The organism is Dactylosporangium sp. NPDC000521, assembly GCF_042898305.1.
In the GTDB taxonomy this organism is placed as follows: Bacteria; Actinomycetota; Actinomycetes; order Mycobacteriales; family Micromonosporaceae; genus Dactylosporangium.
Window position 1 is genome coordinate 198,699 of record NZ_JBIAYW010000005.1, and the last position, 54,811, is coordinate 253,509.

At 72.1% G+C, this 54,811-nt stretch carries 57 protein-coding genes and 1 pseudogene (1 of these 58 running past the window's edge); 30 read left to right on the plus strand and 28 right to left on the minus strand.

What is annotated here, in order from left to right; translation table 11 throughout:
* The first annotated feature begins 103 nt into the window (after nt 1-103).
* Nucleotides 104-568 carry a hypothetical protein gene (locus ACFY3L_RS18895; RefSeq protein WP_389325085.1) on the plus strand — a complete coding sequence of 155 codons (465 nt, stop codon included), beginning with the start codon at nt 104-106 and terminating at the stop codon, nt 566-568.
* Nucleotides 565-2,025 carry a hypothetical protein gene (locus tag ACFY3L_RS18900; RefSeq protein ID WP_389325088.1) on the plus strand — a complete coding sequence of 487 codons (1,461 nt, stop codon included), beginning with the start codon at nt 565-567 and terminating at the stop codon, nt 2,023-2,025. The genes ACFY3L_RS18895 and ACFY3L_RS18900 overlap by 4 nt, the downstream gene beginning before the upstream one ends.
* Here the strand turns inward: ACFY3L_RS18900 and ACFY3L_RS18905 are convergent.
* Nucleotides 1,988-2,350: a YybH family protein gene (locus ACFY3L_RS18905; RefSeq protein ID WP_389325091.1), complete on the minus strand. Its 363-nt coding sequence runs from the start codon at nt 2,348-2,350 to the stop codon at nt 1,988-1,990. The genes ACFY3L_RS18900 and ACFY3L_RS18905 overlap by 38 nt on opposite strands.
* 1,276 nt (nt 2,351-3,626) lie before the next feature.
* Here ACFY3L_RS18905 and ACFY3L_RS18910 point away from each other — a divergent pair.
* From ACFY3L_RS18910 to ACFY3L_RS18920, 3 genes are all read left to right on the plus strand, one after another.
* Nucleotides 3,627-4,244 carry an L-threonylcarbamoyladenylate synthase gene (locus ACFY3L_RS18910; protein WP_344498200.1) on the plus strand — a complete coding sequence of 206 codons (618 nt, stop codon included), beginning with the start codon at nt 3,627-3,629 and terminating at the stop codon, nt 4,242-4,244.
* Between the two features lie 174 nt (nt 4,245-4,418).
* Nucleotides 4,419-4,577: a hypothetical protein gene (locus tag ACFY3L_RS18915; RefSeq protein ID WP_389325094.1), complete on the plus strand. Its 159-nt coding sequence runs from the start codon at nt 4,419-4,421 to the stop codon at nt 4,575-4,577.
* Nucleotides 4,578-4,608: 31 nt separating this feature from the next.
* A complete protein-coding gene (locus ACFY3L_RS18920; protein ID WP_389325097.1) occupies nt 4,609-5,304 on the plus strand; it encodes a DNA polymerase beta superfamily protein in 696 nt (231 codons plus the stop codon).
* On the opposite strand, the gene ACFY3L_RS18925 is transcribed toward ACFY3L_RS18920, so the two are convergent.
* The 4 genes from ACFY3L_RS18925 to ACFY3L_RS18940 all read right to left on the minus strand — a co-directional run bounded on the left by ACFY3L_RS18925 (nt 5,292) and on the right by ACFY3L_RS18940 (nt 8,869).
* A complete protein-coding gene (locus ACFY3L_RS18925; protein ID WP_389325100.1) occupies nt 5,292-5,423 on the minus strand; it encodes a hypothetical protein in 132 nt (43 codons plus the stop codon). The genes ACFY3L_RS18920 and ACFY3L_RS18925 overlap by 13 nt on opposite strands.
* 434 nt (nt 5,424-5,857) lie before the next feature.
* Nucleotides 5,858-6,613, minus strand: a complete 756-nt coding sequence (locus ACFY3L_RS18930; RefSeq protein WP_389325103.1) for a class I SAM-dependent methyltransferase — start codon at nt 6,611-6,613, stop codon at nt 5,858-5,860.
* A gap of 39 nt (nt 6,614-6,652) precedes the next feature.
* Nucleotides 6,653-7,906, minus strand: a complete 1,254-nt coding sequence (locus ACFY3L_RS18935; RefSeq protein ID WP_389325106.1) for an MFS transporter — start codon at nt 7,904-7,906, stop codon at nt 6,653-6,655.
* A gap of 27 nt (nt 7,907-7,933) precedes the next feature.
* Nucleotides 7,934-8,869: a GlxA family transcriptional regulator gene (locus ACFY3L_RS18940; protein ID WP_389325109.1), complete on the minus strand. Its 936-nt coding sequence runs from the start codon at nt 8,867-8,869 to the stop codon at nt 7,934-7,936.
* A gap of 86 nt (nt 8,870-8,955) precedes the next feature.
* Here ACFY3L_RS18940 and ACFY3L_RS18945 point away from each other — a divergent pair, with 86 nt between their 5' ends.
* Nucleotides 8,956-10,173 (plus strand): MFS transporter, encoded by a 1,218-nt coding sequence (locus ACFY3L_RS18945; protein WP_389325112.1) that lies wholly within the window; start codon nt 8,956-8,958, stop codon nt 10,171-10,173.
* Nucleotides 10,174-10,507: 334 nt separating this feature from the next.
* Here the strand turns inward: ACFY3L_RS18945 and ACFY3L_RS18950 are convergent, their stop codons facing one another.
* On the minus strand, nt 10,508-11,278 hold the full coding sequence (locus ACFY3L_RS18950) for an ATP-grasp domain-containing protein (RefSeq protein ID WP_389325115.1): 771 nt from the start codon (nt 11,276-11,278) through the stop codon (nt 10,508-10,510).
* 217 nt (nt 11,279-11,495) lie between these two features.
* Here ACFY3L_RS18950 and ACFY3L_RS18955 point away from each other — a divergent pair, with 217 nt between their 5' ends.
* Nucleotides 11,496-13,256, plus strand: coding sequence for a VanW family protein (locus ACFY3L_RS18955; RefSeq protein ID WP_389325118.1), 1,761 nt, complete (start codon nt 11,496-11,498; stop codon nt 13,254-13,256).
* Between the two features lie 158 nt (nt 13,257-13,414).
* Here the strand turns inward: ACFY3L_RS18955 and ACFY3L_RS18960 are convergent, their stop codons facing one another.
* Complete coding sequence (locus tag ACFY3L_RS18960) at nt 13,415-14,263, minus strand: patatin-like phospholipase family protein (protein WP_389325121.1); 849 nt, start codon at nt 14,261-14,263, stop codon at nt 13,415-13,417.
* A gap of 23 nt (nt 14,264-14,286) precedes the next feature.
* On the opposite strand from ACFY3L_RS18960, the gene ACFY3L_RS18965 reads away from it, so the two are divergent.
* Nucleotides 14,287-15,198, plus strand: a complete 912-nt coding sequence (locus ACFY3L_RS18965) for a ribonuclease Z (RefSeq protein ID WP_389325124.1) — start codon at nt 14,287-14,289, stop codon at nt 15,196-15,198.
* Nucleotides 15,199-15,219: 21 nt separating this feature from the next.
* On the opposite strand, the gene ACFY3L_RS18970 is transcribed toward ACFY3L_RS18965, so the two are convergent.
* A complete protein-coding gene (locus ACFY3L_RS18970; protein WP_327011695.1) occupies nt 15,220-15,513 on the minus strand; it encodes a DUF4193 domain-containing protein in 294 nt (97 codons plus the stop codon).
* A gap of 147 nt (nt 15,514-15,660) precedes the next feature.
* Nucleotides 15,661-16,581, minus strand: coding sequence for an NAD(P)/FAD-dependent oxidoreductase (locus tag ACFY3L_RS18975; RefSeq protein ID WP_389325127.1), 921 nt, complete (start codon nt 16,579-16,581; stop codon nt 15,661-15,663).
* Nucleotides 16,582-16,598: 17 nt separating this feature from the next.
* Between ACFY3L_RS18975 and ACFY3L_RS18980 the strand changes: the two genes are divergently transcribed.
* The 9 genes from ACFY3L_RS18980 to ACFY3L_RS19020 all read left to right on the plus strand — a co-directional run bounded on the left by ACFY3L_RS18980 (nt 16,599) and on the right by ACFY3L_RS19020 (nt 27,440).
* On the plus strand, nt 16,599-19,010 hold the full coding sequence (locus ACFY3L_RS18980; protein WP_389325130.1) for an FAD-dependent oxidoreductase: 2,412 nt from the start codon (nt 16,599-16,601) through the stop codon (nt 19,008-19,010).
* 104 nt (nt 19,011-19,114) lie between these two features.
* On the plus strand, nt 19,115-19,576 hold the full coding sequence (locus ACFY3L_RS18985) for a MarR family winged helix-turn-helix transcriptional regulator (RefSeq protein ID WP_389325133.1): 462 nt from the start codon (nt 19,115-19,117) through the stop codon (nt 19,574-19,576).
* Nucleotides 19,573-20,388, plus strand: coding sequence for an NAD-dependent epimerase/dehydratase family protein (locus ACFY3L_RS18990; RefSeq protein ID WP_389325136.1), 816 nt, complete (start codon nt 19,573-19,575; stop codon nt 20,386-20,388). Before ACFY3L_RS18985 ends, ACFY3L_RS18990 begins: the two co-directional genes overlap by 4 nt.
* A 475-nt stretch (nt 20,389-20,863) precedes the next feature.
* A complete protein-coding gene (locus ACFY3L_RS18995; protein WP_389325139.1) occupies nt 20,864-21,394 on the plus strand; it encodes a snapalysin family zinc-dependent metalloprotease in 531 nt (176 codons plus the stop codon).
* Between the two features lie 62 nt (nt 21,395-21,456).
* Nucleotides 21,457-22,119, plus strand: a complete 663-nt coding sequence (locus tag ACFY3L_RS19000) for a GNAT family N-acetyltransferase (protein ID WP_389325142.1) — start codon at nt 21,457-21,459, stop codon at nt 22,117-22,119.
* An 82-nt stretch (nt 22,120-22,201) separates the two neighbouring features.
* Nucleotides 22,202-23,410 (plus strand): EAL and HDOD domain-containing protein, encoded by a 1,209-nt coding sequence (locus ACFY3L_RS19005; RefSeq protein WP_389325145.1) that lies wholly within the window; start codon nt 22,202-22,204, stop codon nt 23,408-23,410.
* A gap of 38 nt (nt 23,411-23,448) precedes the next feature.
* Nucleotides 23,449-24,669 (plus strand): EAL and HDOD domain-containing protein, encoded by a 1,221-nt coding sequence (locus ACFY3L_RS19010; protein WP_389325148.1) that lies wholly within the window; start codon nt 23,449-23,451, stop codon nt 24,667-24,669.
* Between the two features lie 43 nt (nt 24,670-24,712).
* A complete protein-coding gene (locus ACFY3L_RS19015) occupies nt 24,713-25,876 on the plus strand; it encodes an SLC13 family permease (protein WP_389325151.1) in 1,164 nt (387 codons plus the stop codon).
* Nucleotides 25,877-25,898: 22 nt separating this feature from the next.
* On the plus strand, nt 25,899-27,440 hold the full coding sequence (locus ACFY3L_RS19020) for a diguanylate cyclase (RefSeq protein ID WP_389325154.1): 1,542 nt from the start codon (nt 25,899-25,901) through the stop codon (nt 27,438-27,440).
* Here ACFY3L_RS19020 and ACFY3L_RS19025 read toward each other — a convergent pair.
* Nucleotides 27,404-27,628, minus strand: a complete 225-nt coding sequence (locus tag ACFY3L_RS19025; protein WP_389325157.1) for a hypothetical protein — start codon at nt 27,626-27,628, stop codon at nt 27,404-27,406. The two genes, ACFY3L_RS19020 and ACFY3L_RS19025, sit on opposite strands and share 37 nt — an antisense overlap.
* Before the next feature lie 101 nt (nt 27,629-27,729).
* On the opposite strand from ACFY3L_RS19025, the pseudogene ACFY3L_RS19030 reads away from it, so the two are divergent.
* From ACFY3L_RS19030 to ACFY3L_RS19040, 3 genes and pseudogenes are all read left to right on the plus strand, one after another.
* A pseudogene (locus tag ACFY3L_RS19030) lies at nt 27,730-28,608 on the plus strand (phosphatase PAP2 family protein); the annotation flags it as partial.
* A 159-nt stretch (nt 28,609-28,767) separates the two neighbouring features.
* On the plus strand, nt 28,768-29,148 hold the full coding sequence (locus tag ACFY3L_RS19035; RefSeq protein ID WP_389326079.1) for an SMI1/KNR4 family protein: 381 nt from the start codon (nt 28,768-28,770) through the stop codon (nt 29,146-29,148).
* Nucleotides 29,149-29,194: 46 nt separating this feature from the next.
* The gene (locus ACFY3L_RS19040; RefSeq protein ID WP_389325160.1) at nt 29,195-29,443 is read left to right on the plus strand and encodes a hypothetical protein; all 249 of its coding nucleotides are present in this window, start codon (nt 29,195-29,197) and stop codon (nt 29,441-29,443) included.
* Between the two features lie 30 nt (nt 29,444-29,473).
* Here ACFY3L_RS19040 and ACFY3L_RS19045 read toward each other — a convergent pair whose 3' ends face one another.
* Entirely contained in the window at nt 29,474-30,070 is a 597-nt protein-coding gene (locus ACFY3L_RS19045; protein ID WP_389326082.1) for a hypothetical protein, read from the minus strand.
* Between the two features lie 56 nt (nt 30,071-30,126).
* On the opposite strand from ACFY3L_RS19045, the gene ACFY3L_RS19050 reads away from it, so the two are divergent.
* Nucleotides 30,127-30,318: a hypothetical protein gene (locus ACFY3L_RS19050; protein ID WP_389325163.1), complete on the plus strand. Its 192-nt coding sequence runs from the start codon at nt 30,127-30,129 to the stop codon at nt 30,316-30,318.
* Nucleotides 30,319-30,347: 29 nt separating this feature from the next.
* On the plus strand, nt 30,348-31,568 hold the full coding sequence (gene serA / locus ACFY3L_RS19055) for a phosphoglycerate dehydrogenase (protein ID WP_389325166.1): 1,221 nt from the start codon (nt 30,348-30,350) through the stop codon (nt 31,566-31,568).
* Between the two features lie 66 nt (nt 31,569-31,634).
* Here the strand turns inward: serA and ACFY3L_RS19060 are convergent, their stop codons facing one another.
* Complete coding sequence (locus ACFY3L_RS19060; RefSeq protein WP_389325169.1) at nt 31,635-32,483, minus strand: virginiamycin B lyase; 849 nt, start codon at nt 32,481-32,483, stop codon at nt 31,635-31,637.
* A 253-nt stretch (nt 32,484-32,736) separates the two neighbouring features.
* Between ACFY3L_RS19060 and ACFY3L_RS19065 the strand changes: the two genes are divergently transcribed.
* From ACFY3L_RS19065 to ACFY3L_RS19075, 3 genes are read left to right on the plus strand one after another with little or no spacing between them, the layout of a single operon-like run.
* Complete coding sequence (locus ACFY3L_RS19065) at nt 32,737-33,369, plus strand: GPP34 family phosphoprotein (protein WP_389325172.1); 633 nt, start codon at nt 32,737-32,739, stop codon at nt 33,367-33,369.
* Between the two features lie 32 nt (nt 33,370-33,401).
* A complete protein-coding gene (locus ACFY3L_RS19070; RefSeq protein WP_389325175.1) occupies nt 33,402-34,943 on the plus strand; it encodes an APC family permease in 1,542 nt (513 codons plus the stop codon).
* On the plus strand, nt 34,940-35,581 hold the full coding sequence (locus ACFY3L_RS19075; RefSeq protein WP_389325178.1) for a GNAT family N-acetyltransferase: 642 nt from the start codon (nt 34,940-34,942) through the stop codon (nt 35,579-35,581). Before ACFY3L_RS19070 ends, ACFY3L_RS19075 begins: the two co-directional genes overlap by 4 nt.
* On the opposite strand, the gene ACFY3L_RS19080 is transcribed toward ACFY3L_RS19075, so the two are convergent.
* The 4 genes from ACFY3L_RS19080 to ACFY3L_RS19095 all read right to left on the minus strand — a co-directional run bounded on the left by ACFY3L_RS19080 (nt 35,542) and on the right by ACFY3L_RS19095 (nt 38,535).
* Nucleotides 35,542-37,272, minus strand: coding sequence for an ABC transporter substrate-binding protein (locus ACFY3L_RS19080; protein WP_389325180.1), 1,731 nt, complete (start codon nt 37,270-37,272; stop codon nt 35,542-35,544). The genes ACFY3L_RS19075 and ACFY3L_RS19080 overlap by 40 nt on opposite strands.
* A 152-nt stretch (nt 37,273-37,424) precedes the next feature.
* Complete coding sequence (locus ACFY3L_RS19085; RefSeq protein WP_389325183.1) at nt 37,425-37,673, minus strand: hypothetical protein; 249 nt, start codon at nt 37,671-37,673, stop codon at nt 37,425-37,427.
* 123 nt (nt 37,674-37,796) lie between these two features.
* Nucleotides 37,797-38,159, minus strand: coding sequence for a DUF1304 domain-containing protein (locus ACFY3L_RS19090; RefSeq protein ID WP_389325186.1), 363 nt, complete (start codon nt 38,157-38,159; stop codon nt 37,797-37,799).
* Nucleotides 38,160-38,211: 52 nt separating this feature from the next.
* Nucleotides 38,212-38,535, minus strand: a complete 324-nt coding sequence (locus tag ACFY3L_RS19095) for a hypothetical protein (protein WP_389325189.1) — start codon at nt 38,533-38,535, stop codon at nt 38,212-38,214.
* Between the two features lie 140 nt (nt 38,536-38,675).
* On the opposite strand from ACFY3L_RS19095, the gene ACFY3L_RS19100 reads away from it, so the two are divergent.
* Nucleotides 38,676-39,299: a maleylpyruvate isomerase family mycothiol-dependent enzyme gene (locus ACFY3L_RS19100; RefSeq protein WP_389325192.1), complete on the plus strand. Its 624-nt coding sequence runs from the start codon at nt 38,676-38,678 to the stop codon at nt 39,297-39,299.
* 204 nt (nt 39,300-39,503) lie between these two features.
* On the opposite strand, the gene ACFY3L_RS19105 is transcribed toward ACFY3L_RS19100, so the two are convergent.
* The 4 genes from ACFY3L_RS19105 to ACFY3L_RS19120 all read right to left on the minus strand — a co-directional run bounded on the left by ACFY3L_RS19105 (nt 39,504) and on the right by ACFY3L_RS19120 (nt 42,852).
* Nucleotides 39,504-40,169: a DUF2306 domain-containing protein gene (locus ACFY3L_RS19105; protein ID WP_389325195.1), complete on the minus strand. Its 666-nt coding sequence runs from the start codon at nt 40,167-40,169 to the stop codon at nt 39,504-39,506.
* A gap of 47 nt (nt 40,170-40,216) precedes the next feature.
* Nucleotides 40,217-40,888: a response regulator gene (locus ACFY3L_RS19110; RefSeq protein ID WP_389325198.1), complete on the minus strand. Its 672-nt coding sequence runs from the start codon at nt 40,886-40,888 to the stop codon at nt 40,217-40,219.
* Entirely contained in the window at nt 40,885-42,219 is a 1,335-nt protein-coding gene (locus ACFY3L_RS19115; protein ID WP_389325201.1) for a sensor histidine kinase, read from the minus strand. Before ACFY3L_RS19115 ends, ACFY3L_RS19110 begins: the two co-directional genes overlap by 4 nt.
* Nucleotides 42,220-42,387: 168 nt before the next feature.
* The gene (locus tag ACFY3L_RS19120) at nt 42,388-42,852 is read right to left on the minus strand and encodes a GNAT family N-acetyltransferase (RefSeq protein ID WP_389325204.1); all 465 of its coding nucleotides are present in this window, start codon (nt 42,850-42,852) and stop codon (nt 42,388-42,390) included.
* A 59-nt stretch (nt 42,853-42,911) separates the two neighbouring features.
* On the opposite strand from ACFY3L_RS19120, the gene ACFY3L_RS19125 reads away from it, so the two are divergent.
* Complete coding sequence (locus ACFY3L_RS19125) at nt 42,912-43,100, plus strand: hypothetical protein (RefSeq protein ID WP_389325207.1); 189 nt, start codon at nt 42,912-42,914, stop codon at nt 43,098-43,100.
* Here ACFY3L_RS19125 and ACFY3L_RS19130 read toward each other — a convergent pair.
* Complete coding sequence (locus tag ACFY3L_RS19130; protein ID WP_389325210.1) at nt 43,097-43,618, minus strand: helix-turn-helix domain-containing protein; 522 nt, start codon at nt 43,616-43,618, stop codon at nt 43,097-43,099. The two genes, ACFY3L_RS19125 and ACFY3L_RS19130, sit on opposite strands and share 4 nt — an antisense overlap.
* Nucleotides 43,619-43,680: 62 nt before the next feature.
* On the opposite strand from ACFY3L_RS19130, the gene ACFY3L_RS19135 reads away from it, so the two are divergent.
* Nucleotides 43,681-44,988 carry a benzoate/H(+) symporter BenE family transporter gene (locus tag ACFY3L_RS19135; protein ID WP_389325213.1) on the plus strand — a complete coding sequence of 436 codons (1,308 nt, stop codon included), beginning with the start codon at nt 43,681-43,683 and terminating at the stop codon, nt 44,986-44,988.
* 248 nt (nt 44,989-45,236) lie between these two features.
* Here ACFY3L_RS19135 and ACFY3L_RS19140 read toward each other — a convergent pair whose 3' ends face one another.
* The 5 genes from ACFY3L_RS19140 to ACFY3L_RS19160 all read right to left on the minus strand — a co-directional run bounded on the left by ACFY3L_RS19140 (nt 45,237) and on the right by ACFY3L_RS19160 (nt 50,773).
* On the minus strand, nt 45,237-45,761 hold the full coding sequence (locus ACFY3L_RS19140) for a class I SAM-dependent methyltransferase (protein ID WP_389325216.1): 525 nt from the start codon (nt 45,759-45,761) through the stop codon (nt 45,237-45,239).
* A gap of 8 nt (nt 45,762-45,769) precedes the next feature.
* Nucleotides 45,770-48,658 carry a helix-turn-helix domain-containing protein gene (locus ACFY3L_RS19145; RefSeq protein WP_389325219.1) on the minus strand — a complete coding sequence of 963 codons (2,889 nt, stop codon included), beginning with the start codon at nt 48,656-48,658 and terminating at the stop codon, nt 45,770-45,772.
* Nucleotides 48,659-48,685: 27 nt separating this feature from the next.
* A complete protein-coding gene (locus tag ACFY3L_RS19150) occupies nt 48,686-48,928 on the minus strand; it encodes a hypothetical protein (RefSeq protein WP_389325222.1) in 243 nt (80 codons plus the stop codon).
* 748 nt (nt 48,929-49,676) lie between these two features.
* Nucleotides 49,677-50,474: a hypothetical protein gene (locus ACFY3L_RS19155; RefSeq protein ID WP_389325225.1), complete on the minus strand. Its 798-nt coding sequence runs from the start codon at nt 50,472-50,474 to the stop codon at nt 49,677-49,679.
* Nucleotides 50,468-50,773, minus strand: coding sequence for a PadR family transcriptional regulator (locus tag ACFY3L_RS19160; protein WP_389325228.1), 306 nt, complete (start codon nt 50,771-50,773; stop codon nt 50,468-50,470). The genes ACFY3L_RS19155 and ACFY3L_RS19160 overlap by 7 nt, the downstream gene beginning before the upstream one ends.
* Before the next feature lie 74 nt (nt 50,774-50,847).
* Here ACFY3L_RS19160 and ACFY3L_RS19165 point away from each other — a divergent pair, with 74 nt between their 5' ends.
* On the plus strand, nt 50,848-51,678 hold the full coding sequence (locus tag ACFY3L_RS19165) for an alpha/beta fold hydrolase (RefSeq protein ID WP_389325231.1): 831 nt from the start codon (nt 50,848-50,850) through the stop codon (nt 51,676-51,678).
* Nucleotides 51,679-51,721: 43 nt separating this feature from the next.
* Here ACFY3L_RS19165 and ACFY3L_RS19170 read toward each other — a convergent pair whose 3' ends face one another.
* Together ACFY3L_RS19170 and ACFY3L_RS19175 are read right to left on the minus strand one after the other, a co-directional pair.
* Nucleotides 51,722-53,284: a DHA2 family efflux MFS transporter permease subunit gene (locus tag ACFY3L_RS19170; RefSeq protein WP_389325234.1), complete on the minus strand. Its 1,563-nt coding sequence runs from the start codon at nt 53,282-53,284 to the stop codon at nt 51,722-51,724.
* Between the two features lie 112 nt (nt 53,285-53,396).
* Complete coding sequence (locus tag ACFY3L_RS19175; RefSeq protein WP_389325237.1) at nt 53,397-54,467, minus strand: hypothetical protein; 1,071 nt, start codon at nt 54,465-54,467, stop codon at nt 53,397-53,399.
* Nucleotides 54,468-54,621: 154 nt separating this feature from the next.
* On the opposite strand from ACFY3L_RS19175, the gene ACFY3L_RS19180 reads away from it, so the two are divergent.
* Nucleotides 54,622-54,811, plus strand: the beginning of a protein-coding gene (locus ACFY3L_RS19180) for a cellulose binding domain-containing protein (RefSeq protein ID WP_389325240.1). The gene runs 2,561 nt beyond the window's last position; 190 of the gene's 2,751 nt are visible here — the first part of the coding sequence; the start codon lies at nt 54,622-54,624; the stop codon falls past the right edge of the window.

A 54,811-nucleotide genomic window follows, 5' to 3' on the forward strand; every position in this document is an offset into this window, starting at 1 on the left:
TGGCATTCGGCCTCCGGCTGGCGGTGCTCCGCTGTGGCTTTCGGCTGGCGGGGCCTCGTCGGGGGCGTCTGCTGGTGGCTGGTCGCTCCGGTCGCTCTGGTCGGTGGCCACCGGTGCGTTCGTCGCGGCCGGTCTCGCGCACGCCGCCCTGCAGGCCTTCTCCATCTGGGCCCTCCGGCGCGCGGAGACGGCGCTCGACAGACCGGCCACCACCCTGCCCGGCCTCGAAGACGCTTTGAGGACCGCCGCCGACGCGGTATCGCTCGCGCGGACCGGCCTGTGGGCGTACCTGGCCTGCTTCCTGCTCTGGCTCCTCCTTACCGGCGCCACCGCCACCCGTCTTGGCCTGGACCGGCGCGCCGCCCTCCGCCACTGGACGATCCTCGTGTGGCGTGTCGCCCTCGTGCCGACGCTCGCGCTCGCGATCCTGTCCGGCCACCCCTCACGGCATACCTGGCAGGCCGCCCACGCGGCCCTCGCCTTCGCCGTCTTCCACCTCCTGACGACGGCCCTCCTGCTGACCTACACCGTCATCGTCCGCCGCCGCCTCCTTCCGGGCCTGTCATGACTTCCGTCGCTCGCTGGCTGCTGTACGTCGTCGCCGCCTACCTGGGGTTGCTCGGGCTCACCTACGGCATGGCCGTCGTCTCCACCTGGCGCACGCCGCCCGCGCTGACCCTGGACGGGTTCCCCGACCTGGTCGACGCGCCGTGGCCGTGGACACCGACGCTCGACTCGGCGCCGGTCACCGCGGTGCCGGTCGCGATCGGCGGCAGCACGCCCGGCCTGCACAACGTCCTGACCGACACCGAGGGCAGCGTGTCGTTCGTCGACGCCCGCGGCGGCCAGCACATCCTCGACGTGGCCGCCGAAGGCACCGCGACCCCCGGCGAGTCACTGCTGCTGTCACCCGACGGCACCATGGTCGCGTACCCGCAGGACTCCCTGGGCTCCACGATCGTGGTGCGAACCCTCGGCGACGGCCGCATCCGCCGGCTGCCCGTCCTCGCGCTGACCGGCGGCCACGTCACGCCGCTGGCCTGGTCGCGGCACCAGGACCGGCTCGCCGTGTACGTCGAAGGTTCCTCAATCGGCATCCTCATGCTCGACACCGGCACGTACCTCACAGTCCTCCCCTTCCCCGCCGGCCTCGTCGTCACGCCACGGACGCCGATCGCCGCCGCCTTCGCCTCCGACGGCGACCTCGCCGTCCAACTCGACACCACGGTGTGCGTCAGGCCGGGCTGCTTCACGCTCCCCGCCGGCCAGCGCCTCGCCGGCAAGGGCGCCTACACGCCTGACAACAAGTCCCTCGCCGTCGTCACCGACGCGGGCCGCGACTCCACCATCACCTTCATCTCCGAGAGCGACGCATCCCCCGTGCCAGGCACCATCCACCTGTACGGCGTGACCACCCTCCGCCTCATCGGCTGGTGGGCCGACCGCGCAGTGGTCGTCGCCTTCCGCCCCGAGCCCGTCACCGACCTCGGCCCGCTCGAGGACGAACGCAACTATTCCCCGACGGCCTACGCCCTGGTGCAACGCCTGTCGATCCTCGCCATCACCCCTTCCATGACCGCCCCGCCGCCGTCCTCGTCGCAATCTCAGCCGTCGCCGCAGCCCTCTTCACCCGCCCAGGTCACGTCCCCGCCGCGGCCCCTGGCCCAACCGTCGGCATCGGCCGCACCCCAGGCACAGGTCTCAGCGCCGACCGCGTCGCACCTTCCGGCCCAGGAGCAGGCCCAGGTCTCGGCTTCGGCGTCGCCGCACGTCTCAGCCCGGACCGCCGTCCCATCGCAGGCTCAAGAGCTGATGGTCCTGCCCGATCAGATCCTGTCCATCGACATCGCCGACTGCGCCCTCCTCTTCGGACACACGAGCCCCGGCCACTCGGCACCCGCCTGGCCTGCCCGCCCCGGTGTGCTCACCGCGCTGGTCGGTCTCCCCGCCGCGCCGGTCGCGTTCATCGTCTTCCTCGTCGGTGCGATCAGGCGGGGGTGGGCTGCTGCATCCACCACTCGGTGAACTCCCGGCACTGCCCAACGGTGTCGAGCCGGATCAGCCACAGGTTGCTGTACACCCGGCGCGGATACCTGGTCACGCCCTGCACAACGCTTAAATCGGGCCCGACCGTCACCGGATGCCATGTGAACGTGGTCTCGCCCGGCTGGTCCCGATGCGCCAGCCATCGCTTCACGATCGTCTCCCGCCCCCGCCACGGCTCCTCGAACGGCGCCGGGTAGTACGCGGCGTCCTCGGCGAACAGGCCGCCGATCTCGGCGGGATCGTTGCTGTTCCAGGCCCTGACGTAGCCCGAAACCCAGTCGGTCACAGCCTCCAGATCTGTCATGCCACCTTCGTACTCCTTCCCCGCGCGGTGTGCTTCGCTCGTCGCCGGTTTTCGACGATGCGTGGTGGCGTGATGCCTGTGCGTAGATGTCGGCGCTCGCGGCTGGACGTCGGCTGGTGCACCCACGACGATGAGTCCAAGCCGCTTTCGGGCGGGGCATGCCACCGGGACGGGGGTCGGGTGTGCGTCATCAACAGCTCTGCTTTTCCTTTCCACGGACCACTTCGAGGGCCGACCGGTCACCGTCGGGCGCGGCGGCCGTCGAGCCGATCGAGGGGCACGCCCGGCCTGCTTCGGCTGTCGCTCTTGCTGAGCCGCCGTGGACGCAGGATGGCCGCGCCCGAGTCCGGGCGGAGTTCGCGGAGGCCCGCCGCCACGGCCTGGCGGCCAGGCACGCGACCAAGCTCGCCCGGCTCCGCAACGCCAGGCTGATCGCCGAGCTGGACGAGGCCGCCGCCCAGGCACCCGAGGTCGGCACGGCTGCCGCCCGGGCGTCCGAGGCGGGCGGGCACACCGGCTACGGGGGCGAGGCGGACAAGGCGGCTGTTCAGGCACCCGAGGTCGGCACGGCCGCTGCCCGGGCGTCTGAGGCGGGCGGGCATGCCGGCTACGGGGGCGAGGCGGGCAAGGCGGCTGTTCAGGCACCCGAGGTCGGCACGGCTGCCGCTCGGGCGTCTGAGGCGGGCGGGCATGCCGGCCACGGGGGCGAGGCGGGCAAGGCCGCTGGCCAGGCACCCGAGGTGAGCGTTGTCTCGGGGCCGCAACCAGCTTCCGTCGGTGGTGGGCGGCGGGCCGAGGTGGTGCAGCGGCCCGCCTCCACCGTTGAGGAGGGGTGTCGGGGCGAACTGGAGGTGCGACCCGCGTCCGTTCATGAGGAAGGGTGGCGGGGTGAGGCCGAGCCGCAGGAGGGCGTGGTCGAGAAGGAGCGTTTCGAAGGGTCGGCTGCGTCGGACAAGGCGAGCGGTGGTGGCGGGATGGGCAATGGTCGATCACCGCGTCGGTACGGCAGCGGGAGCGGAGCGAGGGTCCGCGGCTCGGTTCGGTGTGGGGTGGGAGCGCCGTCTGTGCGTCGGGTCGCGTCGGTGGCGGGGCGGGGCGCCGGTCGAGGTCCGCCGGGGCACGGTGGCGGGGCGCTGTGGCGGGGCGCTGCGGCGGGGCATCGTGGCAGGGCATTGTGCTGGGTGGTGCGCTGACTTCGTGGCGAGTCATCGGCGGGGTGTCCGCGGTGTGGGCGCGCTGTGGGTGGCGGCGGGGTTCGGCCGCGTACGCTCTGGTCGTGGCCAGATTCCTCGACGTGCATCCCGACAATCCGCAGCCGCGGCTGCTGCAGCAGGTTGTCACGGTGTTGCGGGATGACGGGTTGATCGCGTACCCGACGGACTCCTGCTTCGCGCTGGGGTGCCAGCTGGGCAGCCGGCCGGGGTTGGAGCGGATCCGGGACATCCGAAAGCTGGATGACCGGCACCACTTCACGTTGATGTGCCGGGACTTCGCGCAGCTGGGGCAGTTCGTGCAGATCAGCAACTCGGTGTTCCGGCTGGTGAAGGGGGTGACGCCGGGCAGTTACACGTTCATCCTGCCGGCGAGCCCCGAGGTGCCGAGGCGGTTGCTGCACCCCAAGAAGCGGACCGTGGGGGTGCGCATCCCGGAGCACACGGTCACGCAGGCGCTGCTGGCGGAGCTCGGCGAGCCGCTGCTGTCCAGCACGCTGCTGCTGCCGGACCAGGACGAGCCGATGACGCAGGGATGGGAGATCAAGGAGCTGCTCGACCACCAGGTCGACGCGGTCATCGACGGCGAGTGCGGCGTCGAGCCGACGACCGTCGTGGACCTGTCCGGTGACGAGCCCGAGATTCTGCGGGTCGGCGCCGGCGATCCGAGCCGCTTCGAGTAGGTCGTGGTGGTGGGGGCGGTGTCGAGTCCGAGATCCGCGGATCGGTGCCGTTCGAGGCCGTTGCGGGTAGGCGGGGGTGAGTAGGTGGAGTCGGGCCGAAGTGTGCGGGTTGGTGCCGAAGAGCCTGCCGCTTGAGTGAGCCGTGGCGGCAGGGGTGGACGGCAGGGCGGGGTGATGGCCGTGCTGGCGCTCGTCGCGTTCGGGCCAGTCATCCCGGAGGATGCGACCGACGACGTCGACGCGGGCCGGGAGTTGTGCGTGCTGATGCAGGGGACCGATTTCGCCGCGACCCGCGGTGACGGGGCGATCGGGACGACGGGCACGCAGGTGTGAAACCGGGTGACACGTTCGGGACACTGGGGGCATGACACCGGGGAATGTGCTGCTGGCGGGGATCGTGGGCTCGACCGCGTACGGGCTGGCCGGGCCGGGGTCGGACGTCGACCGGCTCGGGGTGTTCGCGGCGCCGACGGTGGCGTTTCACGGGCTGCACCAGCCGGCCGAGTCGGTGGTGTCGTCGCACCCCGACGTGACGCTGCACGAGGCCCGCAAGTACTGCAGCCTGGCGCTCGGCGGCAACCCGACGGTGTCGGAGCTCATGTGGCTGCCGCAGGAGTTGTACGAGACGCGCACGCCGCTCGGGGACGAGCTCATCGCGATCCGGGCGTCGTTCCTGTCGTCGAAGCGGATCCGGGACGCGTACCTCGGCTACGCGACGCAGCAGTTCCGGAAGCTGGAGTCGCGCGGCGACGGGTCGTTCTCGTCGGAGACGCGGCACCGGACCGCCAAGCACGCCCGGCACCTGCTGCGGCTGTGCTGGCAGGGGTACACCGCGTACACCACCGGCGTGATCCACATCCGGCTGGAGGAGCCGCAGCGATTCCTCGACTTCGGGGAGCGGGTCGCGGCCGGTGACATCGACGCCGCGCGCAGGATGCTCGCCGACTACGAGGCGAAGTTCGACGCGACGCCCGGCGTGCTGCCCGCGTCGCCGGACGAGCGGGTCGCCGAGGACTGGCTGCTGCGCGTCCGGGCCGCGCACCTGCCTCAGAGGTCGTGAGCGCGGAGCAGGGCCCGCAGGCCGAGCGCCGTCCGTAGCGCGTCGCCCTCCGGGGTGTCTGCGACGTCGTCGACGACACAGGCGGTACCGATGAAATCCCCGCCGGCCTCCAGCACCATGTCGTCGCCTCGGCCTGCGTGCCGCTCTCCACCCAGTCGTCCACGCAGAGCACCCGGTCGCCGGGCCGGACCAGGCCGCGGCGGAAGCTCATGACGCCGCCGCCGCCATGGTACGAATCGGACAGCGCCCTGCGCACGAAGCCTGGATCCGGTCCGGCGGCCGCCCGGTCGTTCTTGCGCACCTCGACGAGCCCGACGCCGAGGTGCGCCGCGACCAGCGCACCGAGCAGGATGCCCCGCGAGACCGGCCCGGCGACCAGCGTCGGCGACCCGGGCACGAGCGCCGCGACGGCGGCGGGCAGGTCCCGCAGCACCACCGGGTCCCGCCACCACTCCGTCACGTCCGCCCAGGCGACATCCGAGTACGCCGCCCGCCGCCAGTGGAAGCCGACCTGCAGCCGGCCGACCAGATCAACCACGATCAACCACGCGGATCACCGTACGGCAGCGACCGCCGCGTCAGGACCGCCGCGCCACAGCGTGCCCGCCTCGGCGAAACCGGCGTCGCGCAGGGCTTCCAGGTGCCAGGTCACCGGCGGCAGGAATTCCGCGCTCGCGCCCTTGGGATGGACGACGGCCCGCTCCGCCGCCAGCGGGCCGAGCACCGGGTCGGCGGCGGCGAGGTCCCACCACGCGGACCAGGTCGGCGCGGCGCCGGCGGCGTACCTGGCGTCCCGCCGCGCGTCGGCGGCGGCGACCAGCTGCTTGGTGAGGCCGGGCAGCTGAGGGTCCGGCATCTGGTCGGCGTTGACGAGCAGGCCGCCCGGGCGCAGGACGGCCCGCAGCTCGGCGTACAGCACGCGCAGCCGCTCGGCCGGCAGCCAGTGCAGGGCCGTCGCGGCCAGCACGGCGTCGTACCCGGCGTGCGGCAGCGCGCCGGTCCAGGCCGGGTCGCGCAGGTCGGCGGTCACGATCTGCGCCCGGTCGCGCAGTGACGCCCGGGCGATGCACAGCAGCACGGGATCGACGTCGAGCAGGGTGACCTGGGCGCCGGGCAGGCGGCGCAGCACCCGGAGCGCGATCGATCCCGTGCCGCCGGCCAGGTCCAGCACCCGAGGCGGATCCTCGGTGACCGCTTCCACGGCGTCGATCATCGCGGCGATGCGGTGCTCCCGGTCCGGCATGAACGCGGACTGCTGCAGGTCCCAGCTTTCCTGCCACGCGCCGGGGTCGGCGATGTAAGGAGTCATGCCCGTGAGGCTAGTTACCATACGGATCGATGTCCAGCGTTACCCGGCGACCGTGCTCAGTGCCCGCTGCGGCTCCGCCGGCGTGTGCATCCACCGGTCCACGGTGAACACCAGTGCCGCGGCGGTCGTCGCCGCGGCCGCGAGCACCAGCCAGAACGGGACGGGCGTGCTGATCAGGTACACGGCGACCGGCGGCCCGACCGTGTTGCCGACCTGGAACGTCGCCCACGCGGCACCGGTGGCCCGGCCCAGGGTGCCGGGCGGTGCCAGCCGCTCCACGAGCGTGTAGAACGCCGGGCTGTAGGCGCACTCGCCGAGCGCGAACGTGACCATCATGACGACGAGCAGCGCGGTCCTGGCCCCGCCGCTCACGGCGCCCGCGGTGTAGCCGAGCAGCCACGCGCCGGCCCACGCGAGGCTCATCGCGATCAGCGCACGGGTCTTGTGCACCCGCTCCACCCAGCGGGACACCGGCAGCTGACCGGCCAGCACGACGAGCGTGCCGACGGCGTACAGGGCGCCGACCAGGGTCGTTGAGCCGCCCAGGTCGGTGCGCACGGCGAGCGGCACGCCGCTCTCCAGCTGCGCCATCCCGAACGTCACCAGCAGCAGCTGCGCGGCCAGCAGCAGCACGTAGCCGCGCCCGGGCCGGAACCGGGCCAGGGTCCTCCGCTGGGACCCGGGCGCGTCGGCGTCCTCCGGCAGCGGGACGAAGGCGGCGATCACCACGGCGTACAGCGCGCAGCTGACGCCGTCGGCGGCGAACAGCCACCGGTAGGTGGTGTCGGCCGCGGCACCCAGCAGCAGGCCGCCGAGCCCGCCGCCGACGCCCAGGCCGACGTTGAGCAGCAGGTACCGCATCGACATCGTGCGGACCTTGACCTCCTCGCTGCCGCTGAGCCTGGCGATGATCGGGACCACGGCCGGCAGGAACAGCCCGGTGCCGACGCCGATGACGAGCAGCGCCACCAGCTGGGCCGCGTAGCCGCGCCCGGCCGCCAGCAGCAGCCACCCCACCGTCTGCACGAGCAGCGCGCCGACGGCGACCGCCCTGGGCGAGCGCCGGTCGACGAGCGCGCCGCCGTACACGGACATCGGCACCGCGGCGCCGGCGAGCGCGAGCAGCAGCACCGCCGTCTCTCCCGCCGGCAGCCCTTGGAACTGGTGCAGGTAGATCGCCAGGAAGGGGTAGCACAGCCCGGTGCCGACGGCCGACAGCCCGTACCCGCCGACGAACCACCACGCGGGGCGGCTCAGCCGCCGGTCCGCGGGGCCGGGTCGAGCGCTGCTCATACCCGCTCCTTCACTGGGTCAGCTGGGTCAGCGGAAGGCGCGGCGGTACGCGGCCGGGGTGGTGTTCACAGCGTCGCGGAAGCGGCGGCGGAGGTTGACCGCCGAGGAGAGGCCGACGCGTTCGGCGATGGTCTCCACCGGCAGGTCGGTCTCCTCCAGCAGCGCGCGGGTGCTCGCGATGCGCCGGTCGAGCAGCCAGCGGCCCGGTGAGATGCCGAGCTGCTCATGGAAGTGACGGTTGAGCGTCCGCGCGGACATCCCCGACCTCGTGGCCATGTCGGCCAGGGTGAGCGGGCGGCCGAGGTTGGCGACGATCCAGTCCAGCAGCGGCGCCAGGGAGTCGGGGACGGGGCCGGCCGTCGGCAGGGCCGGGAACTGCCGCTGGTGGCCTTCGCGCTGCGGGGCGGCGGCGAACTGGCGGCCGATGCGCATCGCCAGGGCCGCGCCGTGCTCGCGGCGGACCTGGTTGAGGCACAGGTCGAGCGTGGTGGCGGTGGCGCCGGCGGTCGCGACGTCGCCGTGGTCGACGTAGAGCACGGTGTCGTCGGCGCGGACCTTCGGGTAGTTGCGGGCGAGCCAGCCGGTGATCTCCCAGTGCGCCGCGGCGGTGCGGCCGTCGAGCAGGCCGAGGTGGGCCGGCAGCTTGATGCCCGAGCTCACCGCCACGACGCGGGCGCCCCGCGTGTGGGCGGCCAGGACGGCGTCGCAGGTGGCGGGGGTGAGCGACGGGGAAGGGCAGCCGGCGATGAGGATCGTCCCGGCGTCGTCCAGTGCCTCGAGGCCCCGCTCGACGACGATGTCGACGCCCATCGTGGTGCGGATCGGGCCGGGGTGCTCGGTGCACAGCTCGAACTCGTAGTGCCGCGGGATGTCGGGTCCGTGGTCGCCGAACACGGCCGACGCGCAGGTCACCGGATACAGCTCCTGCCCTTGCCCGAGGAGGGCCACCACTCGCTGGCGCATGGCACGAATGTACCCAATGATGTCGCGCCGGACGCCTGTGCACCCGCGGTGCCGCGGCAAGAATGGGTGATCATGGAGTGCTACCGATGACCGCCGCAGTGGCGGATCCCGTCCTTACGAAACCCCTCTGGAACAGGGACTTCACGTACTACTTCGGCGCGCGGGTGGTGTCGCTGCTGGGCGACGCGATGATGCCGGTCGCCGCCGCGCTCGCCGTCGGGGCGGTCTACGGCGTCTCCGGTGTTGGGTACGTTCTTGCCGTCTGGACGGCGCCGTTCGTGCTCTTCGTGGTGTTCGGCGGCGTCTTCTCCGACCGCCTCGGCGCGCGGACGATGATGATCGGCGCCGACGTCGTGCGGGCCGTGACGCAGGGTGTGGTCGCCGTCGCGTTCTTCGCCGGTACGCCACCCCTCTGGCTCCTGCTGGCGACCTCCGCCCTGGCCGGTCTCGCGGCCGCGATGTTCCAGCCCGGCGTCAACGGCATGGTGCCGCTGGTCGCCTCGGATCCGCAGCGCGCCAACGGTACCCTCAAGATCGCCGACGCGGCGACGCAGCTCGGCGGCCCGGTCCTCGCGGGCGTGCTGATGACGCTGACCGGTGCCGGCGCGGTCTACGCGGTCGACGCCGCGACCTTCGTGGTCAGCGGCGCGTGCCTGGCCCTGATCGGCCGGGCACCCGCCACCGCCGGCCGGACCGCCGGCTCGACGGTCCTGCACGACCTGCGCCGCGGCTGGACCGAGTTCCGCTCCCGCAGCTGGATGTGGTCGGTCATCGTGGTCTGGCTGTTCTTCGGCGTGTTCGTGTTCGGCCCGTACATCCCGCTCAGCTCCCGCCTGATCGGCGACCGCCTCGGCGACGCCGCCTACGGCTGGACGATGGCGGGCCTCGGCTGCGGCACCGTCCTCGGCGGCCTCATCGCCATCCGCCTGCGCCCCGTCCGCCCGCTCGCCGCCGGCGCGGCCGGCCTGATCGGCTTCGCCTGCATCCCATTGTCGGTCGCCCTGCAGCCACCCTTGCCGCTCCTGGTCGCGGGCCACCTGCTCGGCGGCGTCTCGTGGGCCTTCTGGTCGGTGATGTGGTCCACCAGCGTGCAGACCCTCGTCGCACCCGAGGTGCTCAACCGCGTCACCGCCTACGAGGTCGCCGGCTCCGTCTCCGGCGTGGCGGTCGGTCAGGCCCTGGTCGGCCCCGTCTCCACCGTCGTCCCCCCGCTGGACCTGCTGTACGTCTCGGCCGCCGTGACCGCCTGCGTCTGCGCCGCCCTGCTCCTGATCCGCCCGGTCCGCCGCCTCCACCGTGCCTGACCGCCCGTGAGCCCGGTCCGCCGTCTCCATCGCGCCTGACCGCCCGTGAGCCCGGTCCGCCGTCTCCATCGCGCCTGACCGCCCGTGAGCCCGGTCCGCCGTCTCCACCGTGCCTGACCGCCCGTGAGCCCGGTCCGCCGCCTCCGCCGCGCCTGACCGCCCGTGAGTCCGGTCCACCCTGGTCGCCGCGGCGAGGTCACCCGGCACCCAGGCGTCTCCGCAGTGTGCGCTGACCCGGTTCGCCAGCGCCGTGACGAGGGCGTGTGGCGCGGGACCGGCAACGCTGGCGGCCGCCACCGGACCCATCCGCTGGGCGTCCGGGCCCCGGGGGCGGTCAGGCGCCGAGGGCGGGGGCGGGTTGCCAGCGCCAGCGGGGGGCGCAGTCGGGGTCGTTGGCGGCGAGGACGGCGCGGAGGACGCCGTCGGGGTCGCAGCTGTAGAGGCCCGAGCTCCAGACGTTGTTGACCTCGAGGACGGCGAAGTCGCCGGCGTCGGTGCGGCCGACGTCGATGACGGCGGTCGGGGGCACGTCCTCGGCGGGGAGGGCGGCCAGCATGAGGGCGACGAACGTGGCGGCCTCGTCGTGCCAGGAGGCGCGGTGGTGGCGCAGCGTGGGGCTCCACTCCTCGCCCTCCACGACGTACGGCGACCAGGCCACCGGCTCGCGGCCGATGGTGAAGACGCGGTACTCCGAGGCCAGGTCCAGCCAGTGGTCCATGATGATCAGCGTGCTGTCGGCGGGCAGGCGGGCGGTGCGCAGGCGGTTGCGCAGGTCGTCGGCGTCGCGGACCCAGGCGGCGGAGAAGGCGGGGTGCTTCTCGTCGGCGAGCTTCGCCACCGCGGGGCGGGGGCCGACCAGGTCGGGGGCCTCGCCGACGGAGACCAGGCTGACGTCGCGGCCGGTCACGTCGCGGGGGAGGCCGGCGAACCAGCTCGGGTTGGCGCCGTGCAGGCGGATGTCGACGCCGCCGGCGATGAGGGTGGTCAGGTAGCCGCCGGCCGCCCGCCAGGCCACGCCGTCGGCGGAGCGCAGGCCGGTCACCTCGGCCGGGTCGCCGGGGAGCTGGGCGACGGGCAGGCCGATCCGGCGCGCGGCATGGGTCATGGCGGCACTCGCCTCAGGCGAGCGCACACGCATGGCCAACGTCCGGAACTGCCGCACCCGTACATCCTGCCAGCGAGGCCCATCAGTGTCGCTGCCGGTCGGCGACCCGGGCCGAGATCGGCATATCCGCAGTACGCGCCGCCATCACAGTGACACGTTGGGGGACATCGGGGCGGATCGAGCCAGACAGACGGTACAAATCGGGCATTGTTCGTGTATGGCAACGGACCTGCTGTCCCGGCTGCGCCGGCTGTCTCCCACCATGCCGCAGGAGCGCCCCGTCGTGCCGCCGATCGTGCGGCGTGCGCGGGCCCGCCGCCGCCGGCGGCTCGCGGCCACCCTGACGCTCGTGGTCGTGGTGCCCGTGGTGACCGCGATCAGCACCTATGCGAAGGACGTCGACCGGGGCGTGCACGTCCTCGGCGTCGACGTCGGCGGGCACTCCCGCGACGAGGCGGTGCGGCTGCTGCGCGACACCCTCCGGAAGCGGGTTGTCGCTCCGGTCGCGGTTCGCGTCGGTACGACCGGCGCCACCGTCGACCCCGCGGCCGTGGGGCTCGTGCTGGACGTCGAGGCGACCGTCGAACGCGCCGTCGCCGCGACGCCCGGCCCGTTCGCGTGGCTGCACGGCGGGATCAGCGTCGCCCCGGTCGTCCACGCCGACGCGGCCCGGCTCTACGAGGCGCTGATGGCGCACCTCGGCACCCAGGGCGACGCCCCGGTCCTGCCCGCGGTCCGCTTCGACAAGCAGCAACCCGTCGCGGTGTACCCGGTCAACGGCCGCGGCATCGACCGGCACAAGGTCGCCGCGATCATGGAGGCCGGGTGGCTGCGCCGCGGCACCGTCGAGTTCCCGGTCGTGGACCTCGTGCCGCGCAGCACCAAGGCCGACGTCGACCGCCTGCTCGGCGAGCTCGCGACGCCCGCCGTCGCCGCGCCGCTGGTCGTGGCCACGCCGCGCGGCGACGTCACCGTCCCGGCGACGGCGATCGCGGCGGCGCTGAAGATGGAGTCCGACGCCGACGGGCTCATCCAGCCGTCGCTGGACGTGGCGGCCCTGCGCAAGGCGGTGCCGGCCTTCGGCAAGGTCGAGGTCGCCGCGACCGACGCCACGTTCACCGTCGAGCGGGGCCGGCCGGTCGTGCGGCCGCAGGTCGACGGCCAGCAGGTCGACCTGGTGGCGGCGAGCCCGGCCATCCTGGCGGTCCTCCGTACGTCGGCGACACCGCGACGGGTCGAGGTGGGGCTCACGGCGAAGCCGGCCGCCGTGACCGCGGCGCAGCTGGGCGCGCTCGGCGTCAAGGAGCAGCTGGCGACCTTCACCACGAAGTTCGTCGCCGGGCAGCCCCGGGTCGTCAACATCCGGACCATGGCCGAGGCCCTGCGCGGCGCGGTCGTCCTGCCGGACCAGACGTTCTCCCTCAACGGCCACGTCGGCCAGCGCACCCACGCCAAGGGCTACGTCGACGCGCCCGGCATCGAGGACGGGAAGATCAAGAACTCGCCGGGCGGCGGCGTGTCGCAGGTCGCGACCACCCTGTTCAACGCGGTCTTCTACGCCGGCCTGCAGGACGTGGAGCACCGCCCGCACACCTACTGGTTCGACCGCTACCCGTCGGTGATCGAGGCGACCGTGGTGTACCCGTCGCTGGACCTGCGCTTCCGCAACGACTCCCCGACCGGGGTGCTCATCGACACCGCCACCACCGACACGTCGGTCACGGTCACCCTGTACGGGACGAAGCGCTATGACATCGCCCTCGAGTACGGCCCGCGGACGAAGGTGGTCCAGCCGCCGACGACGTACCTCCGCGAGGCCGACTGCAATCCCACCGACGGCCTGCCGGGCTTCACCCAGGAGGCGTGGCGCGTCTTCAAGCAGGACGGCAAGGAGCTGCGCCGGGAGCGCTTCTCCTGGCGCTACGACCCGGAGCCGCACTTCATCTGCGGCACCGCCCCGGCCGCACCCGCGGGCTGACGGACCGGCCGGGGTCTGTCAGCCGGTCGGGCCGGCAGGTCGCCGTCAGCCCGTCGGAGCGCCAGGTCGCCACGTCGCCGTCAGCCGGTCAGGACGGCAGGTCGCCGTCAGCCCGTCAGCCCGTTAGCCCGTCGGGGCGCCAGGTCGCCACGTCGCCATCAGCCGGTCAGGACGGCCTTGACGGCGGCCAGGGCGGTGGCGGACTGGCGGCGGCCGGCCTGGGCGGCGGTGGCGCGCTTCGCGGGGTCCAGGACGTTGCGGCCGATGGCGGCCCTCGCGTCGGCGTCGAGGGTGACCACGGTGGAGCGGACGGCGGGGCCGAGCTCGGCGAGTTCGGTGGCGACCCGGCCCGAGCGGCGCAGCGACGCGGTCGTCGGGGCGAGGACGATCACGCGGTCATACCCGCGTGCCAGGTGGGCGTTGGCCGCGGAGCGCGAGCCGCCGTCCATGTACCGGCGGCCGGCGATGGTGACGGTCGGCCAGACGATCGGCACGGCGCAGCTGGCCGTCACGGCGGAGACGAGGTCGACGCCGCTGTCACGGTCGAAGGTGACCTCCTCGCCGGTCTCGGCGTCGACGGCCGTGATGAGGAGCCGGGGGGTGTCCGGCCAGTCGTGGCGGGGGAGGCGTCCGGCGATCACGTCCCTGCGGCTCTGCTCGGGCACGGTGTCGGCGGTACGCGCGGCGTGCCCCAGCCGTCGCAGGGCCTGCCGGTCGTCGCCGGGCCGCAGGCCGGCCGACGCGTAGCGGAGCATGGTGCCGACGCCGAAGTGGGCGGCGATCTCGCCCGTGGCGGGGGCGAGCTGCCGCTCGTAGAGCTCCTCGAGCGGCCTGCCGCTGGTGATCTGGGCGCCGGCGACGGAGCCGGCGGAGGTGCCCACGACCAGGTCCGCCGCGGTGAGATCGACACCGGCGGCGGCCAGCCCGGCGACCATCCCGATCTCCCAGGCGACGCCCGTGACGCCGCCCCCGCCCAGCACGAGCGCAAATCTGGAGTCATCGACCATCGGGTAACTGTAAGGTCCCCCAGATGCGTGAGCTCGTCGTGCTGGGGACCAGCAGCCAGGTGCCGACCAAGGCCCGGAACCACAACGGGTACTTCCTGCGCTGGGACGACGAGGGGATCCTGTTCGACCCGGGGGACGGGACCCAGCGGCAGATGACGAGCGCGGGGGTGGCGGCGAGCGACATCACCCGCATCTGCGTCACGCACTTCCACGGCGACCACTGTCTCGGCCTGCCGGGGGTGATCCAGCGGATCTCCCTGGACAACGCGGCCCGGCCGGTCGCGGCGCACTTCCCGGCGAGCGGTCAGGTGTTCTTCGACCGCCTACGGCACGCGTCCGTTTTCTACGACACCGCCACGATAAATCCGGCACCGGTGGATAAAGGCGGGCAAATCGCCGCAGGCGAGCACTGGGTGCTCGAAGCGCGGCAGCTGGACCACGGGATCGACACGTACGGCTACCGGCTCGTCGAGGCGGACGGCCGGCGGATGCTGCCCGACCTGCTCGCCCGGCACGGCATCGCGGGACCCGCGGTCGGCGCGCTGCGGCGCGAGGGCAGCGTGACGGCCGACGGCCGGGTGGTGGCCGTCGAGGACGTCAGCGTGCCACGTCCCGGCCAGCGCTTCGCGTTCGTCATGGACACCCGGCTGTGCGACGCCGTGTACGCGCTGGCCGACGGCGCCGACCTGCTCGTGATCGAGTCCACGTACCTGGACGCCGACGCCGGTCTGGCCGCGGCGCACGGGCACCTGACGGCTGGTCAGGCGGCCCGGGTCGCGGCCGAGTGCGGGGTGCGCACGCTCGTGCTCACCCATTTCTCGCAGCGTTACGACGACCCGACGCGCTTCGCCGAGGAGGCGGGGAACGCGTTCGGCGGTGAGGTCGTGGTGGCGGAGGACCTGACCCGGATCCGGGTGCCGGCGCGCCGCCCCTGAACGATCAGGGACCTCACCGAACTAGTCGCACTCGCGGCAGACCGGTGCGCCGTTCTTCTCGCGGGACAGCTGGCTGCGGTGGTGCACGAGGAAGCAGCTGGAGCAGCGGAACTCGTCCAGCCGCATCGGCACGACCGGCACGGTGAGCTCCTCGTCGGGAAGCTCCGCTCCGGGCAGCTCGAAGCCCGCCTCGCTGTCGTCGACGTCGACGGACGGCGACTGGGCGTTGGCCCGCCGGGCGGTGAGCTCCTCGAGGCTGTCCTCGGCGAGGTCCGTGCCGACGGGGTGGCGTGGCGCGTCGTAGTCAGTGCTGATGGCCATGGCGTTCACCCTCTCTTGGTGACTGTGGTTGTGTAACGAACGCCGCCGGCCTCGGATGTGTTCCCCGACCGACATGAATGAATAGTGCAGGGACCAAATCGGTCCACTGTGGACATATCAACAGCGTTGGCGCCCACGAGGCTACCTCGGCGGGCTGGCCGTTCGTGGAGTTTTCGGATTCTGGTTTCCGACTGTCGCGGCGGCGACGGCGCGGCCGGACAGCCAGGCCGCCTCGACCCTCGGCCGGCCGAACCCGTCGCCGGCCAGGAACACGCCCTCCACCTGCGCAAACGCGGATTCTGAGGGTCGGGCGGGGCGCGCCGCCGGCCAGCGCCGCGCGGCCACGGAGACCGCGGCGTCGGGCAGGTCCAGCAACTCCCTCACGGCCTCCTCAACGTCCGCGGTGGCCGAGTCGATGGCGAATGCGGGTGTGGTGTGCGCCACCAACACCGGAGCCCCGTCGCCGCGGCGCGACCCGTCGTCGCACACCGTGGTGAGGACGGGGTGATCGTTGACGAACGCGCCGGTCAGCGGTTTCCAGCAGCGGCGGCGGTAGCGCAGCGCGACGGCCATGGACGGCTGCCAGTCCTGGGCCTCGGCGAGTGGTGCGGCGGCCGGCAGGAGCAGGGCCGCCTGCGGCGCCGGCATCGCCAGGACGACCGTGCCATCGAGCTCTGTCAGGTCTTTGACAGCCACCTCGCAGGTGACGTCGAGGCCTGCTGCGAGGTCGGCGGCGAGCGAGCCCAGCCCGCCGGGGGCCGCCCATCGGACCGGTGGCTGCTTCCGGTCGGCGGGAGCGGGGCCGTACACCGTGAAATCCCCGGACCAGGGATGGACGAGCCCGGCACGCTGCCACCCCGAGACGACCGCGGCGAACCCCGGGTCGGACACCGTGAAGTAGGCGGCGCCGAGGTCGACCGGCCGGCCGTCGACGATGTCGCCGCCGAGCCGCCCGCCGGGGGCCGCGGCACGCTCCAGCACGCGGACCGCGACGCCGGCGTCGTGCAGCGCCCGGGCGCACGCCAGCCCGGCCACGCCCGCTCCGATCACGACGACCGCCATCCGCTTAGTCTCTCAGGATGCAGCTTCCACAGCGGGCCCGCGTCGTCGTGATCGGCGGTGGGGTGATCGGCGCGTCGGTCGCCTATCACCTGGCGAAGGAGGGCGTCACCGACGTGCTGCTGCTGGAGCGGGACCGGCTGACCGCCGGGACCACCTGGCACGCCGCCGGGCTGATGGTGACCTTCGGGTCGCTGTCGGAGACCTCGACGCGGATGCGGCAGTACACCCGCGACCTCTACGCGTCGCTCGAAGCGGAGACCGGCCTGTCCACCGGGCTGCGGCAGTGCGGCTTCATCGAGCTCGCCGCCGACCCCGGGCGCCTGGAGGAGTACCGGCGGGTCGCCGCGTTCAACCGGCACCTGGGCGTCGACGTGCACGAGATCTCGCCGAAGGAGGTCCTCGACCTGTTTCCCCTGGCGCGGGTCGACGACGTCCTCGCGGGCTTCTACGTCGCCGAGGACGGCCGCGCCAACCCCGTCGACGTCACCATGTCCCTGGCGAAGGGCGCCCGGCAGCGCGGCGTGCGGATCGCCGAGGGCGTGCCGGTGACCGGCGTGCTGCGCGAGCGGGGCACCGTGACCGGTGTGCGGACGCCGTACGGTGACGTCGAGGCCGAGGTCGTCGTCAACTGCGCCGGGATGTGGGCGCGGCAGCTCGGCGAGGAGGCCGGCGTCAGCGTCCCGCTGCAGGCCGCCGAGCACTACTACCTCATCACGGAGCCGATCGACGGCGTCCACGCCGGGCTGCCCGTGCTGGAGGACCCGGGCGCCTACGGCTACTTCCGTGAGGAGGGCGGCGGGCTCATGATCGGCCTGTTCGAGGGGCGGGCGGCGCCGTGGAGCGTCGAGCGGGTGCCGGACGACTTCTCCTTCGGCACGCTGCCACCGGACTGGGACCGGATGGCGCCCTACCTGGAGGCGGCGATGGGCCGCATCCCGGTGACCGCGACCGCCGGCGTGCGCACCTTCTTCTGCGGGCCGGAGAGCTTCACCCCGGACCTGGCGCCGATCTTCGGCGAGTCGCCGGAGCTGCGCGGGTACTTCGTCGCCGCCGGCCTCAACTCGATCGGCATCCTCACCGGCGGCGGGATCGGCCGTGCCCTGGCGCACTGGATCGCCGCCGGTGAGCCGGACGTCGACGTGACCGGCATGCACATCGACCGCCTGCAGCCCTACCAGCGCAACCTGCGGTACCGCTCGGAGCGCACCGTCGAGGCGCTGGGCATGGTGTACCAGACGCACTACCCCAACAAGGCGATGCGGTCGGCCCGGGGTGCCCGCCGCTCCCCGCTGCACGACCGGCTCGCCGTGCTGTCGCCCTATCTGCGTGACGTCTCGGGTTGGGAGATGCCCGACGTGTACGGCGTCACCGAGGAGCCCGAGCCGTCCTGGTCCCGTCCGTCGTGGTTCCCGCAGTGGGAGGCCGAGCACCGGGCGGTGCGCGAGGGGGTGGCGCTCATGGACATGTCGTTCATGGCGAAGTTCCTCGTCCAGGGCCCCGACGCCGGCGCCGTCCTGGAGCGGCTGTCGGCGAACCGGGTCACCGGCAGCGGCCTCGTCACCTACACGCAGTGGCTCAACGAGCGCGGCACGATCGAGGCCGACCTCACCGTCACCGAGCTGGCCGAGGACCGCTTCTGGGTGGTCGCCTCGGACACCGCCCACCGGCACGTCCTGACCCGCCTGCGGCGCCACGGCGCGGTCGTCACCGACGTCACCTCCGGGTGGGCGCAGCTCAACGTGCAGGGCCCGCAGTCGCGCGCACTGCTGGCGGCCGTCAGCGACACGGACGTGACGATGCCCTTCCGCGGCGTCCGCGAGCTGGAGATCGGCTACGCCCGCGTGCTGTGCCTGCGCATCACGTACGTCGGCGAGCTCGGCTACGAGCTCTACATCCCCACCGAGCAGGCCGTCCACGTCTACGACCGGCTCGTCGAGGCCGGTGCCGAGTTCGGCCTCCGGCACGCGGGCCTGAAGGCGCTGGCCAGTCTCCGGCTGGAGAAGGGCTACCGCGACTACGGCCACGACATCGACAACACCGACGACCCGCTGTCGGCGGGCCTGGGCTTCGCGGTCGCCTTCGACAAGCCGTCGTTCATCGGCCGCGACGCGCTGCTCGCCCTGTGCGAGGCGGGGCCGCTGTCGCGCCGCCTGGTGCAGATCCTCGTGACCGACCCGTCCGCGCTGCTCTTCCACGGTGAGGTGGTCCGCCGCGACGGCCGGGACGTCGGCTACGTGCGCGCCGCCTCCTACGGCCACACCCTCGGCGGCGCGGTCGGCCTCGCCTTCCTCGACGCGGGCGCCGAGCCCCTGGACCAGTCCTGGCTGGACGCCGCCCCGCTGACGGTGGTGGTCGCGGACCGCGAATACCCCCTCAAGGCGTCGCTGCGGCCACTGTACGACCCGGCGAGCGCCCGCGTCCGCGCCTGATCACGGCACGCCGGCGGCGGGCGGGTGTCGGAAGCAGGTCTCCGGATCCCTCCCCGACTCGACCCACTCTTGCTATTTCGTTAGGCACCTGACAATATTGTCAGGTGCCTAACGAAATAGCCGTCCACGAGCTGGATGCTCCGGGCGCCTGGGCGAAGAAGTACTTCCTCGCCAGCCGGGCTCTGATGGAATCCGTGCTCCGCCCATACGATCTCGGGAATACCCAGTGGTACGTGCTGTACCGGCTCAGTGCCCGCCGGCCGGTCGGCCAGCGGGCACTCGCGCGTGAACTCGAGGTCGAACGGGCGACCCTCAGCGCCGTGATCGCAGCGCTCGTGCGCAAAGGGCTGATCGAACAGACGCCCGACCCGGACGACCAGCGTCAGAAGCTGCTGCACATCACGCCGGCCGGCGTGAACCTGTGGAACTCGCTCCCCGATCCGATGGCGTTGATCGCGGAGGTCGCCTTCGGCGGGGTCGACCCCGCGGACATCGAGACCATGAATCGCGTCCTCAGCGGCGCGACCAGACGACTCATCGACTACAGGAAAGAGAGCGGATCGTGACGATTCTCGTGACCGGCGGAACGGGCCTGGTCGGCCCCCGCCTGCTCGGGCGACTCACCGCGGCGGGTGTCGAGTGCCGTGCCCTCGTCCGTCCTGGAAAAGAAGTCCCCGAAGGCGTGCAACGCGCCGAGGGTGACATCCTCAGCCCCGGCTCCCTGCCGGCAGCGGTCACAGGCGTCACCGCGGTCATCCACCTGGCCGCCGTCTTCCGCACCCGCGACAACGACCAGATCTGGACCGTCAACCGTGACGGCACCCGCAACCTGATCGCCGCCGTCGAACAGCACGCGCCGGAGGCCCGGTTCCTGCTGGCCAGCACCTCCAATGTCTACGATGCCGACAGCGCGCACCCCGGGCGTGAGGATGACCCCGTCGCGCCGACGCTCGCCTACCCCGCCAGCAAGATCGAAGCCGAGCGGCTGCTCCGCGCCAGCGGGCTCACCTGGGGCATCCTGCGGCTCCCCTTCATCTACGGCGACCAGGACGGGCACCTCGAATCGTTGCCCGAACTCGCGGCCGGCATGGGGTGGCACCCGGCACAGAGGCTGAGCGTCGTCCACCACGCCGACATCGCCACGGCGTTCGCCCTGGCCCTCACGGGCGCGTTCGACAACCGCACGGTCAACATCGCCGACGAGTCACCCCTGAGCATCTACGAGATGTCCCAGATTGTCGGCTACTCCTACAGCTCCTCCGCCGAACCGCTCAGCCAGCCGTGGAAGGGGCAGATGGATGTCAGCCTCGCCCGCAGCCTCGGCTTCACACCGACGATCAGCACCATCCACGAGGCCGTCCGCAACGGCGCGCTCTGACTCGCAGATCAGCTCAACCAGGCCACGACCGACACCCACGACCTGGAGATCCGGATCCGGGTCCAGGCGCTGCGCCGCGCCGACGCCACCGTCCACGCGCGACCACATCACCCGCCGCACCACCGAAGGCCGCACCCCCAACGAGATTTTCCGCAGCCTCAAGCGATACGCCGCCCGAGGCCTCTACCGATACCTCGAAACCAACACCACCACTCGACAAGAACCCTTCACAGATCGAGAGAAGGACCACCGCGGAGGGCGACCACCGGATGGGCGCGGATGTGCGATCCTGCCGCGCGGCGGCGCTGGCAGTGCGAGCGCAGCGAGCATTGGGGGGTCCGGGGTGAGAATCCCCCGGCGGGACCCGCCGCGCCAGCGGTGGGGCGGCGAGCTGCAGCCGAAGGCTGCTGGCGGGAAACAGTATGGGCTGACTGGTATATATTGATGATTGGCGATTTAACCTAGCCTGAGCGGCATGGTCAGACGCAGATTCGCCACCGTGCTGCTCGCCATTGCGGCGCTGGTCGGCGTCCAGTTGGTCGGCGCGGCTCCCGCGTACGCGGCCACCCGTACCCTCTACTACGACGCGAGCCAGGCGCAGGAGTTCGTGGCCGTGGTCAACCAGGCGGCCACCCTCTGGAACGGCAAGGTCAGCAACGTCCGGCTGGTCCCGGTCACCGCCGGCCGGACGCCCGACATCCGGGTCTACGCCGACAACGGGTGGCCCCGGACGTACACGACGAGTCTCGGCAACGGGCGCTGGTACATGGGGCGTGAGGCGGTCAACGACGGCTACTACCAGCTGCGGATCGCCACGCACGAGTTCGGGCACATCCTTGGCCTGCCGGACCGGCGGACCGGGCTGTGCTCGGACCTCATGTCGGGCAGCAGCGCGCCGGTGTCCTGCACCAACGCCAACCCGAGCACGGCCGAGGCGGCGCAGGTCCAGCGCAACTTCGCCTCGGCGGCGGCGGTACAGGTCGAGGAAGTGCTCTTCGTGGGCTGAACGATCGAAGATCGAGAGCCTAGGATGTGCCTGGGCTCTCGATCTTTTCCGCGGAGGTGTGCGTGCTGGCGAGGTTCCTGCAGGTCTGGCTCGGCGCGTGGCCTCCACCGGACCAGGGGATCACGGTCGTCGGGCACCCGGCGCGGGACAAGCCCCGCTGGGACGGCGCCGAGCAGCTCATGCTCGGGGTGACCGACGCCGAGGGGCACGGGGTGCTTTCCGTGCCGCCCGCGCACCGGGACGAGGTCGCGGCGCTGCTGACGCGGATGCCCCTCGAAGACCTCCTGACGCGGCTGCCGGGGCTGCTGGGGCGCCCGGAGCAGGTGTGCTTCACCGGGGTGTTCCGCTGGTCGCAGGCGCCGGCCGAGCTGCCCGGCGCGGGGGAGTGGGAGCCGGCCGACGGCCCGGGCATCCCCGACTGGCTGCGGCCGTTCCCGGGTGAGGTGCTGATCGCCCGCGACGCCGGCGGCGCCTACCTGGCCGGGGTCGGGCTGAAGCCGCACGACGTCTCCGGCGTCGAGATCTCCGTCGGCACCGACGAGCGGGCCCGCGGCCAGGGCCTGGCCCGGCGGCTCGTCGCCAAGGCCGCCCGGCGGATCGTGGCGGGCGGGGCGGTCGCCACCTACCTGCACGACCCGGCGAACACGGCCAGCGCCCACGTCGCCGACGCCGCCGGCTTCCCGGACCACGGCTGGAAGATCCACGCGATGGCCGGCGCGGCCTGAGGCGGGAACATTTCCGCGGCAAAGGGGTCAGTGTCGCGCCGCCGGAGTCGATGAGTGCGGTATGTTTCCCCCTTCCGGCGCAGTGCATGTCGGACGTCAGCCGATCTTCGACCGGCACGGTGACGTCCACGGCTACGAGTTGCTCTTCCGCGGCGACGCCGGGGCGGTGGAGGCCGACGAGCGTGGCGCGTACGCCACCAGCCGCGTCCTCATCACCGCCTTCACGGAGATCGGGATCGAGCCCCTGTGCGGGCGCGGCCTGTGCTTCGTCAACCTCACCCGCGAGTTCCTCGTCGGCGACCTGCCCCTGCCGTTCGACCACGAGCAGGTCGTCCTGGAGATCCTCGAGACCGTCACGATCGACGACGTCGTGGTGGAGGCCGTCGGGAAGCTCGTCGCGCAGGGGTTCCGCATCGCGCTGGACGACTACGTGTTCGGGCTGGGGCACGAGCCGCTGCTCGAACTGGCCGCGTACGTGAAGATCGACGTGCTCGAGACACCCCCGGACGATCTCGTCGCGACCGTGGAGCGCTGCCGCAAGTACCCGGGCCTCACCCTCGTCGCGGAGCGCCTGGAGACGCAGGAGCAGCTGGAGCGCACCAGGGCGCTCGGGTTCGACCTCTTCCAGGGGTACGTGCTGGGCCGCCCCCAGGTCGTCTCCACCACCGCGCTGTCGCCGTCGCGGCTGGCCCGGGTCGAGCTGCTCAGCCTCCTCGTCGGCCCCAGCATCCCGCTGAACCGGGTCGTCGGCCTCGTCACCAGCGACCCCGCGCTCAGCCTGCGGCTCATGGCGGCCGCCAACGCCGACGCGCTCGGCCTGCCGGTGAAGGTGTCCTCCGTCCACGAGGCGGTGCTGCTGCTCGGGGTCGACCGGCTCCGCGACTGGGCCACGCTGATGCTGGTCAGCGACCTCGACGACCCCGGCGCGTCACAGTTGAGCGGCGCGATCACCCGGGCCCGCATGTGCCAGAACATCGCCGAGCGGATGGAGGTGCCACCGGAGCCCGCGTTCACCGTCGGTCTCGTCTCCGCCGTCGCCGAGCTGCTCGGCCAGCGCGCCGCCGAGCTGGCGATGCGCCTGTCGCTCAGCCATGAGGTGACCGACGCCCTCGTGGAGGGGGCCGGGCCGCTCGGGGAGCTGCTGTCGCTCGTCGCCGCGTACGAGGCGTCCGACCTGCCGATGCTGCTGGCCGCGCCGCTGCCCGTGGAGGAGACCGCCCTGGCCTACCTGGACGCCGTCGCGTACACCGGCCACATCATCGCGCCCCGGACGCGCCCCGCAACGTCGTAAAACGCGCAAGCCGCGCCGGAAGCTGCCGATAGGCGGACGTGGACAGCACGCGACCCGTACACATCGGCCGGCAGGCGCTCTACGACAGGCACGGCCACGTCGCCGCCTACGAGCTGCTGTTCCGCGACGGCCCGGAAGCGATGCACGCCGCGGTCCGCGACAGCGCCGCGACGAGCCGGGTCATCGTGGAGGCGTTCACCGCGTTCGGGATCACCGAGCTCGTCGGCGACCGGCGCTGCTTCATCAACCTGACCCGCGAGTTCGTCGTGGGGGAGCTGCCGCTGCCGTTCCCGCCGGGATCGGTCGGGCTGGAGCTGATGGCGGACGTCGCCGTCGACGACGAGGTGCTCGACGGCGTCGGGCGGCTGGTCGAGCAGGGGCACCGCATCGCGGTCGACGACTTCGCCGGCGACGCGTCCCGGGCCAGGCTCCTGCCGTTCGCGCACTACGTGAAGGTCAACATGCTCGCCGGCGACCGGCGCGCGATCGGCGCGATCGTCGGCCAGTGCCGCCGGTTCCCGCGGATCCGGCTCGTCGCCCAGCGGGTCGAGACGCAGGAGCTGCTCGAGCTGGCGCGCAAGCTGCAGTTCCAGCTCTTCCAGGGCCACGTGCTGAGCCGGCCGCACCTCATCACCACGCACACGCTGAGCCCGTCGCGGCTGGCCCGGATGCGGCTGCTCGCCGAGCTCGCCGCCGACGAGGTCGACCTCGACCGGGCGGTGGCCACCATCGAGCGCGACCCGGCGCTCGCCGTCCGCGTCCTCCGCGGCGTCAACGCCGCCTCCAACGGCCTGCCGCAGCCGGTCTCCTCGATCTTCCAGGCCGTGGTCCTGCTGGGCATCCCGCAGGTGCGGCAGTGGGCGACGCTGATGATGGTCGCCGACCTCGCCGACGGCGACGAGGCGCAGCTCACCGACGCGGTCCTGCGGGCCCGCATGTGCCAGACGCTCGCCGAGCGGCGTGGTGCGCCCGGCCCGGCGGCGTTCACGGCCGGCCTCCTGTCGGCGATCGGCGACCTGCTCGGCCGCCCCGCCAGCGAGCTCACCGACCAGCTGCCGCTCACCGAGGACGTCACGGAGGCCGTCGTGCACGGCCGCGGGCAGCTGGGTGCGGTGCTGACGGAGGTCCGCACCTACCAGCGGGACGCCGCGACCGCCGTGGTCCCCGACCTCGCCGAGGACATGCTGTCGGCGCTGCGCTGGACGAACGCGTCGCTCGCCGAACCGGACAGGGAGGACACCGCGGCGCGCGGGGTCTGACCCGAGGTGCGCGCGGATCAGCGCGGTGCGAAGATCATCCGCGATGAGGCGACTGCACGCGTTGGACTGGGTCGGGATCGGGCTGTTCGCCGCCGGTGCGGCCGCGGTCGCGTCAGGCCTGCTGCCGGTGGCCGAGGCGGAGGCGACGGTGCGGCGGATCACGCCGCTGCTGGCGTTCCTCGGGGCGGTGATCGTCCTGGCGGAGCTGACGGCGCGGGCCGAGGTGTTCGACGTGCTCGCCGACCGCCTCGCCACCCTCGCCCGCGGGCGGACCGTCGCGCTCTTCGGCGTCTGCGTCGGGTTCGCGGCGCTGACCACCGTCACCCTCAACCTCGACACGACCGCCGTGCTGCTCACGCCGGTCATGCTGGCCCTCGCGCGGCGCCTCGACCTGCCGCCGCTGCCCCTCGCCGTGACCACCGTATGGCTGGCCAACACGGCGAGCCTCCTGCTGCCCGTGTCCAACCTGACGAACCTCCTCGCCGCCGGACGGGTCGGGCTCGGGCCCGTCGCGTTCGCGGGACGGATGTGGCTGCCGCAGCTGGCGGCGATCGGCGTCACCGCGTTGGCGTTGTGGCTCTCGTACTGGCGGCGCACGGCCCCGCGGTTCGCGCCGCCTCCGGCGCACCGGCCCCGGGACCCACTGCTGTTCCGGGTCGCACTCGGCGCGTGCCTGGTGTTCGTGGCGGGCGTGCTGCTCGAGGTGCCCCTGTGGCTGGCGTCGGGGGCGGCCGCGGTCGTGGTCGCCGGCGCGTTCGCGCTGCGGGACCGCGCGGCGCTGCGTCCGGGCCTGCTGCCGTGGCGGCTGCTGGTCTTCGTGACGGGCATGTTCCTGGTCGTCGAGACGCTCGGCGCGCACGGCCTGGACCGGTTCGCCGCCACGCTGATCGGGCCGCACGGCGGGGCGGTGGGCGCCTTCCGCTCCGCCGCCACCGGGATGGGCCTCGCCAACGCCGTCAACAACCTTCCCGCGTACATCGCCGGAGAACGCGGCATCGAGGCGGGACACCGCACGCAGCTGCTCGCCCTGCTCGTCGGCGTCAACGTCGGTCCGCTCGCCATGCCGTGGGCGTCCCTCGCGACGCTGCTGTGGTGGGAGCGCTGCCGCGCGGGTGGCGTGCGGGTGCCGCCGCTGCGGTTCCTGCTGACCGGGGCGGCCGTCGCGGTCGTGGGCACCGGCCTCGCCACCGCGGCCCTATTGGTGTGATTGTGCGGTTACGCTAAGTGACATGATGCTGCGGGGGTACCTGGTGGCCGCTGGGACCTGCGTCGCACTGTCGTTCCTGGTGCCTGACGGCACCTGGTGGCAGGTCGCGGTGCAGGTGCTCACCGGATACCTGGCGGTCACGGCGATCGTCGCGGGCGCCCTGCGGCACCGCGGCACCGCCCGGGCCGCCTGGCTGGCGTTCGCCGCCGGGGTCTGGGGCAACGCGACCGGCATCCTCGTCGAGGCCTACAGCTTCCACGTCAACGCCGAGTACGAGTCGCCGGGCCTGCCCGACGCCGGCTACCTGTCGCTGTACCCGGGGCTCGCGATCGGCCTGGTCCTGCTCATCCGCCGCCGGTCCGAAGGGCACGACTGGGGCGCGCTCGTCGACGCCACCACCGTCACCACCGGCCTCGGCCTGCTCGCGTGGGTGTTCATGATCCGCCCGGCGATCGACCAGACCGACCTGTCACCCCTGGCGCACCTCACCGGCGTCGCGTACCCGGTCGGCGACGTGCTCGTCCTGGCGATGCTGACCCGCCTGCTGCTCGGCGGCGGCGCCCGGAGCGCCGCGTTCCGCCTGATGAGCGGCTCGGCCTTCCTCTTCCTGGCGGGCGACGTCACCTGGGCGGTGCTCAACACGATCGGCGTGGAGCCCGGCCCCGCCGCGCACCGCCTCATCGGGGCGGTGTTCCTCCTCGCGTACGTCCTCGTCGGCTACGCCGCGCTGCACCGCTCCGCCGCCCAGATCGGCGAGACCGCCGGCCCGCCGCCGAAGCTCGGCCCCGGCCTGCTCGTGCTGCTCACCCTCGCGTCGCTGATGGCCCCGCTGCTGCTGCTCGGCCAGATCGCCGCCGGCGAGGTCACCGACGCGCTGCCGATCGCGATCTGCTCCATCGTGCTGTTCCTGCTGGTCGTCATTCGCATGGCGCAGCTGCTGCGGCAACTGGAGGCGCAGACCGCCCGGGTCCGTGAGCTGTCGCGCACCGACGAGCTCACCGGCCTGCCCAACCGGCGGGCCTGGGGCGCCGAACTGCCCGCCGCCCTCGAGCGGGCCCGCCGCGACGGCGCCGGGCTGGCCGTCGTCATGATCGACCTCGACCACTTCAAGCGCTTCAACGACGAGTACGGTCACCCCGCCGGCGACCGGCTGCTGAAGTCCGCCGCCGCGGCCTGGTCCGGGCAGCTGCGCGGCACCGACCACCTGGCCCGCTACGGCGGCGAGGAGTTCATCGCGCTGCTTCCCGGCGCGGACACCGCCGAGTCGGTGGAGGTGCTGCGGCGGCTCATGGCCGCGACGCCGCTGGGCCAGACGTTCTCCGCCGGCCTCGCCCAGTGGAACGGCGTGGAGACCTCCGACGAGCTCGTCGCGCGTGCCGACGCCGCCCTGTACGACGCCAAGCGCGCCGGCCGGAACCGGGTCGAGGTCGCCGCCGCGCAGCCCGGCACCTCCGCTCAGCCCGGTGCCGCCGCGCAGCCCAGCACCTCCACTCAGCCCGGTGCCGCCGCGCAGCCCGGTGCCTCCGCTCAGCCTTCTACCGACGCCCGGCTCACGCCGAGGTAGACCGTCTGCCGGCGGTGGTCGATGCGCTGCACGGCGTCGACCGGCAGCGTCACCGGCGCGCCGCTGCGGGCCTTCACGACGAGGCGGCCGGTGTCGTACGTGCCGCGGTCGATCGTGCCCACGGGACCGTCGACGGCCTCGACCGCGTAGCCGACCAGTACGCCTGCCGGCCGCACCCTGGTGATCATCCCCGCCTCCTTCTCGTGGACAGCAACGACCTTCTACCCTGATCGGTGCGCGGCCACGCATTCCGGTCACCTTCCACGTTTGCGTCGCCGCCGGATCGGCTATGTTGCACGCCATGCGTGGATGGCCGCTCGGGCTGCTGGTGTGGCTGCTTCTCCTCGGCGCCGCGGAAGCCTTCGCCGCCACCCGGGTCTGGCAGTTCTTCGTGCAGACCGAGCACGGCCAGTTGCTGGACTACGTCGCCATCACCGGCAACAGCATCGGCCGTGCCCGCGTCGAGACGATCGTCGACCGCGTCCTCAACGGCATCTCCGTGCTCTCCCTCACCGTCGCCACCGTGACGGTCGGCTTCATCGCCCTCATCCGCCGCCGGGTCGCCCTCGCCGTCGGCGCCGTCCTGCTCATCGGCGGCGCCAACGTCACCACCCAGGTCATCAAGGCCCTGCTCACCCGTCCCGACCTCGGCGTCGACCTGGAGCGCGCCGGCGTGGGCAACAGCCTGCCGAGCGGCCACACCACGATCGCCGCCTCCGTCGCCGTCGCCTTCGTCCTGGTCCTGCCGGCGAAGGCCCGCGCCACCGGCGCCCTGATCGCGGCCGGCTTCGCCGCCTTCGCCGGCGTCGCGACCCTCTCCGCCGGCTGGCACCGCCCCAGCGACGCCGTCGCCGCCCTGCTCGTCGTCGGCGCCTGGGCCGCGTTCGCCAGCGTCTTCATCGTCCTCGTCCAGCGCCGCCACGGCGGCGTCACGTACGGCGCTCCCAGCACGTACGCCACCGTCTTCCTCACCCTCATCTCCCTGGGCCTGCTGCTCGGCGCCGCGACCGCCCTCTACCTGACCGACCAGGCCCTGGACGTCGCCGTCGACGACCTGAGCCGCCGGCGCCTCTTCGCCGCCTACGCGGGCGGCGCCCTGGGCATCGCTGGCACCGCCGGCCTCATCGTCGCCGCGGTCCTGTTCACCGTGCACCGCGTGGTCCCGCAGCTCGTCCCGCCCCTCGACGACGACGCCCTCCCCGCGCCGCCGGGCGACCCGATCGCCGAGCAGGTCACCGTCCGCCTCCCCACCGAGGAGCCGACCACCCAGCGCCTCGGCGGCCATCCGGACGATCCGACCGTCAAGCTCCCGGGCTAGGATCGCTCCATCGAGCAGGGCCTGGGCCGGCCCGTGCCGGCGGACCTGCGGGACCTGCTGGCGGAGACCGACGGCCTGCGCGGCGAGTGGGGCCTCGACGTGATCTGGCCGGCCGCCCGGATCCTGGCCGGCAACCAGCAGTTCCGGACCTTCGAGGACTTCGCCGAGCTCTACGCCCCGTTCGACGGCCTGCTGTTCTTCGGGGACAACGGCGGCGGCGACCAGTTCGCCTACCTCGCCGACGCCCCCACCGAGGGCATCTTCGTCTGGGAACACGAGACCGACACCCGCCGCAGAGTGGCCGGCGGCGGGGGCGTGTCGGGTGATCGGCCGGTCCGCAACCGTTCGGAACCCGTTTGGGGTGTGGCACTGCTCCCGTACAAGCGTTGAGTTGTGGTCAGCGGCACACACGGGGGAACAGCACTGGGAGGCAGACATGATCGGCACCGTCACGGAGTTCATCGCGGAAGCTGTCTTCGCCTCAGACCTGCAGCCGTCACGGCCCGTCACCGTCGCTGAGGCGTGGGCCGCGGTGACCGCCGCGGTCACCCGCTTCGGCGCGCAGGGGTGTGTCGACGTCCTGGCCCGGGAGTACGGGGAGCGCCCGGAGACGGCCGCGCCGCGGATGCGGTTCGCCCGGGAGCTGGCCGCCACCCTGACGCCCGCGACCGCCCTGGCCGGCTGAGCGGAGCCGGGTCGCGGCGGGTCAGGCGGGTCAGGCGGGTGGAAGCGTGACGGCGATCTCGTCGCCGAGGGTGGCGCCGTGCTGGAGGTCGAGGTCGTCGCCGCTCCAGAACTTGCCGGGGTCGTACCAGTTGGCGCGGCGGCCTTTGGGCAGCAGGCCCATCTCCTCGTAGGTGACGGCGACCACCTCGGCGCAGTAGGCGGTCTCGAGCGAGGAGTCGTTGCGCTTGCGGATGTTCGGGACACGGCCGGAGAACCAGCGGCCGGCGAGGCGGGCGGTGGACGGGAACGGGGTGCCGTCGAGGCGGGCGATGGTGCGCAGCACCGCTTCCTCCATCGCGGGCGACACGTCGTAGTGCAGCTGGCGGAGCCAGGGGCGCTGGCCGTACCGGCGGCCCCAGACCAGCACTGCGTCGCGCAGGTCGTGGAGCTGGACGCCGCGCTGGTGGCCGCCGGTCCACATGTCGGGCAGGGACTTGCCCAGCTCGGCGTGCCACATGAGGGGCGGGAGGTCGTCCAGGACGACGGCCATGCCGACGTGGTTGACCGGGCTGTTGGTGAGCGTCTGGATCGCCCGGTCGGCCTTGGAGCGGCCGCGGAACACCCAGAGGTCGCCGGTCCGGGTCATCCGGACGGCGTCGTCGAGATCGATGGCTCCCTGCACGACCAGTACCCTAGATGCCCATGAAGGCGAAGTGGTGGAAGGTCCTCGGTCTGGCCGGCGTGGTGGGTGTCGCGGCGACCGGGGTGGTGGTCGCGCGGGCTGAGCGCAAGCGACGGGCCTACACGCCTGAGCAGATCCGGGCGAAGCTGCAGGAGCGGCACGCGGTCGCGCAGGGCGGAACGAGTCGCGGGTCACGTACCAGTGACACGTGAGGTCACTTAGGGTAGGTGGGGTGCAGTCAATGACTTCCCAGAGCGACCCGGTGCGGGTCCTGTTCCTCGAAAACATCCACCCCGTCGCCGTCGAGCGGATGCGGTCCGAGGGATATGTGGTCGAGACCCTCGGGCGCGCGCTCGACGAGGACGAGCTGATCGCCAAGCTCTCCGAAGGGGTTCACCTGCTGGGCATCCGATCCAAGACGCAGGTGTCGGCCGCGGCCCTGGCCGCCGCGCCGCACCTGCGGGCGATCGGCGCGTTCTGCATCGGCACCGACCAGATCGACCTGCGGGCCGCGGCCGAGTCCGGGATCGCCGTCTTCAACGCGCCGTTCTCCAACACCCGTAGCGTCGTCGAGCTCGCCGTCGCCGAGATCATCGCGCTGACCCGGCGGCTCACCGAGAAGAACGCCGGGATGCACAACGGCATCTGGGACAAGGACGCGGAGGGCTCCCACGAGGTCCGCGGCCGGTCGATCGGCATCGTCGGCTACGGCAACATCGGCACCCAGCTGTCCGTGCTCGCCGAGAACCTCGGCCTCAAGGTGTACTTCTTCGACACCGCCGACAAGCTGGCCCTGGGCAACGCGCAGCGCTGCGCCACGCTCGACGAGCTGCTGGAGCTCTCCGACATCGTCACCCTGCACGTCGACGGCCGGCCGGGCAACAGCGGGTTCTTCGGCGAGGATCAGTTCGCCAGGATGCGCCCGCGCAGCATCTTCCTCAACCTGAGCCGCGGCTTCGTCATCGACCACGAGGCGCTGCGCAAGCACCTGGAGAACGGGCACCTCGCCGGCGCGGCCGTCGACGTCTTCCCGAAGGAGCCGAAGGCGAAGGGCGACGAGTTCCAGTCCGCGCTGCGCGGGCTGCCCAACGTCATCCTCACCCCGCACATCGGCGGCTCCACCGAGGAGGCGCAGTCGGACATCGGCTCGTTCGTGGCGGAGAAGCTGCACAAGTACGTGCAGGAGGGCTCCACCACGCTCAGCGTCAACCTGCCGTCGCTCAACCTGCAGCAGGCGCCCGGCACCCACCGCATCGCGCTGCTGCACCACAACGTCCCGGGCGTGCTCGCCGACGTCAACAGCATCCTCGCGAGCCACAAGGTCAACGTGGAGGGCCAGATCCTGGCCACCCGTGGCGAGTTCGGCTACCTGCTGTCCGACATCGCGATCGACTACCCGGCGGAGATCCTCGCCCAGCTGTCCAACATGGCCACCACGGTCCAGCTGCGCGTGCTCTCCTGACCGAGCCGGACACGCGACTGACTCAGCCGCACAAGCGACTGACCGAGACGCACGCCGTCGCCCGCCTCACGTCCGCGTGAGGCGGGCGACGGCGCCGGTCTCTAGAGCGGTCCAGACGGTGCCGTCGGGGGCGACCGTGATGCCGTGCGGTTCGGCGTCCGGGACCGGCAGGTCGTAGGCGGTGACGGCGCCGTCCGCGGTGATGTGGCCGATGCGGTTGCCCGCCCATTCGGTGAACCAGCAGCCGCCGGCGGGGTCGGCGGTGATCGCGTGCGGCCGGCCGGTCCGGTCCGGGAGCGGGAACTCGGTGATCGTGCCGTCCGTGGTGATGCGGCCGATCTGGCCGGCGGCGATCTCCGTGAACCAGACGGTGCCGTCGGCGGCGGTGGTGATGCCGACCGCGGCGGCGTCCGGCGTCGGCAGCGGGTGGATCGTCAGCGCACCGGCCGGCCCGACCTGAGCCACCGCACCGGCCTGGTTCAGCGTGCACCAGGCCGAGCCGCCGGCGACCGTCACCATCGACGGCATCGACCCCTCCGGCAGCGGCGTCGTCGCGACAGATCCGTCGTCCTTGATGAACCCGATGTGTGGCGGCTGCATCGAGGTGTACGAGTAGCCCTGGCCCGGGCCGGCGGCGATGCCGTACGTCCCCGGCACTCCCGGCAGCGGCGTCAGCGACGCGTCGCCCGAGGTGGAGATCCGCCCCACCGCGCCGGTGCGCAGCAGCGAGAACCGGAGCTCGGGCGTGATCAGCGCGGGCCCGTCACCCGGCAGCTCGAACCGGGTCGCGGTGCCGTCCCACGCGATACGCACGACCGCACCGGCGTGGATCAATGTGCACCACAGCGCGCCGTCGGGGCCGGTGGTGATGCCGTACGGGCCGTCACCCGGTCCGGCGATCGTGAACACGTCCATGAAGATCCAGTTTACCCGTATGGGAACGAAAGAATTCTTCGCGATCGAAGCTCGTCATAGCGCTGCTGACCTCGTAATTCGGATCGGGCGCGGCAGGACCGATCCGTTTCAAGGCTGTTAAAAAGTCGTACGGGATTGAAGTGTGTCGTGACCAACCGCTACGGTGCTGTGCGGACTCGGTCACGGAGCATTCATTCACGGGGGACGACTGTGCGGCACCAGCGGGAATGGCACGCGGTTGTTGGCTGACCGTATGCGCCGGGAGCCGCTCGCCGACGACTTCTTCCGGCTCTGCCATGACGACCGCAGCGGGACTCTGCGGCTTTCCGACGACGCCACCCGGATCGGTCTCGCCTCCGCGCTGATCGGCGAGCTGGGCTGGGCCGGCATCCTCACCGTCGAGGACGGATTGCTGTTCGTGCGCAGCGGGTCGACGCCCGGCGACTCCGTCGCGCACGCGGTCCTGGACGACATCCGCGGCGAGCGCACGCCCCGCGACGTGCGCACATGGCTGTCCTACCTGTCGATGGAGGCCTATGAACGGGTCGCCCGCAGGATGGTTGCCGGGAATCATGTCATCCCCCAGGAAGGCCGGCGGTTGCTGCGCCGCTTCACGTTCTATCAGCCGACCGACACGAACGAGTTCGTGTGGCCGAGAGTGCGGCTGGGGACAGCATTGGCGCAGCGCAGGCCGGTCGACCAGATCGACGTCCACCTGCTGGGTATCGCCGATGCGACGGGCCTTCTGCCGAGCATTCTCGACGGTGGTGGTCAGGCCGCGTACGCATACTTCGACCACCTCATCCAGCAGTCGCATGCGGATGTGCAGACCCTCATCCAGGAAACGAGGGTCGTCATCGGCAACAAGGTGATGAACGGACGCTGAAACACCCCCCACCCGCTTCCCCGGAGGATGTCATGCCTGTCAGCACCGCGCCCCCAACAAGCGGCTACACCAGCAAGGTCGACTCGGCCCTCGATCAGAACAAGCTGACGGTCCTGACCGTCATCCTGATGGTCATCGCGGCGGCGGCGCCGTTCACCGTCATCGCCGGCGGCGCGACCGCGGGCTGGGCCGTCACCGGTGTGCTCGGCATTCCCGTCGCGTACGTCGCCATGGCGGCCGTGCTGGGCATCTTCAGCGTCGGGTACACCGAGATGTCCCGGCACATCGTGAACTCCGGCGCGTTCTACGCCTACGTCGCGCAGGGGCTGGGCCGCGTGACCGGCCTGGGCGCCGCCGGTGTCGCCGTGCTCGCGTACAACTTCATGCAGATCGGCCTGTACGGCGGGTTCGGCCCGGTGCTCAGCGGCTTCCTCGCCGACCAGTGGGGCATCGAACTGAAGTGGTGGGCGTGCGCCTTCATCGCCTGGGCCGTCATCGCCGTCCTCGGCGTGCTGAGCATCGAGTTCAGCGGCATCGTGCTCGGCGTCCTGCTCGGCGCCGAGGTCATCATCGCCCTGATCTTCTCGGTCGTGGAGCTCGCGCACCCCGCCGGCGGCACGGTCACCTTCGACACGGTCAACCCGTCGCAGCTGTTCAGCGCGGGCACGGGCGCGGCGCTCGCCACGGCCGTGGCCGGCTTCGTCGGCTTCGAGTCGACCGCCGTCTACAGCGAGGAGACCCGCAACGCGAAACGGAACATCCCCCGCGCCACGTACCTGTCGCTGATCATCATCGGCCTGCTGTACGCCTTCTGCTCGTGGGCCATGTCGGTCGCCGCCGGACCGGACAAGATCATCGGCCTGTCCACGGAGAACTCCAGCGAGACGATGTTCGTGCTGGTGAGCCCGCACCTCGCGGAGATCTGGCTGACGCTGGGCCACGCGCTGTTCATCACCAGCCTGTTCGCGGCGCTGCTCGCGTTCCACAACACCGCCGCCCGCTACACGTTCGCGCTCGGCCGCGAGCGGGTGCTCTTCAGCTTCTTCGGCACGACCGGCCGGCGCTTCCGCGCGCCGCTGTGGGGCTCGCTCACGCAGACGATCCTGGCCGCCGTCGTCCTCGCCGTGTTCGCCATGAGCGACGGCCTGGACCCGTTCGTCCACCTGTTCTTCTGGTGGACCGTGACCGGTGGCTTCGGCGTGCTCATCCTGATGACCGTGACGTCGGTGGCGGTGCTGGCGTTCTTCATGCGCAACCGCGACGGCGAGGTCGGCCAGGCGCCGCCGTGGCGGCGGTTCATCGCCCCGGCGATCGGCGCGGCGCTGCTCGCGTCGGTCCTGATCGTGACGGTCATGGAGTTCGACACGCTGCTGGGCGTCAAGCCGACCGACCTGGCCCGGTACCTGTTCCCCGGCCTGTTCCTGGCCGCCGCACTGGTCGGCGCCGCGTGGGCGGCGTTCCTGCGGGCCGGCAACCCCGACACGTACCGCGGCATCGGCCAGGGCGTGAGCGCGGCGCTGCTCACCGTCCAGCCCGAGGACACCGCCGCGCACCGGGCCGGTCCGTCCCGATGACGTCGACCTCAACGGCCCCGGCGGTGCGTGTCGCCGGGGCCGGCGACGTCGCCACAGTGGCGGGCGTGCTCGCCGCCGCGCTCGACGACACCGACATCGCGCACTGGCTGGTCCCCGACCGGGACGAGCGGGTCGAGGTGTACCGGCGCTACTTCGACCTCGTCACGCCGTGGTTCGTGGAGCACGGCACGGTCCACATGACCGCCGACGGGGCGGCCGTGGCGGCGTGGGTGCGCCTCGACGGGAAGTTCGAGCCGGAGATCGCGGACTACGACCGGCGCCTCGCCGAGGCGTGCGGCGAGGCGACCGGGCGGTTCGTGCGGCTCGACGAGGACATGCTGGCCGCGCACCCGGACGGCCTGGCGCACGACTACCTGGCGTTCCTCGGCGTCGCCCCGGGCCGGCAGAGCCAGGGGCTCGGCAGCCTGCTGCTGCGCGAGCACCACCGGATCACCGACGCCGACGGGCTGCCGGCCTACCTGGAGGCGACCGGTCGGCGCAACGCGGCGCTGTACGCCCGGCACGGCTACGCCGACACGCGACCGGTCCACATCGGCGACGGCCCGCCGCTCTACGCCATGCTGCGCCCGGCCGCCGCTCAGGCCACGCCGAGCGCGGTGGCATCCCACATGCCGTAGTACTGGTTCACGAACACGTTCGTCAGTCGCGGGTTGCGGTAGTTGAGCACCTTGTCGTACGTCAGCGGCAACATCGTCGCGGAGTCCATGACCGCGGCGTCGACCTGCGACCACAGCTTCGCCGCGTCGGCCGGGTCCGTGGTGGTACGGGCCCGGTCGATGAGCGCGTTGATCGCCGCGTCGGACAGCTCCGCGTAGTTGTTGTTGCCGCTGGGCAGGATGAGCCGGCCGTCGATCAGCGTCGGGAAGAAGCCGTAGCCCGTCGGGAAGTCCGCCGACCAGGCGCCCATGATCAGCCCGTACCCCTTGGTGTGCACGTTCGAGGGGGAGCCCACGACCGACCGGGCGTAGATCGACGGGTCCGACGCGTCGATGCGGGCCTTGATACCGACCGCCGCCAGGGCCGCCTGGATCGCCTCCGCGGTCTTGGACGCCTTCGGGCTGTCGGTGGTGGCGATGACGGTCTCGAAGCCGCCCGGCTTGCCGCACGCGGCCAGCTCCTCCTTGGCCTTCTCCGGCTGCGGCTTGCCGCTCTTCGTCTGGAACGGGTCCAGCGTCGGGTCGTGCCCGGGGATGCCCGGCGGCAGCATGGAGCCGGCGATGTCGCCGCCCGCGTCCGGCCCGCCGCGGGCGGTCTGCACCGTGGTCTTGTCGACCGCGTACTGCACGGCCCGCCGGCAGTGCACGTTGTCGAACGGCTTCACCGCCGTGCTCATCGCCGCGTACTGCACGAACCCGGTCGTCGGCTCGTCGGTGCGGGCCTTCAGCACGGGGTCGAGCAGGATCTTCGGCTGTGACGCCGACTGCACCCCGCCCTGTCCGGCGTCCGCGTCGAGGTCCCCGTCCAGCAGCTGCCGGTCGATCTCGTCGGGCGCGGTGCCGATGGTCAGCTCGACGCGGTCCGGCAGCGCCTTGCGCACCGTGTCCGTGGCCCGGTCCCACTGCTCGTTGCGGACCAGCACGGCCTTCTTGGCCGGCTCGATCGACTCGAACCGGTACGGCCCGCTCGACACCGGCTTGTCGCCGTACTTCGCACCCGTGTCCTTCGCCGCCGGCACCGGCGCGGCGACGCCCATCGCGAGCAGGTAGGGGAAGTCGGCGAACGGCTCCGCCAGCCGGAACGTGATCGTCTTGTCGTCCGGCGTCGAGATGCTCTTCAGGCCGTTCTTGTCGGTGTACGGGCCGGGGTAGTGCTGGCCCTGATCGAGCTGGTCGATCAGGTACGTCGGCCCGCCGCTGAGCTCCTCCTGGGCGAACAGCCGCTCGATCCCGTGCCGCACGTCCTTGGCCGTGATCGCCGACCCGTCCTCGAACCTGATCCCGTCGCGCAGCTTGAACGTGTACGTCAGCTTGTCCGCCGAGATCGCCGGCATCGCCGTGGCCAGGTCCGGGACCAGCTTCAACCCGTCCGCGCCGGGCTTGGCGTCCGGCGTCAGCAGCGTCCGGACGTAGAGCCGCTGCAGGTTGTACACCGCCGTCACGTACGACCTGGTGGGGTCCCACGAGTCCACATCGTGCGCACTGGCCAGCTTCAGCGTGCCGCCGGTCGCGGTGGACGGGTTCACGACCTCGGTCAGCCCCGCGTTGAAGGCCGCCGTGGCCGCCCCTTCGCCCCCAGGCTTGTCCTTGTCGGCACATGCCCCGGCAGCGAGGCTCAGACACAGCACCAGTGCACAGCGAGTGATCTTCACTTAACTCAGCGTAGACCCGTGAGTGGCGTGCGCGCGGTGGTTCGGCGCAGCCCGACGGCGCGGCCGCCGTGGAGTTCAGGTCGCCGGCGCGGCCGGGGTTCAGGCTGTCCCGGCGTGGCCGTGGGTTCAGGCCGACGGCGCGGCCGTGGGGGTCAGGCTGCCAGCGCGGCCGTGGGGCTCAGGGTGGCGGCCAGCTCGCGGGCGAACCGCATCCGCGGCGCGGCCGTCTCGGGGCGCTCACCGTACTCGCGGGCCAGGATGTCGGCGCAGCCCTGCGTGCCGTGCCGGGTGACGGCCGCGGTCACCGCGGCCCACGCCTCGGCGGGCGTGACCGGCCGCGACGGCTGCAGGTCAGAGGCGAAGACCGCTTCCGCGACGAACTCCGTGACGGTGCCGATCATGTCTGCCTCCCAGTGCTGTCCCCGTGTGCCGCTGACCACAACTCAACGCTCCAACGGGTGCAGCGCTACGCCCCGGACGGTTTCCGGACGGTTGCGGACCGGCCGATCACCCGACAGGCCCACCTAATGGGCGAGCACGACGGCGATCAGGGCCACGGCGCCGGGCAGGGCCTGGACGAGGAGGATGCGGCGGCTGGCGGTGGCGGCGCCGTACAGGCCGGCGACGATCACGCACGCGAGGAAGAAGACGCGCATGGCGAAGCCGACCGGGTCGCCGGCGACGATGCCGTAGACCAGGCCGGCGGCGAGGAAGCCGTTGTACAGGCCCTGGTTGGCGGCCAGGGCCTTGCTGGACTCGGCGAACTCGGCGGTGGTGCCGAAGGCCGCCCTGGTGCGTGGGGCCGTCCACAGAAACATCTCCAGCACCAGGAAGTAGGCGTGGAGCGCGGCGACGAGGCCGACGAGGACCAGAGCGGCGATGTTCACGCCGGACACCCTACCGGCCGGTATCCGGCGGCTCGCCGTGTGGCGGGACCGGTCAGTTCTTTGTGACCCGGACGACGACGTTGGAGTCGGTGACGCTCTGCACAGCGATGGTGAAGCCCTGGGCCTGTGCGCTGCCGTCGACGGGGACGCTGACCCTGGTGCCGGCGACGTCGACCTTCACGTTGCCGTTGTCGACGCCGATCAGCTTGACCTTGACACCGAGGACCTTGGACTCGGCGTCGACGCCGCGGTCGAAGGTGACGGTGCACGCGCTGGTCGAGCACGTCACGTTGTCGGAGCTGCACGCCGTCAGCGCGCCCAGCCCGATGGCCAGCGCGGCGGCGACCGTGGCGAGGCGGCGGGTCAAGGTCATCATGACTCGGCAGTGTAACCAACCCATGCTCGTGACCGAGGAGTCTCGCGGGCGCCAGGACGTTGCCGGCGTGCTCGTGACCGATGAGTCTGGCCGGCCCCGTTCGTACACCCTCCGGAAACGCCGAACGAGGAGGATGTCGCATGTCGCACGAGAGGGCCGCGGTCATGGCGGAGCGGTCGGAGCTGGCCGAGGTGCTCGGGGCGCTGACCCCGGCGCAGTGGGACGCGCCGTCGCTGTGTGCCGGCTGGCGGGTCCGGGAGGTGGTGGCGCACACCACGATGCCGTTCCGGATGGGGCTGGGCGGGTTCGTGTGGGAGATGGTGCGCTCCGGCGGCCGGTTCAACGCGATGTCGGACCGGGTCGCCCGGCGGGACGCCGCCCGGATGCCGGCCGAGGCGCTGCTGCGGTCGCTGCGGGACAACATCGGGCACCCGTGGACGCCGCCGGGCGGGGGAGCGGCCGGGGCGCTGTCGCACGAGATCATCCACGGCCTCGACAGCACGGTCGCGCTCGGGCTCGACCGGCGGGTGCCGCACGACCGGCTCCGGCTGGTCCTGGCCGCGATGCGGCCGCGCAACGTCGAGTACTTCGGCGCCGACCTGCGCGACGTCGCGCTGGAGGCCACCGATCTCGACTGGCGCTTCGGCAGCGGTACGCCGCTGCGGGGCCTCGCACAGGACCTGCTGCTCGTCGTCTGCGGGCGGCGGCTGCCTTCCGGTCATCTGTCGGGCGAGCCGGCGGCCCGGTTCACGGCGGCCGGCTGATCGAGCAGTGCCGGCTCCTCGGCCGTCGGTGCCTCGAACAGCGGCACGCAGAGGCCGAGGAGCTCGCGGCTGATCCCGCCGCGGCCCGCGCCGCGTTCCTGGGTCCTTCGCCGGCCGGATCGTCACGCCGCCCGGCGCCGTGGTCGTGGCGTCATGGTGTGGCGTCATGGTGTGGCGCCGTGGTTGTGGCGTCATGGTGTGGCGTCATGGTGTGGCGGGGACCGGTGCGGCGCGGTCCGGTTGCGGCCGGGACTTCGCGCGGCGGCGGCGGATCGCCCACTCCGCCACGGCGAGGTTGATGACCCAGCCGGCGCCCATCAGGAACGCCCGCGCGGACGGACCGGGTTCGCCGACGAACAGGAACCATGGCGCGTGGGTGAACGCCTGCGTGCCGGCGCCGAGGCCGATCGCGTAGCCGCGCGTGACCCAGGCGCTGTGCGTGGGGATGTCGCGGCGCCGGGCGGCGGCGAACCCGAGCACGAGCGCGACCGCCATCACCGTGCCGAACAGCAGGCGCTCCAGCATCACCAGCGTGCCGTCGGCGGGCGGCAGGTCGTACATCACCGACATCCACAGACCGGTGAGCGCCGCGACGACGCCCAGCGGGATCAGCAGCCGGCCCGCCGTCCGGTGCCAGCCGGCCCGGCGGCGGCGGAACCCGGGGGAGAACTGGAACGCGCCGAGCAGCAGGAACACGCTGGCACTGATGATGTGCAGCACGACTGGCAGCGGCTGGTCGAAGAACCGGGCGTTGTCCGCCGTACGGGTCCCGCCGCCGCCCAGTTCGGCGAGGCGGATGGTGCCGGCGGCCATCGGCACGAAGCTGATCGCGATCAGGCCGGCCGGGACGAGCCAGGTGGCTTTGGTCATGCGTCGATGGTGGACGCCGGGGCGCCGCCGCTCATCGCCAGTTGGACCTACGGCGGGCCGTGCTTAAGTACTACGCGCCTCGTCTCATAGGCCCAGATGGCGATCTCCACCCGGTTCCGGACGCCGAGCTTCGCCATCAGGCTGGCGACGTGCGTCTTCACCGTGCTGAGCGTGATCCCCAGCTCCGCGGCGATCTCGGCGTTGCTCCGGCCGCCGGCGACCTTCGCGAGCACCTGCTCCTCCCGCTCGGTGAGCGGCTCGACCGGCTGCGGCGGACTGGGCGCCGGCCCCGCCCCGGCGAACGCCCCCAGCAGTCTGGCGGTGACCACCGGCGCGATGAGCGCCTCCCCGTTCGCCGCGGCGTGCACGGCCTGGGCCAGCAGCGCCGGCCCGGCGTCCTTGAGCAGGAACCCGCGCGCGCCCGCACGCAGCGCCGCGTACACGTACTCGTCGAGGTCGAACGTGGTGATGACGACGACCGCGAGCGGATCCTCGACCCCCGGCCCGGCCAGCGCCCGCGTCGCCTCGATGCCGTCGACGCCCGGCATGCGGATGTCGAACAGGCACACGTCGGGCCGCACCTGCCGGGCCAGCTCGACCGCCCGGTGCCCGTTCGCGGCCACCCCGACGACCTCGATCCCCGGCTGCGCGTTGAGAATCATGCTCAACCCGGTCCGGACGATCTCCTGATCGTCGGCCACCACCACCCGGACGCTCATCGCACCGCCCCGGAGCCCGGCGCCTCGAAGCCCTCGCCGGGGGCGGGCCGGTGCGGGTTCTCGTCGCGGGCGGGCCCGTGCGGGTCCTCGCCGCGGCCGGGCCGGTGCGGGACGGAGCGTGGCAGGACGGCGGCCACGGTCCAGCCGCGGCCGGTGCCGTCGTGGTGGGTCGGGCCGGCCTCGCAGGTGCCGCCGAGGAGGGTGGCGCGCTCGGTCATGCCGATGAGGCCGTACCCAGGTGCGGTGGCGGGCCGGGCCGGGCCCGAGTCGCCGTCGTCGGTGACCCGCAGCCGCACCGACGTGTCGTCGGCGTGGACCCGCACCGCGATCCTGGTCGCGTGCCGGGCGTGCCGCCTGGCGTTGGTGACCGACTCCTGGGCGAGCCGGTAGACGGCCGCGCCCACCGGTGCCGGGACGGTGTCCAGGTCGCCGGAGAGCTCGACGTCCACGCGAGGCCCGGTCCGCGCCTCGGCGGTCCGGGGGTGATCGGTCCGTGTGGTGTCGGGCCGCGCGTCGCCGGGCACGCCCGCGGGGCCGGCGAGGTGGGTCAGGTCGGCGATGGACGGGGTCGGGGTCAGCTCCGGCCGGTCGACCGGCCCGGCGTGGCGCAGGAGGCGGACCATGGCGCGCATCTCCGCCAGGGCCCGCGACGCCTCGGCCTCGATGAGGTGCAGGGCGGAGAGCGCGGCGTCAGGGTCCGACGCCGCGGTGGCGATGCCGGCCTGGGCACGGATCGCCATCGCCGAGACGTGGTGGGCGACGGTGTCGTGCAGGTCGCGGGCCAGGCGCTCGCGTTCCAGGAGGCGGATGCGGTCGATCTCGCGGCGGCGGGCGCCCGCCCGGTACCGCAGCGCCAGGCCCAGCGCGAGACAGCTGGACAGCACGGCCAGCCCCGCGATGGCGTCGCTCGCCTTGACCTGCACGAGGCGGTCCATCACGCCGGCCTTCACGGCGATGACCGACACACCGAGCACGATCTCGCGGCCGGAGCCCCAGCGCGTCAGCGCGTACACCGGCAGCAGCACCGCGATGGCAGCGGCGTTGTCCATGGCCCGGCCCGCCAGCAGCGGCAGCAGGCCGGTCGCGCCGAACGCCACCACGACCGCCGCCAGCGGCTGCCGCCGGCGCCAGGGCAGCAGCGCGACGATGCCGGCCAGGACGACGAGGACGGAGAGCGCGCGCATCGGCAGGTCGGGCCGGAGCAGCCCCTCCAGCACGGCGAGCGGGCCGGCGACGCCGACGAGCGCCCAGTCGCGCCACACGCGCCGGGGCGCGTCGGGGGCGCGCGGCTCGTCCCAGACCGCCCGCAAGGCATCGATAAGCCGTCTCACCCCTGTGATCGTATGAGACCCGGCGCCCTCGCAGAACGGTCCAACGGCTTCAGCTGGATGTCCCCTTCAGCCGGATGTCCCCTTCAGTCGGAGGTTCGCTTCAGCCGGATGTCCCCTTCGGCCGGAGGGCCACTTCAGTCGGAGGGCCACTTCAGTCGGAGGGCCACTTCAGTCCGAGGGCCACCTCAGTCGGAGGTCCACGAAGTCGCGCCCCAGCGGGCCGTCGCGGCGCCCACCGGAGGGTTGCCAGCCGCGCCGCAGGTAGAACGCCTTGGCGCGTTCGTTGCCGTCCCAGACCTCCAGGTGACCCTCGGTGACCCCGGCGGCGCGCCAGGCGGCGATGCCCGCGTCGTGCAGGGCGCTGCCGGCGCCGCGGAGCCAGTGCGCGGGGTCGACGTACAGGCCGACGAGCCGCGCCGGCGGGCCCAGCGACAGGAACCCGGCGGGCCGGCCGTCGGCGTCGTCCACGCACAGCACCAGGCGGTCCGCCGCTTGGATGCTGATGGTGTACGCCTCCCGCAGCTCCATCGTGTCGTCGGGGATCTCCAGGTCGCCGTAGTACGTGCGGCGGGCCACCTGATGGATCGACACGAGGGCGTCGACGTCCTCGGTGCGCGCTGTGCGGACCTCCATCGTGGCGACGATGCCACAGTCCGGGTTTGGCGGCCGCCCCGGACGGAAACTGGTCTGGTATGACCAACAAGCAATTCGTCCCACGCGTCGACGAGACCGTGGACATCGACGTCATCCGTGACGAGGCGGAGCGGATCGCGGTGCCCGACTTCGACTACATCGGGCAGCCTGTCGACGCGATCATCGACGGGCTCACGGGCCACGGCCGCGACAAGGACCAGGACTCCGAGGACACCACGGTCGACTAGGTCTGCCCGCGGGGAGACCTGATCAGGAGCGTGGCGACCACCTCGTCCGGGCCGACCGTGCCGTACACATGCGGCACGTCCGCCGGCCACGCGATGTGCTCGCCCGGCCCCGCGATCAGTGGCGCGGTGGCGGGCCCCGCCCGCAGTACCCCCTCCGACACCGTGACGTGCTCGGTCACGCCCGGCGCGTGGGGTGGTGACTGCTGCACGACGCCGGGGCGCACCCGCATGCGCAGCAGCTCGAACGTCACCCCCGGCTCGTCGAACACCTCCAGCAGCGTCGCGGTGACCGCGGACCCCCGGACGGGTTCGCCGTGCTGCTCCCGCACCAGGGCCGTCAGCGGTACGCCCAGCGCACCCGCCACCGCGTACAGCGTCTCCAGCGTGGGGTTCCTGGTCCCGTGCTCCAGCCCGGACAGCGTGGCCTTGCCGATGCCGGCAGCCCGCGCCAGCTCCGACAGCGACATCCCCCGCGCGGCCCGCAGCTCCCGCAGCCGGTCACCGAGACTTGTCTCCACGCCGTCATGGTGCCATGCTCTTCGGGTCGTTCCGTATACGGAACGCGAAACGAGGGGTGGTCATGCGGCGGTTCGATTCGGCACAGCCGATCCTGGCGGGCCTGGTGAGTGCCGTGGTCGGCTACGCGAGCTCGTTCACCGTCGTGCTCGCCGGCCTGCGCGCCGTCGGCGCCACCCCCGCGCAGGCCGCGTCCGGGCTGCTCGCGCTGTGCACCGGCATCGCCGCGACCGCTGTCTTCCTCGCCCTGCGGCACCGCATGCCGATCAGCATCGCCTGGTCCACCCCCGGCGCCGCGCTGCTCGTCGCCACCGGCCACGTGCAGGGCGGCTGGCCCGCGGCCGTCGGCGCGTTCCTCGTCTGCGCCGCGCTCATCGTCGTCGCCGGCCTGTCGCCGTGGCTCGCCCGCGCGATCAACGCGATCCCGCGCCCGATCGCCGGCGCCATGCTCGCCGGCGTCATCCTCAGCCTCTGCACGGCCCCGGTCCGCGCCGTCGTCGACGTGCCCGCGCTCGCCATCCCGGTGGTGCTCACCTGGGCGGTGCTGACCCGCTTCGCCCGCCAGTGGGCCGTCCCGGGCGCGCTGCTCGCCGCCGTCGTCGCGATCACCGTCCGCGGCGTCCACCTCACCGGCGTCTCGATCGCCCCCGCCGCGGTGTTCACGGTGCCGACGTTCAACCTGCCGGCCCTGATCAGCATCGCCGTGCCGTTGTTCCTGGTGACCATGGCCGCCCAGAACGTCCCGGGCATGGCCGTCATGGCCACCTACGGCTACACCCCACCCCTGCGCGGCGTCCTGGTCACCACCGGCGTGGCGAGCGCCTTCGCCGCCCCGTTCGGCGGCCACGCCCTCAACCTGGCGGCGATCACGGCCGCCCTCACCGCCGGCCCCGACACCCACCCCGACCCCCGCCGGCGCTGGGTCGCCACGGCCGCCCTCGGCGCCGGCCAGCTCACCCTCGGCCTCGGCGCGGGCCTGGCGATGGCGCTCGTGCTGCTCTCGCCGCCCGTCCTGGTCATCGCCGTCGCCGGCCTGGCCCTGCTGTCCGCCCTCGGCTCCTCCCTGGCCAGCGCCGTCACCGACCCTTCGGGCCGCGAGGCAGCGGTGGTGACCTTCGTGGTGACAGCGTCAGGCACGACGATCCTGAACATCGGCCCCGCCTTCTGGGGCCTCGTGGCCGGCGCTTTGACGGCGCTGCTCCTGTACCGCCGGAGCAGGCCCTCTTCCCCTTCGGCCACCACGCCGCCCTCCAGCGCTTCACCGCCCGCTGTTTCACCGCCCGCCGTTTCCTCGCCCGCCGTTTCCTCGCCCGCCGTTTCCTCGCCCGCTGTCTCGTCGCCCGCACCGGCAGGCCCGGCTCCCTCCCGGTGACGTCGGCGTGCCGCGCAGCCGTTGGACGGCCCGCAGCTCGGCGCGGTGCTTCGCCGACGTCATCCAGCTCTATATTGCGCCAGCAGCGTCATCCCGCCCGGCCCGTTCCCCGTTCCCGCAGCTTCGCACCGAGGTGCGCCTTCCTGGGCATCCGTATGCCGCCGGTGGAACGTCCACGGCGTGCGTCCGCCGCAGCACTGCCCCCGCAGCCGCAGCGCAGGTGGAAGAACGGACGGGCCGGTGCACCCCTACGGAGCTTTTGCCGGACGAATCTCACGCCGCGGTATGCCCACAGCGAAGCCGTACGTGTAGCGGTGCGCGAACGGTAGCGATCGTTCGGGAGCCTGTCCGGGTAGTTGGAACACGAACGAGACGACCGCGGTTGGCTCGCGGATCTCATCCTGGAGTTTGGCGTTGAGTCGGGTCATCGAGCGCTCGACCAGGAAGACGTACACCGCATCGGCGTCCCGGAGGTCGACCGTCCAGAAGTTGGCGAGGCGAACGGTCGCCAGGTCGCGGTGCCGCCACAACACCAACTGGGAGACCACCCACAGGAACGGGTTGATCTCATATCCAATACCTCGGATACCGCGCTTGGCGGCGGCCCGGAGGAGCCGTCCGTCGCCCGAGCCCAGCTCGATCAAGGTCTGACCAGTGCGGAGGCCGGTCAGGTCCAGCAGCGGCTCGTGATAGCGCGGCAAGGTGGGCAGCCAGGGAGCGCCCATGATGATCGCCAGCCCGAACGGCGCGACGAGGACCAGCAGTAGCCCCACCACCACATCTAACCGCCGATGATCTTGTTGAGCACGAGTTGGACGATTGCATGCGCCATGAGCGCGATCAGCAGGCCGACGATCGCATAAATGATGATGCTTTTCGCCGACGCGACGCTGCTGGCATCCCCTCCGGAGGTGACGTATCTGATTCCACCGACGATGATCATCACCACGGCCAGGGCGCCGACAATGAAGGACAGGACATCGACGATCGCCGCGATTGTAGCGTTGGGACCGGTCAGGTCGGACGAGCCATCGATGCTGTCTGCCGTGCCGTCCATGCCCGCCGCAACAACCTGTACCACCAGCCCTAGCACGAAGACGGCGGTCGGTGTCGCGGCCAGAACGGCAACGGCACGGACGGCAGCGCGGGCCGCTGGGAACCGTTCCAGCTGCACGTTGGCGGCCAACACCTTCTGCAGTGATGCATGCCTGAACCAGTACAGCGGTCCCGTCCGGCGCAGGACACCGCGCTGGCAGGCATCGTCGAGGAAGTTGAGGAGGCGCCAAGGCAGCCAGCTTCCGAGCGGCAGCCAGAGCCGCACGAGCAGAGCCCACCTGCCCCAGCCGCGAATCGACCACCCGAACGTCAAGGCACCAGCCCACGCAGCAGACAGAAAAGCTGCATTCCAGTCGTCGGCGGAGCCGCCCGCTTGCCTGGTCAGGTACGTGAGTGCAGACATCGCCAGCACCACGGCAACCACGACGACGAACGCGTCGAGCCGCAGCGCGGCAACAGCGAGACGCGGCGTCGCCGGGCGGACCGACCGTTGGATCGGCGACCGTGGCGCAAACGGCACCACGGTTGCGACGCCGGCGGCGATCGCGCACCTCCAGTCGTACACGAAAAAGACCGCAGCGGCAGCGACGCCGGTGGACACGAGGGCCGTTCCGACGACCGCTGTGCTGGCAAGCCGGTGCCGACCGGCACGACCACCATGGCGTTTGGCCGCATAGTGCAGCGCCGACCCCGACACGGCCGCCACGCCGAACAGTGCACCGGCGAACATCGCGGAGCCCGCGAGGCCCAGGCCGGCACCGGCGAACAACCGGGCGCAGGCAAGCCCGGTCAGCGCCGCTGCCGCCGTTGCCAGCGCGGTAAGCAGCCCGCACACCAGCGGATGCACATCCTCGCCGAGCCGCCATACCGCGATCTCGCGCTTCCCGCGATCCTCGATGCTTCGAGCGATGTGACCCAACCAGCGGGCGCTCGCGACGCGGCCGAAACGATAGCTGCCACCGGATTGGTACGACCCGGATGAGTAGGAGGCCGGCACGAACGCGTCCAGGAGTTTGTCCTCGACGTCCTCCGGCGTCAGCCGTTTGTCCAGCAGACTCGCCGGATCGTCAGATGACCCGCCGCGTTCGTTGTAGGTACGTTGCGCCAGCCGCACCATGAGGGGTGTGGACAGCACCCGGGCCAGCGGGCTGTCAGGGTGCTGCCGCAGGTGATGCAATACCAGTTCCCACTTGGTGATGCCGTCCCGTCCGGGCGGCGCCGTCCGGCGGAGGTAGTCCATCGCGTCCGTGACCGTCAGCGGCTGCAGCGCGATGACCGCCGCCGCCCGTACGACTATGCCGCCGCTCATGACAGCCTCGGTGAACTCAGCAGTCCTGCACGCAACGACGACAGGGCGAGCGGTTTCGTTCAGCTGCCGGATCGCTTCCTGGTGGATCGGCGCGGGCATCTCGTCGAGCCCGTCGAGGACGGGCAGGATGCCGTCACCGTCCAGCATCTGCTGAGCGCGGGGACGTGCCGCCCTGCCCTGTCCCGGCAGGAGCGTCGCGAGCTCGTCACATATCCACACCGACAATGGTGTGACCTGGGGATTCCACCGACCAAGGTCGAGCAGGACGGGCACGGTCCCGCCGGGTCGGCGCGCCGCCAGAAGTTCGAGCGCCAGCCGCAGCAGAAGACTGCTTTTGCCCGACCCGGGCTCGCCAAGGACGACGAGCCGTTGGGACGGGATTTGCCGGTAGACGTCGGCCAGCTCGGTGAAGGTCCCGTGGAGATCAAGAGGTCCGAGGTCGGCGCCGACGCGTGCGTGCCGGATCGCCGACCAGTGATCGGCGAGCGGGGCCCCGGTGGTCATCCATGTGACTGGCATCGTGATCGCCGCGTCCAGGCCCAGCGTTCTGGCCTCGGAGCGGTACTGCTGCCTCAGGGCTGCCGCAAGGGCGTCGAGAAACGGGTCTTCCTGCTCCGACGACGAGCTGCCGCTTCGGTCTGATGTCGCCGTAACCGGATCGGCCACCTGTGCCTGCAGCGTACGCAGCTGCTCCTGCCGCAGCCCCTGCCAGCGCTCCTGCCACCGGCCCAGCTCGGGCTCTGCCACGTTGACGGCGCCGAGCATGCTCGCGATCCGATCCCAGCGCGGAAGGGCACCGCCCGACAGGGTGGTGCTCACCGTGCTTACCGCGCAGCCGGCCGCGGTGGCAACCGCGCGCAGACTCATGCCGTGCTGGTCGATCAGGGAACGAAGATCCGCCAGGAACGCGGCCACAGTGTCCGGCGCCCCGCCGCGGGGGCGCACGCGGCGCGGCTCGCGCCGGTTGTCGACGGCGGGCTCGGTGGACCGCGCAGCATCCGCCACGCTGGCCGCCTTTCGCGTCGCCGCAGCCGCGTCGGTTCTCTTCTTCAGCTTCTCCCACCTGCGCTGCCACGCGGCGACGTCTGCATCAGGAGAACACTGCACCACATAGGCCTTGACCAGTGGCCAGGACGGCAGCCGGCGGCCTGACTCCGCGGTCGAGATCTTGCTCTTGGAGAAGTGCAGGGCAGTCGCAAGCTGATGCTGGTTGAGCCCGGCACGCCGACGCAGCTCGCGGAGTTCACTGATGAACTCCGCGAGCTGCGGGTCGGTCGGATCGACCGGGTTCTGGGGGCGCCCCACGGGGTCCTCTAATGGCCGGCTTGGATCTCAGGCGATGGGAAGCGTGCCGCGGCCGGGCTCCGCGAGAGGCAGCTGGTTGGCGATTTCTGAGGCGACGTAGCCGGCGGTGAGCATCATCAGCGCCGCGGTGTGGATGTCGACTCCGGCGGCGATCATTCCGAGGGTGGCGACGAAGACGATCACAAAGACCGCCGCGCGCCATTGAGAGGAGCCGGTCGGCGGACCACCGGGGAAGCAGATCCCCGTCAGTCCCGGAGATTTGATCTGCATGGCGAACCTTTCTTGCAGCATGGTCCGGACAACGAATAGGCGTCGGCAACGTTGGTGATCCACATTCAGTTGGCGCTAAACGTGACGGTCCGACGCATGTCATGATGGCTTACCTGCAACCGGAGCGCGAGAGCGTCGCGAGTGGCTCACGGCGGTGCCGAAGAGTTGTTCGAAGGCCGCCAAGTGTTCGGCTGCAGGTCGAAACAACGTGTTCGAAACAACTGTCTTCGCTGCTGGGAGCCGAGAAACGTTCAGCCGTGTTCGATTCAGGTTCTCGAACATTTTTGCGGGCGAACGTCAACTGTCATGCTGGACCAGACCCGTAGATCGGAAACAACGCGGGTCGCATGGCGAGCGTCCAAATGGTCCGGACACCCGCAGTCGGGGTCTCCTGTTGGCGCGGGAGGCCCCGATAACATCGCGAACCCACGGCTCCGGCTGATGAGGCGAACTAGTGGCCGATTGACCTCGAGCTGTTCAAGGGCTCAGGACGCCGCGGCGCCGCCATCCCAGTGACGCTTGCGGCGGGCCCGACCGCCTCGGCGTGTCTGCCCAAATTCCCCGGATTCAGGATCGCCGCCCCGGCCGCTCTGGGCCATGGGGAATCCGGCGGGCGTGCAGCGCCGGTCGTCGTTGGGCGCATCGAATCATCGTTGTGGAGAGCGCCGGCGGTCGTCGCCGCGGTGTGGGGCTGGGCGTGGGTGTGGCCCGCGGCAGCGGTGGCGGCGATTGGTCGGTGAGGAGGCGGTCAGTCCAGGTACCAGGCGTGCATGGCGGCGCCGAGGGTGGTGTGGTGGGCGGCCAGCACCGCCGCCGCGGCGAGGCCGATCGTGAGCAGCCGGCGTCGCTGCCATCGGGTCAAGGTGCGGGACCACAGGCCGAGGGCGACGGCGGTCGTGCCGAGGAGGGCGGCGCCATAGCCGGGGTCGGCGTTGAAGAGGGGCAGGTCGGCGACCGTCACGGCGAGCAGGGCCGTCGCGGCGAGGGCCAGGCCGGCGCCGGCGAGCCAGAGGCGCCGCAGGCCGACGCCCACGGCGGCGCCCGCCAGGCCGATCGAGGCGGCGAGGAGCCAGCCGCCGGCAAGGGCGACATAGGCGCCGAGGGTCAGCACCAGGATCAGCGGGAGCAGGACGACGAACAGCGCGCCGGAAGGCCAGAGGTCCTTCGGGTCGGCGGGGCCGCCGCCGGCGGCGATGCGGCCGGGGATGTCGAACAGGAAGTAGGGCAGCGGCACCATCAGCAGCCAGGACAGCACGGGCCAGCCGAGGCCGGCGAGCAGGGTCCGGGCCAGCGCGTCCGACGGGAACGAGGCGACCGCGGCCGGGCCGCGGGCGAGGCCGGCACGGTGAGCGGCGGCGCGCAGCGCCGGGAGTGTGCGGGCGGCGCCGAACAGGTAGCGCCAGCGACCGGCCGGCAGGGTCAGGAGGTCCGCGGTCCACTCGGCGCGCTGGCGGTCGCGGAACGCGGCGGGCAGCAGCAGCGCGAGCGTCGCGACCGCGAGCCGCACGCCGGTGGTGAGCGCGGCCGGGGCCGCACCGGTCACCATGCCAGGCGCCCGACGCGCGGGGCGGACCGCTTGGCGAGGGCCGCCCGGGCGGCGGTCACACCTGACGCGGTCAGCAGGTAGTAGCGCCGGCGGGGGCGGCCGGCGGCGTGCACGTCGATCTCCTCCTCGCGGCTGGAAAGCCAGCCCGCGCCCTCGAAGGCGACCAGGATCGGATAGATCGTGCCCGGATCGAGCCCCGCCTCCGTGGCCAGGTCGAGCCCGTAGCGCTCGCGCGGCGGGTCGTCGAGCAACGCCCTCAGCACGAGCAGCCGCGGCGTCGTCATGCGCAGCCCACCCATGCCCATACTCTACATAGCTACTCCTAGTTCTGCATAGGGTTGTTAAACTGCAAACACCGTTCGCATAATTGAACATGCGAGAAGAGAAGGTCACCTCAGGGGACGGTGCGAAGGTCACCGTCCATTCGACCGGCACCGGGCCGGGGATCGTGGTCCTGCACGGCGGCGGCGTCTCGGTGCGGGACTACCACCGGCTGGCCGCCGCGCTCGCGGACCGGTTCACCGTGCACCTGTACAACCGGCGCGGCCGGGCCGGCTCGGCGCCGCTGACCGGCACGGAGACGGTGGAGACGGACCTCGCCGACCTCGGCGCCGTCCTTGAGCACACCGGTGCGCGCAGCGTCTTCGGGCACAGCGGTGGCGGGTTCGTCGCGCTCCGGGCGGGACTCACCCTCCCGTTGGAGCGGATCGCCGTGTACGACCCCGCCCTCTACCTCGGCGGCCGGCCGTCGGCGGGGTTCGTCGACGAGTTCGCGCGGCTCGTCGGGGCGGGCGACCACGCCCGCGCGATGACGGTGATGGCCAGGGCCACCTACCCGGACGACTTCGGCGCCAAGGTCCCGTTCGCCGTCGCCAAGGCGATGACCAGCGCGTTCCTGCGCACGAGCATCGGCAAGCGGTTCGTCGCCGCGATGCCGACGATCCCGCCGGAGCTGCGGCGCATCCGTGACCACAGCGGTGTCGCGGAAGACTACGCGAGCGTCGGCGCGGAGCTCCTGCTCGCCGCGGGTGCCCGCAGCCCCCGGTACTTCATGGAGAACTGCCGGGCGATTGCCGACGCCGCCCCGAGGGCGAGGGCGATGCTCATCCCCGGCGCGTCACACAACACGGCCAACGTCGCCCGGCCGGCGTTCGTGCGGCCGTTCGCCGAGTTCTTCGCGGCCGGCTCCCTGAAGTCGACATGAAAAAGGCCGCCCCGGCAACGGGGCGGCCTTTCCCACTACGAGATCAGTGCACGATCACCGGCGTCGCGGCACCGGTCGTCGCGTCGTCGCCGGCCGTCTTCGGGTCCTTCTTGCGCGGCAGGAAGGCGATCGGGATGAACGTCAGCAGGACCAGCGCGAAGCCGACCCAGAACGTCGTGGCGAACGACTCCGCGACGAAGTCCAGGCCCTTCTCGAACAGCGGCGGCGGCACCTGCGCCTTGATCTGGTCGGAGTGCTGCGCCGCGATGGCCAGCTGGGCCTCGGTGACCGGCGGGTTGGAGCCCGGCACCAGGTCCGACTCGTTGAGCTGCCTGGTCAGGATCACCGACATGACGGCGCCGCCGATGGAGCCGCCGATCTGCTGGAGGATGTTGACCAGCGTGGAGCCGCGGGCGACCTCGGCGTGGCCGAGCGTCTTGAGCGCCGAGGTCATGATCGGCATCATCGTGCCGCCCATGCCGAGGCCCATGACGAACAGCGAGCCGCACAGCAGCCAGTACGACGAGTCGGCCGTGACCTGCGTGAAGGTGAAGAACCCGGCGGCGATCAGCGCCATCGCGAACGGCACCGTCCGCCCGACCGGCACCTTGTCCGCCAGCATGCCGGCGATCGGCATGGTGAGCATCGCGCCGATGCCCTGCGGTGCCATCAACAGGCCGGCGTGCAGCGTGGACTCGCCGCCGACCTGCAGGAAGTAGCTCGGGAACAGCAGGCCGGCGCCCATGAACGCGATGATGAACACGAACAGGGTGATCGTCGCGATGGTCAGCTTGCGGTTGCGGAAGAGCCGCAGGTCCAGCAGCGGGTGCGCCGGTTTGAAGGAGTAGAAGACGAAGCCGATGACGAGCAGCCCGCCGATGAGCATCGGCAGCCACACCTTCGTCGCGGAGAACGTGCCGGCCTCCGGCCACGACGACACGCCGAACAGGAACAGCGCGAGGCCCGGCGACAGCATCAACATGCCGAGGAAGTCGAAGGACTCCGACGGGTGCGCTTCGTCCTTCGGCAGCGCGAGCGCCGCGTAGACCAGCGCGATGGCACCGATCGGCAGGTTGATCAGGAAGATCCAGTGCCAGCTGTAGTCGTCGATGAGCCAGCCGCCGAGGATCGGGCCGGTGATCGGGCCGAGCAGCATCGGGATGCCGAGGATCGCCATGAGCCGGCCGATCCGCTCCGGGCCGGCGGCCCGGGTCATCATGGTCATGCCCAGCGGCATGAGCATGCCGCCACCGAGACCCTGCACGACCCGCCAGCCGATGAGCTGGCCGATGGAGTCGGCGGTGGCGCACAGGCCGGAGCCGATCGTGAAGAGGGCGAGGGCGACCATGTACAGCCGCTTCGTGCCGAACCGGTCCGCCGCCCATCCGGTGAGGGGGATGACGGTGGCCAGCGCGAGCGTGTAACCGGTCATCGTCCAGGCGACGGTCGCGTACGACGCGTTGAATTCGGTCTGGAAGGTCGGCAGCGCCACGCTGACGACAGTGATGTCGAGAATCGACATGATCGCACCGAGGACCACGACCCCCGCGATCTTCAGCACCGCGGCGTCGATCTTGGTCGATGCCGTGGCCGTTGGATTCGTCACAAAACCCCTCCTGGTCGAGGTCACCGTCCGTGAAAATGGCCGGTGACCAGCCTACGCGGCTTGATTACTAGTCGAGCACACGTTCGATTCCGGCCTATTACAGGGGTTGTGGCTACGCCAGCCGCCGCAGGTCCAGCACGTGCCAGCCGGTCGGATCGGGGTTCCCGGTGGACCACCAGACCAGGCCGGCCTTCGTGGTCACCACGCCGACGTCCTTCGCGAGCGCGACCGTCCGGCCCGTCGTCAGGTCGTACGCCAGCAACCGCAGCGACTCGTCGGCCACCCCGGTCAGCAGCTCGAAGCGGTCCAGCAGCCCGACGTCGACACCGATGGCGTTCAGGTCACCCGCGACGCGGCGCCGGCCGGTGCCGTCGGCGCGCATGACGTCGACGAGGTTGCGCCCGCTCGCCGTCTCCTGGATGGCGCGGCACCACTCCGGCGTGCACAGCATCGTCTCCGCCGCGGAAGCCGGCACGGGCCGCCGCTGCCCGTCGGCGTGGTTCAGCAGCGTCGCGGCGCCCGGGTCGACGCTGACGAGCCAGGGCCAGGAGCTCCACCTGTACCGGCCGTCGATGACCTCCGTGCTGACGGCGCCGCCGGTGAGGGCGACGGACCGCACCTCGGTCTTCGGCGCGTCGTCGGGCGTGGCCGCCACCCAGTGCAGCCGCTCGTCGGCGACGACGAGGTCGTACTGCGAGTCGAAGAACACAATTCCGCCCGTGTCGGCGGTCAGCGCGACCGGAGCGCCCCCGGCCACGGCCGCCCGCCACAGCCGCGTCTCGTACGGCCCCGCCGCGGTCGCCGACGACTCCGCCCAGTACAGGACCCCGTCGGCCGCGGTCAGGCCCAGCCACTGCGGGAACCGGTCCTTCGGCACGCTGCGCAGCTCCCGTACGGCGGCCGCCTCCCGCAGCAGGAGCCGCTCGGCCTTGCCGTCGGCGGACAGGGCGGTGCCGACGGAGGTGCCCGTGTCCAGGTAGAGCAGCGGCGTGTAGATCGCCCCGTCGGCGAGCTTCGCGGGCATCACTCCTGGCTCCAGCGTCGCCGTGACCGTCCCGGCCCCCGACGGCGCGACCGAGGGCTGCGCGTCCTGCGACGTGTCCCGCGACGTGGGCGAGAACAGCAGCCAGCCGCCGACGACGAGCGCGGCGGCGAGAGCGATCAGCGGTTGGGCCCGTCTCACGGAGCCCAACCATACGCAACATCACCTCGGGTGCCGGCCAAAGCGCTCTGTGACCACCGAGGCGGTGAGACTTTCACACCTTGATGGGCCGTGACCTGGGGTGGGACACCGGCTTCGTTGACCCGGGACAGTGAGCGCTCACACCATGCGGCCCATGCGAACCAAGCTGAGAGGGCTCATCGCCGGGCTGGCGGGGGCGGTGACGGTCGTCGCCGTCGGCGTCGCCGTGCAGACCGCCACCAGCCCCGCGCAGGCCGCGGCCGCGGACCCGTACGCGCTCAAGAACGTCCAGATCGAGGGCGGCGGCTTCGTGCCGGGCATCATCTTCAACCAGAAGCAGCAGA

Bases quoted from the DNA above. Each gene is read 5' to 3' on its own strand.
- ACFY3L_RS18940 (WP_389325109.1), bottom strand. From the start codon at position 8,869: ATGCGCCAGCGAGTGGTGGCCCTCCTCGGGCAAGGGCAGGAGCTGTAT.
- ACFY3L_RS18980 (WP_389325130.1), top strand. From the start codon at position 16,599: ATGCAGCTTCCACAGCGGGCCCGCGTCGTCGTGATCGGCGGTGGGGTG.
- ACFY3L_RS19050 (WP_389325163.1), top strand. From the start codon at position 30,127: ATGAAGGCGAAGTGGTGGAAGGTCCTCGGTCTGGCCGGCGTGGTGGGT.
- ACFY3L_RS19150 (WP_389325222.1), bottom strand. From the start codon at position 48,928: ATGCAGATCAAATCTCCGGGACTGACGGGGATCTGCTTCCCCGGTGGT.
- ACFY3L_RS19065 (WP_389325172.1), top strand. From the start codon at position 32,737: ATGCGCCGGGAGCCGCTCGCCGACGACTTCTTCCGGCTCTGCCATGAC.
- ACFY3L_RS18955 (WP_389325118.1), top strand. From the start codon at position 11,496: ATGGCAACGGACCTGCTGTCCCGGCTGCGCCGGCTGTCTCCCACCATG.
- ACFY3L_RS19165 (WP_389325231.1), top strand. From the start codon at position 50,848: ATGCGAGAAGAGAAGGTCACCTCAGGGGACGGTGCGAAGGTCACCGTC.
- ACFY3L_RS19025 (WP_389325157.1), bottom strand. From the start codon at position 27,628: ATGATCACCAGGGTGCGGCCGGCAGGCGTACTGGTCGGCTACGCGGTC.
- ACFY3L_RS18975 (WP_389325127.1), bottom strand. From the start codon at position 16,581: ATGGCGGTCGTCGTGATCGGAGCGGGCGTGGCCGGGCTGGCGTGCGCC.
- ACFY3L_RS18905 (WP_389325091.1), bottom strand. From the start codon at position 2,350: ATGACAGATCTGGAGGCTGTGACCGACTGGGTTTCGGGCTACGTCAGG.
- ACFY3L_RS19085 (WP_389325183.1), bottom strand. From the start codon at position 37,673: ATGATCGGCACCGTCACGGAGTTCGTCGCGGAAGCGGTCTTCGCCTCT.
- ACFY3L_RS19095 (WP_389325189.1), bottom strand. From the start codon at position 38,535: ATGATGACCTTGACCCGCCGCCTCGCCACGGTCGCCGCCGCGCTGGCC.
- ACFY3L_RS18965 (WP_389325124.1), top strand. From the start codon at position 14,287: ATGCGTGAGCTCGTCGTGCTGGGGACCAGCAGCCAGGTGCCGACCAAG.
- ACFY3L_RS19110 (WP_389325198.1), bottom strand. From the start codon at position 40,888: ATGAGCGTCCGGGTGGTGGTGGCCGACGATCAGGAGATCGTCCGGACC.
- ACFY3L_RS19045 (WP_389326082.1), bottom strand. From the start codon at position 30,070: ATGACCCGGACCGGCGACCTCTGGGTGTTCCGCGGCCGCTCCAAGGCC.
- ACFY3L_RS19075 (WP_389325178.1), top strand. From the start codon at position 34,940: ATGACGTCGACCTCAACGGCCCCGGCGGTGCGTGTCGCCGGGGCCGGC.
- ACFY3L_RS19015 (WP_389325151.1), top strand. From the start codon at position 24,713: ATGAGGCGACTGCACGCGTTGGACTGGGTCGGGATCGGGCTGTTCGCC.
- ACFY3L_RS18925 (WP_389325100.1), bottom strand. From the start codon at position 5,423: ATGGTGCTGGAGGCCGGCGGGGATTTCATCGGTACCGCCTGTGTCGTC.
- ACFY3L_RS18915 (WP_389325094.1), top strand. From the start codon at position 4,419: ATGGCCGTGCTGGCGCTCGTCGCGTTCGGGCCAGTCATCCCGGAGGAT.
- ACFY3L_RS19020 (WP_389325154.1), top strand. From the start codon at position 25,899: ATGATGCTGCGGGGGTACCTGGTGGCCGCTGGGACCTGCGTCGCACTG.
- ACFY3L_RS19100 (WP_389325192.1), top strand. From the start codon at position 38,676: ATGTCGCACGAGAGGGCCGCGGTCATGGCGGAGCGGTCGGAGCTGGCC.
- ACFY3L_RS19125 (WP_389325207.1), top strand. From the start codon at position 42,912: ATGACCAACAAGCAATTCGTCCCACGCGTCGACGAGACCGTGGACATC.
- ACFY3L_RS18945 (WP_389325112.1), top strand. From the start codon at position 8,956: ATGACCGCCGCAGTGGCGGATCCCGTCCTTACGAAACCCCTCTGGAAC.
- ACFY3L_RS19135 (WP_389325213.1), top strand. From the start codon at position 43,681: ATGCGGCGGTTCGATTCGGCACAGCCGATCCTGGCGGGCCTGGTGAGT.
- ACFY3L_RS18960 (WP_389325121.1), bottom strand. From the start codon at position 14,263: ATGGTCGATGACTCCAGATTTGCGCTCGTGCTGGGCGGGGGCGGCGTC.
- ACFY3L_RS19060 (WP_389325169.1), bottom strand. From the start codon at position 32,483: ATGGACGTGTTCACGATCGCCGGACCGGGTGACGGCCCGTACGGCATC.
- ACFY3L_RS18995 (WP_389325139.1), top strand. From the start codon at position 20,864: ATGGTCAGACGCAGATTCGCCACCGTGCTGCTCGCCATTGCGGCGCTG.
- ACFY3L_RS19120 (WP_389325204.1), bottom strand. From the start codon at position 42,852: ATGGAGGTCCGCACAGCGCGCACCGAGGACGTCGACGCCCTCGTGTCG.
- ACFY3L_RS18900 (WP_389325088.1), top strand. From the start codon at position 565: ATGACTTCCGTCGCTCGCTGGCTGCTGTACGTCGTCGCCGCCTACCTG.
- serA (WP_389325166.1), top strand. From the start codon at position 30,348: ATGACTTCCCAGAGCGACCCGGTGCGGGTCCTGTTCCTCGAAAACATC.
- ACFY3L_RS19155 (WP_389325225.1), bottom strand. From the start codon at position 50,474: ATGGTGACCGGTGCGGCCCCGGCCGCGCTCACCACCGGCGTGCGGCTC.
- ACFY3L_RS19070 (WP_389325175.1), top strand. From the start codon at position 33,402: ATGCCTGTCAGCACCGCGCCCCCAACAAGCGGCTACACCAGCAAGGTC.
- ACFY3L_RS18935 (WP_389325106.1), bottom strand. From the start codon at position 7,906: ATGAGCAGCGCTCGACCCGGCCCCGCGGACCGGCGGCTGAGCCGCCCC.
- ACFY3L_RS18950 (WP_389325115.1), bottom strand. From the start codon at position 11,278: ATGACCCATGCCGCGCGCCGGATCGGCCTGCCCGTCGCCCAGCTCCCC.
- ACFY3L_RS19160 (WP_389325228.1), bottom strand. From the start codon at position 50,773: ATGGGTGGGCTGCGCATGACGACGCCGCGGCTGCTCGTGCTGAGGGCG.
- ACFY3L_RS18920 (WP_389325097.1), top strand. From the start codon at position 4,609: ATGACACCGGGGAATGTGCTGCTGGCGGGGATCGTGGGCTCGACCGCG.
- ACFY3L_RS19040 (WP_389325160.1), top strand. From the start codon at position 29,195: ATGATCGGCACCGTCACGGAGTTCATCGCGGAAGCTGTCTTCGCCTCA.
- ACFY3L_RS18930 (WP_389325103.1), bottom strand. From the start codon at position 6,613: ATGACTCCTTACATCGCCGACCCCGGCGCGTGGCAGGAAAGCTGGGAC.
- ACFY3L_RS19105 (WP_389325195.1), bottom strand. From the start codon at position 40,169: ATGACCAAAGCCACCTGGCTCGTCCCGGCCGGCCTGATCGCGATCAGC.